The 57,136-nt window shown below is 65.4% G+C and carries 49 protein-coding genes and 1 pseudogene (1 of these 50 cut by a window edge); 21 read left to right on the forward strand and 29 right to left on the reverse strand.

Annotation, left to right across the window (positions count from 1 at the left end):
- Positions 1-134: 134 nt before the first annotated feature.
- Complete coding sequence (locus FVD38_RS08980; protein WP_147934505.1) at positions 135-1,034, reverse strand: LysR substrate-binding domain-containing protein; 900 nt, start codon at positions 1,032-1,034, stop codon at positions 135-137.
- Positions 1,035-1,139: 105 nt separating this feature from the next.
- On the opposite strand from FVD38_RS08980, the gene FVD38_RS08985 reads away from it, so the two are divergent.
- Positions 1,140-2,051: an NAD-dependent epimerase/dehydratase family protein gene (locus FVD38_RS08985; RefSeq protein ID WP_147934506.1), complete on the forward strand. Its 912-nt coding sequence runs from the start codon at positions 1,140-1,142 to the stop codon at positions 2,049-2,051.
- A 157-nt stretch (positions 2,052-2,208) separates the two neighbouring features.
- On the opposite strand, the gene FVD38_RS08990 is transcribed toward FVD38_RS08985, so the two are convergent.
- Positions 2,209-4,479 carry an OPT family oligopeptide transporter gene (locus FVD38_RS08990; protein WP_147934507.1) on the reverse strand — a complete coding sequence of 757 codons (2,271 nt, stop codon included), beginning with the start codon at positions 4,477-4,479 and terminating at the stop codon, positions 2,209-2,211.
- 197 nt (positions 4,480-4,676) lie between these two features.
- Between FVD38_RS08990 and FVD38_RS08995 the strand changes: the two genes are divergently transcribed.
- The 9 genes from FVD38_RS08995 to FVD38_RS09035 all read left to right on the forward strand — a co-directional run bounded on the left by FVD38_RS08995 (position 4,677) and on the right by FVD38_RS09035 (position 13,596).
- Entirely contained in the window at positions 4,677-7,091 is a 2,415-nt protein-coding gene (locus FVD38_RS08995; protein WP_187271529.1) for a penicillin-binding protein 1A, read from the forward strand.
- 160 nt (positions 7,092-7,251) lie between these two features.
- A complete protein-coding gene (locus tag FVD38_RS09000) occupies positions 7,252-7,611 on the forward strand; it encodes a DUF1428 domain-containing protein (RefSeq protein ID WP_147934509.1) in 360 nt (119 codons plus the stop codon).
- 133 nt (positions 7,612-7,744) lie between these two features.
- The gene (locus FVD38_RS09005; protein ID WP_147934510.1) at positions 7,745-8,137 is read left to right on the forward strand and encodes a phosphonate transporter; all 393 of its coding nucleotides are present in this window, start codon (positions 7,745-7,747) and stop codon (positions 8,135-8,137) included.
- A 7-nt stretch (positions 8,138-8,144) separates the two neighbouring features.
- The gene (locus tag FVD38_RS09010; RefSeq protein WP_147934511.1) at positions 8,145-8,963 is read left to right on the forward strand and encodes a PAS domain S-box protein; all 819 of its coding nucleotides are present in this window, start codon (positions 8,145-8,147) and stop codon (positions 8,961-8,963) included.
- Positions 8,953-10,734, forward strand: coding sequence for a putative bifunctional diguanylate cyclase/phosphodiesterase (locus FVD38_RS09015; RefSeq protein ID WP_147934512.1), 1,782 nt, complete (start codon positions 8,953-8,955; stop codon positions 10,732-10,734). The genes FVD38_RS09010 and FVD38_RS09015 overlap by 11 nt, the downstream gene beginning before the upstream one ends.
- Positions 10,735-10,851: 117 nt before the next feature.
- Positions 10,852-11,115: a hypothetical protein gene (locus tag FVD38_RS09020; RefSeq protein WP_147934513.1), complete on the forward strand. Its 264-nt coding sequence runs from the start codon at positions 10,852-10,854 to the stop codon at positions 11,113-11,115.
- A 134-nt stretch (positions 11,116-11,249) separates the two neighbouring features.
- Entirely contained in the window at positions 11,250-11,516 is a 267-nt protein-coding gene (locus FVD38_RS09025; protein ID WP_147934514.1) for a hypothetical protein, read from the forward strand.
- 103 nt (positions 11,517-11,619) lie between these two features.
- Positions 11,620-12,597 carry an HDOD domain-containing protein gene (locus FVD38_RS09030; protein ID WP_147934515.1) on the forward strand — a complete coding sequence of 326 codons (978 nt, stop codon included), beginning with the start codon at positions 11,620-11,622 and terminating at the stop codon, positions 12,595-12,597.
- Positions 12,598-13,596 (forward strand): 5'-nucleotidase, encoded by a 999-nt coding sequence (locus FVD38_RS09035; RefSeq protein WP_147934516.1) that lies wholly within the window; start codon positions 12,598-12,600, stop codon positions 13,594-13,596.
- Here FVD38_RS09035 and FVD38_RS09040 read toward each other — a convergent pair.
- Positions 13,550-14,869, reverse strand: coding sequence for a GDSL-type esterase/lipase family protein (locus FVD38_RS09040; RefSeq protein ID WP_147934517.1), 1,320 nt, complete (start codon positions 14,867-14,869; stop codon positions 13,550-13,552). The genes FVD38_RS09035 and FVD38_RS09040 overlap by 47 nt on opposite strands.
- Positions 14,870-14,944: 75 nt before the next feature.
- Positions 14,945-15,616 carry a class I SAM-dependent methyltransferase gene (locus tag FVD38_RS09045; RefSeq protein ID WP_147934518.1) on the reverse strand — a complete coding sequence of 224 codons (672 nt, stop codon included), beginning with the start codon at positions 15,614-15,616 and terminating at the stop codon, positions 14,945-14,947.
- Between the two features lie 133 nt (positions 15,617-15,749).
- Here FVD38_RS09045 and mfd point away from each other — a divergent pair, with 133 nt between their 5' ends.
- From mfd to FVD38_RS09065, 4 genes are all read left to right on the forward strand, one after another.
- Positions 15,750-19,196: a transcription-repair coupling factor gene (mfd, locus tag FVD38_RS09050; RefSeq protein ID WP_147934519.1), complete on the forward strand. Its 3,447-nt coding sequence runs from the start codon at positions 15,750-15,752 to the stop codon at positions 19,194-19,196.
- 14 nt (positions 19,197-19,210) lie between these two features.
- The gene (gene serB, locus FVD38_RS09055; RefSeq protein ID WP_147934520.1) at positions 19,211-20,059 is read left to right on the forward strand and encodes a phosphoserine phosphatase SerB; all 849 of its coding nucleotides are present in this window, start codon (positions 19,211-19,213) and stop codon (positions 20,057-20,059) included.
- Between the two features lie 184 nt (positions 20,060-20,243).
- On the forward strand, positions 20,244-21,563 hold the full coding sequence (locus tag FVD38_RS09060) for an SGNH/GDSL hydrolase family protein (protein WP_147934521.1): 1,320 nt from the start codon (positions 20,244-20,246) through the stop codon (positions 21,561-21,563).
- 88 nt (positions 21,564-21,651) lie between these two features.
- Entirely contained in the window at positions 21,652-22,128 is a 477-nt protein-coding gene (locus tag FVD38_RS09065; RefSeq protein ID WP_147934522.1) for a hypothetical protein, read from the forward strand.
- A gap of 84 nt (positions 22,129-22,212) precedes the next feature.
- Here FVD38_RS09065 and FVD38_RS09070 read toward each other — a convergent pair whose 3' ends face one another.
- Positions 22,213-23,613: an aminotransferase-like domain-containing protein gene (locus FVD38_RS09070; protein ID WP_187271525.1), complete on the reverse strand. Its 1,401-nt coding sequence runs from the start codon at positions 23,611-23,613 to the stop codon at positions 22,213-22,215.
- A 134-nt stretch (positions 23,614-23,747) separates the two neighbouring features.
- Between FVD38_RS09070 and FVD38_RS09075 the strand changes: the two genes are divergently transcribed.
- Complete coding sequence (locus tag FVD38_RS09075; protein WP_147934523.1) at positions 23,748-23,984, forward strand: hypothetical protein; 237 nt, start codon at positions 23,748-23,750, stop codon at positions 23,982-23,984.
- A 62-nt stretch (positions 23,985-24,046) separates the two neighbouring features.
- Here the strand turns inward: FVD38_RS09075 and FVD38_RS09080 are convergent, their stop codons facing one another.
- The 4 genes from FVD38_RS09080 to FVD38_RS09095 all read right to left on the reverse strand — a co-directional run bounded on the left by FVD38_RS09080 (position 24,047) and on the right by FVD38_RS09095 (position 26,612).
- Entirely contained in the window at positions 24,047-24,433 is a 387-nt protein-coding gene (locus tag FVD38_RS09080) for a cupin domain-containing protein (RefSeq protein ID WP_005670194.1), read from the reverse strand.
- A 138-nt stretch (positions 24,434-24,571) separates the two neighbouring features.
- Positions 24,572-24,961, reverse strand: a complete 390-nt coding sequence (locus FVD38_RS09085; protein ID WP_147934644.1) for a hypothetical protein — start codon at positions 24,959-24,961, stop codon at positions 24,572-24,574.
- 53 nt (positions 24,962-25,014) lie between these two features.
- Entirely contained in the window at positions 25,015-25,833 is an 819-nt protein-coding gene (locus FVD38_RS09090) for a Mut7-C RNAse domain-containing protein (RefSeq protein ID WP_147934524.1), read from the reverse strand.
- 23 nt (positions 25,834-25,856) lie between these two features.
- Positions 25,857-26,612, reverse strand: a complete 756-nt coding sequence (locus FVD38_RS09095; RefSeq protein ID WP_147934525.1) for a DUF72 domain-containing protein — start codon at positions 26,610-26,612, stop codon at positions 25,857-25,859.
- 132 nt (positions 26,613-26,744) lie between these two features.
- Here FVD38_RS09095 and trxC point away from each other — a divergent pair, with 132 nt between their 5' ends.
- Positions 26,745-27,182: a thioredoxin TrxC gene (gene trxC, locus FVD38_RS09100; protein WP_123072280.1), complete on the forward strand. Its 438-nt coding sequence runs from the start codon at positions 26,745-26,747 to the stop codon at positions 27,180-27,182.
- Between the two features lie 100 nt (positions 27,183-27,282).
- On the forward strand, positions 27,283-27,645 hold the full coding sequence (locus FVD38_RS09105) for a DUF4870 family protein (protein ID WP_123072281.1): 363 nt from the start codon (positions 27,283-27,285) through the stop codon (positions 27,643-27,645).
- Between the two features lie 33 nt (positions 27,646-27,678).
- Here the strand turns inward: FVD38_RS09105 and FVD38_RS09110 are convergent, their stop codons facing one another.
- The 7 genes and pseudogenes from FVD38_RS09110 to FVD38_RS09145 all read right to left on the reverse strand — a co-directional run bounded on the left by FVD38_RS09110 (position 27,679) and on the right by FVD38_RS09145 (position 40,451).
- Positions 27,679-28,842 (reverse strand): cystathionine beta-lyase, encoded by a 1,164-nt coding sequence (locus FVD38_RS09110; protein WP_147934526.1) that lies wholly within the window; start codon positions 28,840-28,842, stop codon positions 27,679-27,681.
- A gap of 32 nt (positions 28,843-28,874) precedes the next feature.
- Positions 28,875-30,323 carry a 30S ribosomal protein S12 methylthiotransferase RimO gene (gene rimO / locus FVD38_RS09115; protein WP_229493540.1) on the reverse strand — a complete coding sequence of 483 codons (1,449 nt, stop codon included), beginning with the start codon at positions 30,321-30,323 and terminating at the stop codon, positions 28,875-28,877.
- A gap of 7 nt (positions 30,324-30,330) precedes the next feature.
- Positions 30,331-35,592, reverse strand: coding sequence for a RecQ family ATP-dependent DNA helicase (locus FVD38_RS09120; protein ID WP_147934527.1), 5,262 nt, complete (start codon positions 35,590-35,592; stop codon positions 30,331-30,333).
- Positions 35,593-35,719: 127 nt separating this feature from the next.
- The gene (gene phaR, locus FVD38_RS09125) at positions 35,720-36,283 is read right to left on the reverse strand and encodes a polyhydroxyalkanoate synthesis repressor PhaR (protein WP_147934646.1); all 564 of its coding nucleotides are present in this window, start codon (positions 36,281-36,283) and stop codon (positions 35,720-35,722) included.
- Between the two features lie 205 nt (positions 36,284-36,488).
- Positions 36,489-38,243: a class I poly(R)-hydroxyalkanoic acid synthase gene (phaC, locus tag FVD38_RS09130; RefSeq protein WP_147934528.1), complete on the reverse strand. Its 1,755-nt coding sequence runs from the start codon at positions 38,241-38,243 to the stop codon at positions 36,489-36,491.
- Between the two features lie 331 nt (positions 38,244-38,574).
- Positions 38,575-39,360: pseudogene (gene pgeF, locus FVD38_RS09140) on the reverse strand (peptidoglycan editing factor PgeF); the annotation flags it as partial.
- Entirely contained in the window at positions 39,357-40,451 is a 1,095-nt protein-coding gene (locus FVD38_RS09145; protein WP_147934530.1) for an RluA family pseudouridine synthase, read from the reverse strand. The pseudogene pgeF and the gene FVD38_RS09145, both read right to left, overlap by 4 nt.
- Before the next feature lie 64 nt (positions 40,452-40,515).
- Here FVD38_RS09145 and FVD38_RS09150 point away from each other — a divergent pair, with 64 nt between their 5' ends.
- Complete coding sequence (locus FVD38_RS09150; RefSeq protein WP_147934531.1) at positions 40,516-41,418, forward strand: outer membrane protein assembly factor BamD; 903 nt, start codon at positions 40,516-40,518, stop codon at positions 41,416-41,418.
- 45 nt (positions 41,419-41,463) lie between these two features.
- Here the strand turns inward: FVD38_RS09150 and yaaA are convergent, their stop codons facing one another.
- The gene (gene yaaA, locus FVD38_RS09155) at positions 41,464-42,234 is read right to left on the reverse strand and encodes a peroxide stress protein YaaA (protein WP_147934532.1); all 771 of its coding nucleotides are present in this window, start codon (positions 42,232-42,234) and stop codon (positions 41,464-41,466) included.
- A 36-nt stretch (positions 42,235-42,270) separates the two neighbouring features.
- Here yaaA and FVD38_RS09160 point away from each other — a divergent pair, with 36 nt between their 5' ends.
- Both FVD38_RS09160 and FVD38_RS09165 read left to right on the forward strand, forming a co-directional pair.
- Entirely contained in the window at positions 42,271-42,726 is a 456-nt protein-coding gene (locus FVD38_RS09160) for a putative toxin-antitoxin system toxin component, PIN family (protein WP_147934533.1), read from the forward strand.
- 32 nt (positions 42,727-42,758) lie between these two features.
- Positions 42,759-43,916 carry a pyridoxal phosphate-dependent aminotransferase gene (locus tag FVD38_RS09165; RefSeq protein ID WP_147934534.1) on the forward strand — a complete coding sequence of 386 codons (1,158 nt, stop codon included), beginning with the start codon at positions 42,759-42,761 and terminating at the stop codon, positions 43,914-43,916.
- Positions 43,917-43,919: 3 nt separating this feature from the next.
- Here FVD38_RS09165 and FVD38_RS09170 read toward each other — a convergent pair whose 3' ends face one another.
- From FVD38_RS09170 to FVD38_RS09220, 11 genes are all read right to left on the reverse strand, one after another.
- Positions 43,920-44,390, reverse strand: coding sequence for a hypothetical protein (locus FVD38_RS09170; protein ID WP_147934535.1), 471 nt, complete (start codon positions 44,388-44,390; stop codon positions 43,920-43,922).
- 108 nt (positions 44,391-44,498) lie between these two features.
- On the reverse strand, positions 44,499-45,830 hold the full coding sequence (paeA, locus tag FVD38_RS09175) for a polyamine export protein PaeA (RefSeq protein ID WP_147934536.1): 1,332 nt from the start codon (positions 45,828-45,830) through the stop codon (positions 44,499-44,501).
- A gap of 99 nt (positions 45,831-45,929) precedes the next feature.
- Complete coding sequence (locus tag FVD38_RS09180) at positions 45,930-46,694, reverse strand: AAA family ATPase (RefSeq protein ID WP_147934647.1); 765 nt, start codon at positions 46,692-46,694, stop codon at positions 45,930-45,932.
- A gap of 78 nt (positions 46,695-46,772) precedes the next feature.
- Positions 46,773-47,465: an OmpA/MotB family protein gene (locus FVD38_RS09185; protein ID WP_147934537.1), complete on the reverse strand. Its 693-nt coding sequence runs from the start codon at positions 47,463-47,465 to the stop codon at positions 46,773-46,775.
- Between the two features lie 3 nt (positions 47,466-47,468).
- Positions 47,469-49,007 carry a methyl-accepting chemotaxis protein gene (locus FVD38_RS09190; RefSeq protein WP_147934538.1) on the reverse strand — a complete coding sequence of 513 codons (1,539 nt, stop codon included), beginning with the start codon at positions 49,005-49,007 and terminating at the stop codon, positions 47,469-47,471.
- A complete protein-coding gene (locus FVD38_RS09195; protein ID WP_147934539.1) occupies positions 49,004-50,311 on the reverse strand; it encodes a hypothetical protein in 1,308 nt (435 codons plus the stop codon). The genes FVD38_RS09190 and FVD38_RS09195 overlap by 4 nt, the downstream gene beginning before the upstream one ends.
- A gap of 37 nt (positions 50,312-50,348) precedes the next feature.
- Positions 50,349-51,335, reverse strand: a complete 987-nt coding sequence (locus FVD38_RS09200) for an ATP-binding protein (protein ID WP_222706908.1) — start codon at positions 51,333-51,335, stop codon at positions 50,349-50,351.
- Positions 51,336-51,650: 315 nt separating this feature from the next.
- Positions 51,651-52,007: a translation initiation factor Sui1 gene (locus tag FVD38_RS09205; RefSeq protein ID WP_147934540.1), complete on the reverse strand. Its 357-nt coding sequence runs from the start codon at positions 52,005-52,007 to the stop codon at positions 51,651-51,653.
- Positions 51,997-52,194, reverse strand: coding sequence for a type II toxin-antitoxin system antitoxin (locus tag FVD38_RS09210; protein ID WP_147934541.1), 198 nt, complete (start codon positions 52,192-52,194; stop codon positions 51,997-51,999). Before FVD38_RS09210 ends, FVD38_RS09205 begins: the two co-directional genes overlap by 11 nt.
- A 12-nt stretch (positions 52,195-52,206) precedes the next feature.
- Positions 52,207-53,103, reverse strand: a complete 897-nt coding sequence (locus tag FVD38_RS09215) for an SPFH domain-containing protein (protein WP_147934542.1) — start codon at positions 53,101-53,103, stop codon at positions 52,207-52,209.
- A gap of 85 nt (positions 53,104-53,188) precedes the next feature.
- Positions 53,189-54,451 carry a TonB C-terminal domain-containing protein gene (locus FVD38_RS09220; protein ID WP_147934543.1) on the reverse strand — a complete coding sequence of 421 codons (1,263 nt, stop codon included), beginning with the start codon at positions 54,449-54,451 and terminating at the stop codon, positions 53,189-53,191.
- Between the two features lie 659 nt (positions 54,452-55,110).
- Between FVD38_RS09220 and FVD38_RS09225 the strand changes: the two genes are divergently transcribed.
- Entirely contained in the window at positions 55,111-56,151 is a 1,041-nt protein-coding gene (locus FVD38_RS09225) for a hypothetical protein (protein ID WP_147934544.1), read from the forward strand.
- A 137-nt stretch (positions 56,152-56,288) separates the two neighbouring features.
- On the opposite strand, the gene FVD38_RS09230 is transcribed toward FVD38_RS09225, so the two are convergent.
- Positions 56,289-57,136 carry the 3' portion of a tetratricopeptide repeat protein gene (locus FVD38_RS09230; protein ID WP_147934545.1) on the reverse strand. The gene runs 175 nt beyond the window's last position, so the window shows 848 of its 1,023 coding nt (coding positions 176-1,023); its start codon lies off the right edge, out of view; it ends in the stop codon at positions 56,289-56,291.

The following is a 57,136-nucleotide window of genomic DNA, read 5'->3' on the forward strand; positions in this document are numbered from 1 at the left end:
CAAACATGGTGACGCAGGTTAACAGCCTCAGCTAGCGTTTACAACACCTGAAAAGAAAAATGCCGCTCAGTCTTAACTGAACGGCATTAGGCCCGCGGGCCGCCCTTCTCGCATTTGCGCCGCCGTCGCACCGTCTAGCGGTAATCGAGGTGCGCGCTCATGGCCGCCATCTCGGCCACCATCCATTCGCGGAAGCGCCGCACCTTGAGCATATGCTCCTTGTGCGGATTGGCGAGAAAGCGGTAGCCGTTCGCGAACGGCACGCTGCGGCAGGGGATCAGGCGCAGCGCGCCGGCGGCGATGTCCTGGAACGCGATCCCGTACGGCACCAGGGCCACGCCCTGCCCCGCCACCGCCGCCTGCACCAGCACGCCCCAATGGCTGTAGGCGCGCGAGAAATCGTAGTCGCCCTTGAGCGCGCGGTTCTCATTGAGCAGCTGCAGCCAGGCCTCGGGCGAATGCACGATCAGTAGACGGTGCTCGTCCAGGTCGGCCAGGGTCAGCGCGGCCTGGCCGGGCGCCAGCAGCTCGGGGCTATAGGCCGGCACCAGCCGCTCGCGAAACAGCACCGTCGGATCGCCGTCCGTTACCGGGCCATAGCGGATCGCGACGTCGGTGCTGTCGGCGTGAAGATCGACCGGAGCATCGTTCGAGTCGAGCCGGATGTCGAGTTCCGGATACAGCTTCGTAAAACGGTGCATGCGCGGCACCAGCCACTTGATCGCGAACGAGTGGGTGGTGGCGATGCGCAGCACCGCCTCTTCGTCGCCGCTCTGCAGCGCGGTGACCTTGGCGCGCAACTCGCCCAGCATGCGGGCGGTGGCGATCGCCAGCTCCTGCCCCTTTTCCGTCAGTGCGATGTGGCGCGGATGCCGCACAAAGAGAGGAAACCCAATGCTTTCTTCCAGCTGTTTTACCTGGAGGCTGACCGCGGCCGGGGTCTTGTGCAACTCGTGCGCGGCCAGCTTGAAACTGCCCCAGCGCGCGGCGCACTCGAAGTCGATCAGGCCCGAAAGGCTGCGCAAAGCCTTCATTTCGAGCCCATGGCTAAGTTTTTCTTATTCATTGGCATGTCTTTTTCTCGTTTGATGGATTGTACTTCCCCTAGGAAAATAGTGGTGATCACACAAGGAAGCGCCATGCCCAAGAATATTCTCGTGATCGGTGGTACCCGGTTTTTCGGCAAGCTGCTGGTGCAGCGCCTGGTCCGGGCCGGCCACCACGTCACCATCGCCACCCGCGGCTACGCACCGGATCCTTTCGGCGAGCGCATCACGCGGGTGCGCGTCGACCGCCGCAACGAGCACGCCATGCGCGCCGCCTTTGCCGGCGTCAAGTTCGACATCGTCTACGACCAGATGTGCTATTCGCCGCTGGACGCCGCCATCTCGAGCCGCGTCTTTGGCGGCAATGTCGGCCGCTACGTCATGACCTCGACCATCGACGTCTACCGCGCGCTGGAACCGCAGTCGCAAGCCTTCGACGAAGAATCGCTGCATGTCGACGCCCAGCCGATCGATACCGCCTACCCATGGCACGATCCGGCGCGCGCCATCGACAGCTATGTCGCCGGCAAGGTCCAGGCCGAGGCTTATCTGTACCGCGCCGGCAGCATGCCGGTGGTAACCGTGCGCCTGGGCCACGTGCTGGGCGGCCCGGACGATTTCACCGGCCGCCTCGCGCATTATGTGGACCTGGTGCGCCAGGGCGCCGCCCTGCAATACACCAGCGCCAAGGCGCGCACGTCCTTCCTGGAGGCGCGCGAGGCGGCCGACTTCCTGGTCTGGGCCGGCGCCCAGGCGTTTACCGGGCCGGTCAACGCCGCGGCCGATGGCGCGCTGTCGGCCTACGAGCTGCACGGCCGCGTGGGAGCGGCGCTGAATGCGCCGGCACGCATGCGCAAGCTCACCGCCGGCACGCCGTCGCCGTTCGACCTGGTGACTCCGCTGATGCTCGACACCGGACGCGCAAAAGAACTCGGCTACCGCTTCAGCGATACCGACGACTGGATCGACAGCGCCATTCGCCAGCACGACCTGGCCTACGTCTGATCCACCGCTTACTGGACGCGTGGACGGCAGAGCCGTCCACCCTACGTTCCTCCACATGTAGGGTGGACGGGTTCCCAGTCGACGCGTCCAACCGCAACACGCACCACACGCACATAAAACGACAACGCCGGCTCGAAGCCGGCGTTGTCGTTTGCGCTTAGGTCTTCCTGACCTTCTCGCGCGCCACCCACCACAGCAGCAGCACGATGGCGCCATACGGAATCATGCTGAGCCAGTTCGCGCTCGCCCCTTCGAAGAACGGATTCGACACCTTGGCCCAGGCGCCGATCGCAGCGTCGAAGTCGGTGAAGATACCGGCCGTGATGGCGATGATGATGCCCGCCAGCGCGCCGCCGGCGATATAGCCCGACGCCAGCAGCACGCCTGCGCTGCGGTCGCCCGCCGCCTGGCGCTCTTCTTCGTTCAGGTGCGCGTTCTGCGGCAGCTTGTTGTTGCGGCGATCGGCCAGCCAGCGCACGGTGCCGCCGATCGCGATCGGCAGGGTCGCCACCAGCGGCAGGTAGACGCCGACCGAGAATGCCAGCGAGGCGATGCCCGCCATCTCCAGCACGATCGCAATCATCACGCCGAACAGCACCAGGGTCCACGGCAGTTCCTGGTCCAGGATGCCCTTGATGATGTAGGACATCAGCACCGCCTTGGGCGCGTCGTACTTCTTCACCTCGGTGCCGTCCGGACGCGTGCTGTGATGGCCGTTGATGCCCGGGTCGACCAGGTACACCGCCTTGCCCGCCGCGTCGACGAAGTACTTACCGGCCGGGCCGCCCACCGTGTCCGTCTTGTGCCAGACCTTGTAGGTGTTCGGATCGTCCTTGGCCTGCGGGCCTTGCAGCTGCCCGGTGTCGCTCAGCGTCGCGGCGTCGACCGTGAGGCCGGGCGCCACCTGGGCCGCCGGCACGTAGACGGTGCCGGCTTCGTTCAGCTTGAGCAGGATCGGTCCCAGGATCAGGGCCGAGGCGAAGGCGCCGCACAGGATCGCATACTGCTGCATGCGCGGGGTGGAGCCGACCAGGTAGCCGGTCTTGAGGTCTTGCGAGGTGGTGCCGGCATTGCTGGCGGCGATGCAGACGATGGCGCCGACCGACAGCGCGGTCACGTAATATTGGCCGCCGGTCCAGCCCATCACCAGGAAGATCAGGCAGGTAAACAGCAGGGTCGCCACCGCCATGCCCGAAATCGGGTTCGACGACGAGCCGATCTCGCCGGTCAGGCGCGAGGAGACGGTAGCGAACAGGAAACCGAACACCAGGATCAGCACCGCGCCCAGCACGTTCATGTGCAGCGGCGTGGCCAGCGAGATGATGGCGATGATGGCCAGGCAGCCAATCACCACCCACTTCATCGGGATGTCGCGGTCGGTGCGCAGCGACTCGTCGCCCTTCGAGCCTTGCCGCACGCCGGCCAGGCCGCCGCGCAGGCCGTTCCAGATGGTCGGCAGCGAGCGCGCCAGCGAGATCAGGCCGCCGGCCGCCACCGCGCCGGCGCCGATGTACAGGATGTACGAGGCGCGGATGTCGTCGCCCGTCATGTCGCTGATCGGGATCGTGGCCGGCGACAGCGGCACGGTCGCCAGCTCGCCGAAGAACTTGATCATCGGGACCAGCATCAATGAGGCCAGCACGCCGCCGGCCGCCATCGTGTAGGCGATGCGCGGGCCGATGATGTAGCCGACGCCCACCAGTTCGGGCGAGATCTCGGCGCCGATGCTGCCGGTCTTGAGCGGCGCGCCGAACTCGAAGTTGATGGTGTCGCGCCAGCCCTTGAACGACACGCTCAGGGTCTTGTACAGGATGCCGATGCCGAAGCCGCCGAAGATCAGCATCGCGCGCCGTTTCGCCGTCTTCATGGCGTCGCTGCCTTCCGCGGTCGCCGGGTCGCGCACCTCGCCCGCGGCTTCACGGGAAACGTCGGTGGCGGCGGCCTTGAGCACCTCGGCGCAGGCCGTGCCTTCCGGGTATTTCAGTTCGCGGTGCTGGTCGACGATCAGCGTGCGGCGCAGCGGGATCATCATCAGGATGCCGAGCAGGCCGCCCAGCACGCCGACCAGCATCACGCGCGAAATCTCGAGGTCGAAACCGAGGATCATGATGGCCGGCATGGTCACGCCCAGGCCGAAGGCCAGCGATTCGCCGGCCGAGCCGGCCGTTTGCGCCACGCTGTTCTCGAGGATCGTCGATTCGCGCGCGCCGAGCTTCTTCGCCATGCCGAACAGGGTGATCGCGATCACCGCCACCGGGATCGAAGCGCTGACCGTCAGGCCTACCTTGAGCACCAGGTAGAGCGAGGACGCGCCGAAGATCATGCCCAGGATGACGCCCATGATCAGGGCGCGCGGGGTCATTTCAGGCAGCTGGGCGGTGGCGGGGATATACGGCTTGAAGCCGGCCGGTTTCGAATCGAATGGCATGGATTTCCTTCGTTGCTGATGCGGCCCGCCGTGCCGCCGGCGGGCCCAAAGCGAGAATATCGCACATGCACGAACGGAAAGAAAGTGCATATTGAAAGCGGATTATAATCGGCCGCTCCTGGCCCACATCAGGGCCGCACCGCGAAAGTCCAGCAGTGAGCGATACCAACAAGCAGTCCAGTAAAACCCTGTTCGGCATGAAGCGCCTGCACGCCTTCATCCTTGTCGCATTGACCGCGATCCTGCTACCAATCGCCGGCGCCGTGATCTATGTGACGACCGCGATCCTGCCCAAGGTGCCGCCGATCGATGCCGTGACCGACTACCGGCCCAAGATCCCGCTGCGGATCTACACGGCCGACAATGTGCTGATCGGCCAGTTCGGCGTCGAGCACCGCGACTTCGTGCCGATCGCGAAGATCCCGGCCATGATGAAGTCCGCCGTGCTGGCAATCGAGGACACACGCTTTTATGAACACGGCGGCATCGACTTCATCCGCGCGCTGGGCGCGGCGCGCGCCAACCTGCGCGGCGGCTTCCGGCAAGGCGCGTCGACCATCACGATGCAGGTGGCGCGCAACTTCTTCCTCACCAACGAGAAGACCCTCGCGCGCAAGTTCACCGAGATCGCGCTGGCCTACAAGATCGAGGACTCCCTCACCAAGGACCAGATCCTCGAGCTGTACATGAACCAGATCTACCTGGGCCAGCGCTCCTACGGTTTCTCGAGCGCAGCGCGCAGCTATTACGGCAAGACGCTCGACCAGCTCACGCTGGCCGAGACCGCGATGCTGGCCGGCCTGCCCCAGAACCCGGCGCGCACCAATCCGGTGTCCAACCCCAAGCGCGCGCAGGCGCGCCAGCACGCCATCCTCAAGCGCCTGCTGGAACTGGGCGAAATCGACGAGGCCCGGTACCGCCAGGCCTTGGCCGAACCGCTGCGCGTCAAGCGCGACGCCGGCCAATCGTTCGACACCCGCGCCGAGTACGTGGCCGAGCTGGCGCGTCAAACGGTCTTCCAGCAGTTCGGCGAGGAATCGTACACGCGCGGGATCACCGTCACCACTACCATCCTGGCGGCCGAGCAGAACGCCGCCTACGACTCGGTGCGGCGCAACGTGCTGGCCTATGACGGGCGCCATGGCTACCGTGGCCCGGAAGCGCGCGTCGAGCTGCCGCCCGACGCCGAAGAGCGCGAGGAAGCGATCGTCGACGCGCTGCAGAAGCGCCCGAGCAGCGACGGCCTGTTGCCGGCCGTGGTGCTCAAGGCCAGCAGCGAAGCGGTGTTGGTCGACACGCTGTCGGGCGAAGACATCACCATCCGTGGCGCCGGGCTCAAATTCGCGGCCGCCGCACTGTCGTCCAAGGCACGCGAGAGCGTGAAGATCACCCCGGGCGCCGTCATCCGCATCAGCAAGGACAAGGATGGCGACTGGGCCATCACCCAGGTGCCGCAAGTGGCCGCGGCCTTCGTCGCGATCGACGCCGACACCGGCGCCTACCACGCGCTGGTGGGCGGCTTCGACTACAACCTGCAGAAGTTCAACCATGTGACCCAGGCCTGGCGCCAGCCGGGATCGAGCATCAAGCCCTTCGTGTACTCGGCGGCGCTCGAAAAAGGCTATTCGCCGACCACCCGCATCCTGGACCAGCCGATCGAGCTGCCCGGCGCCACGCTCGAGACGCCGTGGACGCCGCAGAACGACGACGGTGTGTTCGACGGCGAGGTCACGCTGCGCCAGGCGCTGGTGAAATCGAAGAACGTGCCGACGGTGCGCGTGCTGCGCGCGGTATCGGTCGAATTCGCCCACCAGTACCTGGAGCATTTCGGCTTCGACCTGGCGCGCCATCCGAAGAACTACACAATGGCGCTCGGCACCGGCGCCGTCACGCCGCTGCAGCTGGCGGGCGGCTATGCGGTGTTTGCAAATGGCGGCTACCGGGTCAAGCCCTACCTGATCGCCAGGATCCAGGACGGCAACGGCGCCGTCATCCTCGAGGCCAGGCCGCCGCAGGCAAAGGACGAAGCCAGCCGCGCGGTCACGGCGCGCAACGCCTTCGTGGTCGACAGCATGCTGCGCGACGTGGCCCGCTTCGGTACCGCCGCCGGCGCCACCAAGCAGCTGGGACGGCAAGACCTGGCCGGCAAGACCGGCACCACCAACGACGCCGTCGACGGCTGGTTCGCCGGCTATGCGGGCAATGTGGTGGCGGTGTCGTGGATGGGCTATGACGAACCGCGTTCGCTGGGCGGGCGCGAATTCGGCTCGACGCTGGCCATGCCGATCTGGATCGACTACATGCGCGTGGCGCTGGCCAAGGTGCCACCCGTCGAGCGCACGCCCCCGGAGGACGTGGTGCACGACGGCGACGACTGGATCTACCCGGAATTCATCGATGCGGGCGAGACGCGCACGATCGACATCGAGCAGGCGCCCGTGGAACAGCCGCTGGACCTGCCGCCCGGCAGCCAGGAAGTCCCACCCGACGCCTCGCCGTTCGACGAACGGCCGGCCATCGAGGCCTTGCCGCCGATGGTGCCACCACCTGCGCCGCCACCTGCCCCTACGCCACCGCCGCCGAACCCGCCCGCGCAAAACACCTTGTGGTAATCTTCCAGGTTCCCGACATAGCGACCGGGAACCTGGCGCACCGTCGCAGGGTCAGTACAGGGGCGGCGCATCCATCGCCTCATGTATCACAGACGCAGCACCTCATGTATCACACACGCAGCATCCCAGCCACGCATCACCTTACTTAAGGAGAAGAATCATGGCGTATGTTGACGGTTTTGTCCTGCCCCTGCCCACATCGAAACTCGAAGAGTACCGCGCCCAGGCCGCCCTGGCCGGCAAGGTCTGGCGCGAGCACGGCGCGCTCGAATACCGCGAGTGGATCGCGGACGACGTCAAGCCGGGCGAGCACACCTCGTTCCCGCAAAGCGTCAAGCTCGAAGATGGCGAGACCGTCATCCTGGCCTGGGCGGTATACGAATCGCGCAGCCACCGCGACGCCGTGCTCGAGAAGGTGATGAGCGATGCGCGCCTGGAAGACATGATGAAACCGGGCGGCGTGCCCTTCGACGGCAAGCGTATGTTCTTCGGCGGATTCGAGAACCTGATCGATCTGTAGCCGCGCGGCGTCTCGGAACGGCACGGAAACCGGGAAATGTGACGTGAAATGGCGCGCACGATTGACACTGCACCTTTTCACATGCCAACATCTGTTTCTATTATTCAATAGCCGCGTCCCGGCATCCGACATCATGACCGTTACGCCCCTTGCCTTCGACGCGCCCGACCTGGCTGCGCGCCTGGACCAATGCACGCCGGAGCAGTTCGACGCGCTCGAGTTCGGCGTCATTGGCTTCGGCGCCGACACCAGCGTCACGGTCTACAACGCCTTCGAATCCCAGGCGGCCGGCCTGTCGCCGCAACGGGTGCTGGGCCAGCCCCTGTTCACCAACGTCGCGCCCTGCATGAACAATTTCATGGTGGCCCAGCGTTTCGAGGACGCCCAGGAAGACAACAGCGTGCTGGACGACACCATCGACTACGTCCTGACCTTGCGCATGCGTCCGGTCAAGGTCGCGTTGCGCCTGCTGTCGAACCCGGGCGGAAGCCACCGCTACGTGCTGGTCCAGCGCCAGCCGCGGTGAGCCCCCGATGAGCAGGGAAGCCAACGACTTCGGCGCCGAGCACGAGGCGCTGATCCAGTTCCTGTACCTGGCGCCCGTAGGCCTGGTGCAGACCAACGCCCAGGGCGACGTCACCATGATGAATCCGGTAGCGGCCCAGCTCCTGATGCCGCTGTCGCATGACGGCGGCCTGGACAACCTGTTCACGGCCCTGGAAAAGGTCGCGCCCGAGCTGCGCGCGCGCACCGCGCAGCACGGCGAGCCCTATGGCAAGATCTGCGACGGCCTGCACCTTTACCTGGAAGCCGGCGCAGGCGCCAAGCGCGCGCCGCAGGTCCTGGCGCTCACTCTGCTCAAGCTCGATCCCGAACGCATCATGGCCGTGATCGACGACATTACCGAACAAGTGCGGCGCGAGCGCCGGCTGCGCCAGAACGACGCCTGGCTCAACGCCATCCTCACCGGGGTCCAGGATTACGCCCTGGTGAGCCTCGACCTGCAGGGCCGGCTCTGCGACTGGAACGCGAGCGTCAAGCGCGTCACCGGCTTCGGCCCCGATGCGGTCGGCCGGCCATTCACGATCTTCTACCCGCCGGAGGAGGTCGCGCTCGAGTACCGCCAGGACCGGCTGCGCGAAGCCGATGCCAGCGGCTGGTCGCTCGACGAAGGCCGCCGCCAGCGCGCCGACGGCGCCGTGTTCTGGGGCAGCACGCTGGTCGCCCCGCTGCCGGAGCGCGAGGCACTGCCCGGCGACCCAGACAGCGCCGCCTACTGCCTGATCCTGCGCGATCTCGGCAAACCACAGGACACCATCGCCCGCCACCAGGAGAACGTCTATGCAGCATGAGCCGGTCGATGCCTACGAAACGCTGGTGCAGTTTTTGTACCGGGCCCCGATCGGCCTGGCCCAGACGACGCTCGACGGCACGGTCGAGATGCTCAATCCGATGGCCTCGAGCCTCCTGATGCCGCTCGCCACCGACGCCGGGTTGGACAACCTGTTCGACCTGCTGGCCCCGGTCGCGCCCCAGCTGCCGGCGATGGTCGAGGCCTTCATCGAACCTTCCGGCATGATCTGCGAAGGCCTGCGCCTGCCGGTCGGCGTGCAGCACGCCGCCAGCGGCTCGCTGCAGGTGCTGTCGCTGAACCTGACCAAGCTCGACCCCGAGCGCCTGATGGCGACCGTGGCCGACGCCACCTTCGAGGTCCAGCGCGAGCAGGAAATGCTGTCGCGGCGCCTGCGCAACGCCGCCCGCACCGACAGCCTGACCCGCATGCCCAACCGCGAGGCGGTGCGCGAAGAGCTGCAGCGCCTGCTCGCGCGGCCGCAGGACGGGCACGGCTTCGCTGTGCTCACGCTCAACTGCGACCGCTTCCGCCAACTCAACGACAGCCTGGGCCAGGCCGGCGGCGACCAGTTGCTGATGCATATGGCCGACCGACTGCGCGGCGCCCTGCGTCCGCCGGCCAGCGGATTCGAGCCCGCCGCGCGCAGCGGCCAGCTGGCGGCGCGCATCGGCGGCGACGAATTCGTGGTGGTGCTGGACGGCCTGCGCGCGCGCGCCGATGCCGAACGGGTGGCGCTGCGCCTGCTCGACGCCCTTGCCCACCCCTATGTGATCGGCGGCCACGAGATCGTGTGCAGCGCCAGCCTGGGCCTGGCCTGGGGGCCGGACGCGGCAGCGCTCGATGTGCACGATACGCACGGTGAGCACGATGCCGACAGCCTGCTGCGCGACGCCGGCATCGCCATGGTCGAGGCCAAGCGCGCCGGCGGCAATCGCCATGCGGTGTTCGAAGCCAGCATGCGCGAACGCGCCGCGCGCCGCGCCGACATCGAGGCCGACCTGCGCCAGGCGCTGGCCGAGGAACAGCTGTTCGTGGTCTACCAGCCAGTGGTGCGCCTGCTGCCGAACGGCGGCGTCGACCGCGCGGCCGGGGTCGAGGCCCTGGTGCGCTGGCGCCATCCGCAGCGCGGCGTCGTGCCGCCGATCGAGTTCATCCAGGTGGCCGAAGAGTGCGGCCTGATCGGCGCGCTGGGCGACTTCGTGCTGGCGCGCGCCTGCCGCGACTTCATGGACTGGCAGGCGCGTCTCGGCGACGCGGCGCCGCGCCTGATGGCAGTGAACCTGTCGCGCGCCCAGCTCGGCCAACCCGGCTGGATCGACAGCGTCGCCGCCGTGCTGCGCACGAGCGGCATGCCGCCGGCCAGCCTGCAGCTCGAAGTCACCGAAAGCCTCGCGGCCCAGGACCAGGACACGCAAGTGCGCCTGCACGAGCTGAAGGCGCTCGGCGTCAAGCTCGCGCTGGACGACTTTGGTACCGGCTACTCGTCGCTGTCGAGCCTGCATCTACTGCCGGTGGACACGGTCAAGATCGACCGCTCCTTCGTGTGCCAGGCCGACACCAGCTTCCACCACCGCGTGCTGATCGAGGCGACCGTGAAGGTGGCCCAGAGCCTGGGCATGACCACCGTGGCCGAAGGCATCGAGACCCGCTCGCAACTGGACGTGGTGCGCGACCAGCGCTGCGACAAGGTGCAGGGATATTATTTCAGCCGGCCCTTGCCGGCGCAGGAGCTGCTCGACTGGCTGCTACAAGAAACGGCGGCGTCCTGATGCTGTTACTGACGCCTTACCAAGGTGAAATCCTACACGGGTAACCGATGTGTTCCTATTCTCGCAAGCTCATTCCGTTGCGAAACTGAAAACACTCAAGAAACCAAGGAGAACACCATGAAACGCACCGTTCAAAGCGCAGTTCTCGCTGGCATGATGGCTTTTGGCCTGGCTGCCTGCAACACCACCGACACCACCACCGATTCGATGAGCGGCTCGAGCGCCACCGGCTCGACCATCGGCAGCGGCGTGCAAACGCCAAGCACCACCGGCGGCACCAACAGCTGGAACGCCGGCGCCAACGGCGCCAGCGGCGTGAATGCCGCATCGGGCACCACCAGCAATAACGAGCAGACCACCGACACCCCGGTCAGCCGCTGACCCGGGTTGAATACCGTTGCGGCCAGGTTCACTATAGGTGAGCCTGGTCCTACAGGTATTGACGTTCTCTTCCTATTTCATGCGTATGGCTGACCTCGCATGATGCCCTTACTTACCAATCAAGGAGAACCACGATGAAGAAGCTCCAGACTGTTCTGCTGGGCAGCATGATGGCCTTTGCCCTGGCCGCATGTAACACCACCGACACCACCGGCACCACCAGCGGCTCGTCCTCGGTTGGCGCGGCGCAAGCCGGCTCGACCGGCAACCCGACCGTCGATGCGCAAATGGGCATCAGCCCGAACGACGCGAAAAACACCGGCCCGGCCAACGCCACCGGCAGTGCCTCCACCCCGACCAATACCGGCCACACCACGACCGGCTCGAACAACGGCCAGTAAGAGGTGAAACAGCCACGGCCCGGCGCCGCGCGAGCGGCAGCCGGGCCGTTTGTCATTCACGGTAGAATGGACAAATGCCCTCGCCACTGAACTTCGCATGCCCATGAAACGCTGGCTCGCCCGCCTGTTCGGCACGCGCGAAGCGGGACGTCCCGCCGCCGCTCCATCCGGCGCCACCAGCGACCGTCCCGCCGCCGAGGATGCCTCACTGGCGGACCTCGACCTCGATCTCGCTTTTTTCCACTGGCTGGCCGGCCCGCACGTGCTAGGCAAGCCCGCCCCCGACGGTCCGGTGCTCGATGAGCTGGGGCGCCTGGCGCGCGATCCGGACGACGCGGCGGCGCTGGTGCCGCGGGTGCCTGCCGTGATTCCGCAACTGCTGCGCAGCCTGCGCGAGGACGACACCGGCGCCGGCGCGCTGGCGCGCCAGGTGGCCCAGGACCCGGTGCTGGTCGCCGAAGTGATCCGCGAGGTCAACAGCCCCTACTACCAGCCCGCGTCCCCGATCCGCAATCTCGAAGGGGCGGTGCTGCTGCTCGGGCAGAACGGCTTGCGCATGTTGCTGGCGCGGGTCGCCTTCCGTCCGATCATCAGCCAGCAGGCCGGCCCGCTGGCGCGGTTGATTGCGCCGCCGCTGTGGCGCCAGTCCGAACTGTGCGCGCAGGCGGCCAGTATGCTGGCGCCCCGAAACAAGGCCGATCCCTTCGAGGCATACCTGGCGGGCCTGCTGCACAATGTCGGGCTGGTAGTGGCCTTCCGCGTGGTCGAGCAGCTGGTGCCGCCGGGCGCCCTGCCTGACGGCGACGCCTTCGGCTCGCGCCTGGTGGCGGCGGCGCGCCTGATCTCGGCCCGTATCGCCGACGCGTGGGAACTGCCGCCGCCGATCGGCCACGCGATCGCGCACCTGGGCGATGCCGGCGCCCTGCCGACCCTGCTGCAGGACGCCGACCGGCTGGCCAAGCTGCAGATGCTGGCCACGGGCGGCCAGCCCCTGTTCGTGCGCGCCGTGCTGGCGCTGCCGCCCGAGGCGCGGCAAGTCTACGACAGCCTGCTTGAACAATCCGACCGACAGGACGCCTGAATGCCGTTTCCCATCGAAGAAAAACTCGTGATCGGCGTCGCCTCCAGCGCGCTGTTCGACCTGTCCGAATCGCACCAGGTCTACCTCGAGCATGGCCCCGACGAGTACCGCGCCTACCAGGAACGCCAGCGCGACGTCGTGCTCGCCCGCGGCGTGGCCTTTCCCTTCATCCGGCGCTTCCTCAGCATCAACAAGTGCTTTGCGCAGCAGGCGCCGGTCGAAGTCGTCCTGTTCTCGCGCAACTCGCCCGAAACGGGGTTGCGCGTAATGCGCTCGATCGCCCACTACGGCCTCGATATCTCGCGCGCGGTGTTCATGACCGGAAAATCGCCCTATCCCTACCTGCCGGCCTTCAACGCCGCGCTGTTCCTGAGCGCGAACGAGGAAGACGTCAAGAGCGCGATCGACGTCGACTATCCGGCCGGCCTCGTGCTGCCTTCGCGCATCGCCGACGAGGAAGACGATATCGAGCTGCGGGTGGCCTTCGACTTCGACGGCGTGCTGGCCGACGACGAATCCGAGACGGTCTTCAAGCGCGACGGCCTGGGAGAATTCCACGCCCACGAGACGCTGCACATGGCGCGTCCTCACCAGCCCGGCCCACTGGCCGGGATGTTCCGCAAGCTGGCCATGCTGCAGCAACTCGAAAACCAGGCCGAGCGCGACGACCCTGGCTACCGCCGCATCGTGCGCATCGCCATCATCACGGCGCGCAGCGCGCCCGCGCACGAGCGCGTCGTCACCACGCTGGGCAGCTGGGGCGTCTCGGCCGACGAGACCTTCTTTTTGGGCGGAATGGACAAGAGCCGCGTGCTGTCGGTGTTCAAGCCGCACATCTTCTTCGACGACCAGCTCACCCACCTCACCTCCGGCCCGGGCGGCACGATCCCGATGGTGCACGTGCCCTTCGGGGTCGCCAACCGGCGCGCGGCCGATGCAGGGCCAGGCGTGACTACAGGCGCGGCAACGCCATCAAACGATCCAGCTCCGGCTGCATAGCTTTGGCCCAGATGGCGTAGCCGGCTTCGTTCGGGTGCAGCCAGTCCGGCATCAGGTTCGCCGGCAGGCTGCCGTCAGTCCTCAGGAAAGCCTTGTTCACATCCAGGAAGAACACGCGACGCCCGTCGGCCAGCGCCGGCAGGCGCGCGTTGACCTGCTCATTCAGGCGGCGCAGCGGACCGTCGGCCGCCGCATCGCGCGGGAAGATCGCCAGCAGCAGGATGCGGGTGCGTGGCAGGCGCGCCTTGAGTTCGTCGAGATTGCGTTCGATGCCGGCCGCCGTGATGGCGGGGAAGTCGCGCCGATGCCCGGTATTGTTGGTGCCGATCAGCAGCACCGCCACCTTCGGGTCGATGCCGTCCACCTCGCCGTGCCGCAGGCGCCACAGCACGTTCTCGGTGCGGTCGCCGCCGAAACCCAGCGCCAGCGCATGATGGCGCGCGTAATGCTGCTGCCACACCTGCGCGCCCTCCTTTTCCCAGCCCTGGGTGATCGAATCGCCGATGAAGACCAGTTGCGGGCTGCGGCCTTCGGCGACCATTTGCCTGGCCTCTTCCAGTTTCTGCCGGTGGCGCGGCAGCCACCAGGAAGTCGACCACGATTCGTTGAGCGTGCCGGGCGTGACGGCCACCGTGCGCCAGTCGGGGCAAGGCGTATTGGGCGCGCCGCCCTGCGAGAACGCCACGTTGGCGATGGCGACCTGGCCGCTGCCCGTGCCTTCGAGCGTGAAGGGCCGCGTCACGGCGCCAAAATCGTCGCCATCGCGTGCGAAGCACGACATCGACAGCACGATGCGCTGCCAGCCCTTGCCCTCGGCGGCGCGTCCCGGCAATACGTAGGAGACGTGGCGCTCGCAATCGTCGCCGCAGCCGACCCGGAACAGGATTCCGCCCTTGTCCAGCGCATCGACCTTGAGATCGAAGGCCAGCGTGCCGGCCGCCAGGTAGGGGCGCAGGTCGAACGACGGACCGGACAAACGCACGCCGCTCTTCCAGATCCTATCCCAGCGCAGGGTCAAGGCTTCGCGACCGTCCTGCCCTGCGCTGCGCGCCAGCTCGATCGCGCTGCCGGGGAATTTGGCGCGGATGCCGGCATCGGCGTCGACGCGCTCGCCGATGAGAACGTGCTCGGTATCGGGAGCGATCGCCGCTACGGTCACACCCTGGCGCGGCGCGCCGTCGAACAGGACCAGGTCGACGGGTGGCGCAGCATGCACCAGGGCGGGCAGCATGGATGCGATCGATAGGGATAAGGCGGCCAGGCCTGCGCGCATGGGTGTCTCCTGTCTTTATCATGTGGAAACAGGATCATGCGCGAGTTTCAGCCCGACCACAACCATTCGACTTCTTCAGGCACGGCAGACCCAGCCCCGGAACACCCCGCCCACATAAAACAGCTCGATATCGTCAAAACCGGCCTCGCGCAGCAGGGCTTCGTCGTCCTGCGGCGCCAGCACCGACAGGCTGGCCTCGATACCTTCGCGCCGCTGGCGCGCCATCTCCGGCGCCACCCCGCCGGCCACCGCGAAGGCTTCGTCGCGCGCCATCCAGCGTGCGCGTTCTTCGGCCCCACCGGTGACGCTCATGTGCATGACAACGAAGGGGCTGCCGGGCTTCAGGCGCGCATGCATCGCACCCAGCGCATGACGGCGCTCGTCCGGCGGCATGAAGTGCATGGTCAGCAGGCAGGCCGCCGCGTCGAACGGGCCTGGCGGCGCGGCGTCGACATAGCCCTGGTGCAGCCGCACCCGGTCGCCGTGCGCCGCGACCAGTTGCCGCGCCAGGTCGAGCATCGCGGCCGATGGGTCGACGCCATCGAAGGTCCACCGCGGCTGGCCGTCCGCGAAGGCCTTCAGTTCCAGGCCGCCGCCGGCGCCCAGCACCAGCACCCGCGCGTCAAACGGCGCGCGCTCGGCCAGCAATACCCGCGCCATGCGCTGCATGTCGGCGAAGCCGGGGACGAATTTCGGCGGGCCCTCGTGGTAGCGCGCCACCATGGCCGGATCGTGAAAATGGGACATCGGATTCCTCGTCGGAGTTTATTCGTAACTTAGAATATTACGTATACGGATGCGATGCAAGCGTCAGGGCGGCCTGGTGCGCCTTCGTCTATAATTAACGCCTACTTTTGACGCGAACGTAACAGCACGCTGCATGCCTTTCGATCTCAAGAAACACCTCCCCAAACCAGGCCAGCGTTTCGTGCTGCCGCTGGCGCATGGCTCGTCCGATGCGTATGCCCTCGCCACCGCCGCGCTGGCCCTGAAGGCCAACGGCCAGATGCTCACCGTCGTCGTCGCCAATGCGAGCGACGGCCAGCGCCTGCTCGACGAAATCCCCTGGTTTGCGGACGGCAAGCTGTCCTGCCACCTGCTGCCCGACTGGGAAACGCTGCCCTACGACGCGTTCTCGCCGCACCAGGACCTGGTGTCGGAACGACTGGCCACCCTGCATGAGATCCGCAACGGCCAGTGCGACGTGCTGGTGGTGCCGGCCACCACGGCGCTGGTGCGCCTGGCGCCGCCGTCCTTCCTGGCCGCCTACACCTTCTTCTTCCGCCAGGGCGAACGGCTGGACGAAGCCAGGCTGAAGGCCCAGCTGACGCTGGCCGGCTATACGCACGTCTCGCAGGTGATGTCGCCCGGAGAATATTCGGTGCGCGGCGGCCTGATCGACCTGTTCCCGATGGGTTCCGTACTGCCCTACCGTCTCGACCTGTTCGGCGACGACATCGAATCGATCCGGACGTTTGACGCCGATACCCAGCGCTCGCTCTACCCGGTCAAGGAGGTGCGCCTGCTCCCGGGACGCGAATTCCCGATGGACGACGCGGCCCGCACCGCCTTCCGCGGCCGCTGGCGCGAGCGTTTCGAGGGCGATCCCACCCGCTCGCCGATCTACCGCGACATCGGCAACGGCATCGCCTCGGCCGGCATCGAATACTACCTGCCGCTGTTCTTCGAAGAGACGGCCAACCTGTTCAACTACCTGCCCGACGAATCGCCGGTGGCCCTGGTGGGCGATATCGACGGGGCGATCCAGCGCTTCTGGCTCGACACCGAGTCGCGCTACCGCTTCCTGAAGAGCGACCGCGAACGGCCGATCCTGGAACCGCAGGAGCTGTTCCTCGGCGCCGAGCAGTTCTTCACCTGCATCAAGCCGCACGGCCGCTGGAATATCGCGCGCGACCCTGCTGCGCCGGCATCGGAACTGTCGGCGCCGATCCCCGACATCGCCGTCAACCGCCGCCTGGACGACCCGCTGACCAATCTGCGCGCCTACCTGCAGCGCAGCGACACGCGCGTGATGATCTGCGCCGATTCGGCCGGCCGCCGCGAGACCTTGCAGCAGTACTTCGGCGAATACAAGCTCGATCTGACTCCGGTGGAGGGCTTCGAGGGCTTCCGCCAGAGCGACGCCAGGCTGGCGCTGGGCGTGGCGCCGCTGCAGGCGGGCTTCGAACTGCTCGACACCGAATCGGGCCATCTGGTCTTCATTACCGAGACCGAGCTGTATGCGGGTTCGGGCCGGCGCGCCGGCAAGAAGAAGCAGGAAGCGACCAGCCAGGTCGAGTCGATGGTGCGCGACCTGTCGGAGCTCAAGATCGGCGATCCGGTGGTCCACATCAACCATGGCATCGGCCGCTACATGGGCCTGACGAGCATGGACTTGGGCGAAGGCGAGACCGAGTTCCTGCACCTGGAATATGCCAAGGACACCAAGCTCTACGTGCCGGTCTCGCAGCTGCACGTGATCTCGCGTTATTCCGGCACTTCGCCCGAGGACGCGCCGCTCCACTCGCTCGGCTCGGGCCAGTGGGAAAAGGCCAAGCGCAAGGCCGCCGAGCAGGTGCGCGACACCGCCGCCGAGCTGCTGAACCTGTACGCGCGGCGCGCGGCGCGCCAGGGCCACGCCTTCGAATACTCGAACATCGACTACGAGAACTTCGCCCAGAGCTTCGGCTTCGACGAGACGCCGGACCAGGCCGAAGCCATCCATAACGTGATCAAGGACATGACCTCGGGCCGGCCGATGGACCGCCTGGTGTGCGGCGACGTCGGCTTCGGCAAGACCGAAGTCGCGCTGCGCGCCGCCTTCATCGCCGTCATGGGCGGCAAGCAGGTCGCGATCCTGGCCCCGACCACCCTGCTGGCCGAGCAGCACGCCCAGACCTTCGCCGACCGCTTCGCCGACTGGCCGGTCAAGATCGCCGAGCTGTCGCGCTTTCGCACCGGCAAGGAGATCAATAACGCGATCAAGGGCATGGCCGACGGCACGCTCGATATCGTGATCGGCACCCATAAACTGCTGTCGCCGGACGTGAAATTCACGCGCCTGGGGCTGGTGATCATCGACGAGGAACACCGCTTCGGCGTGCGCCAGAAAGAAGCGTTGAAAGCCCTGCGCGCCGAGGTCGACGTGCTGACCCTGACCGCGACGCCAATCCCGCGTACGCTGGGCATGGCGCTGGAAGGCCTGCGCGATTTTTCGATCATCGCCACCGCGCCGCAAAAGCGCCTGGCGATCAAGACGTTCGTGCGCAGCGAAGACGGTTCGATCATCCGCGAAGCCTGCCTGCGCGAACTGAAACGCGGCGGCCAGATCTACTTCCTGCACAACGAAGTCGACACGATCGAGAACCGCCGCGCCATGCTGCAGGAACTGCTGCCCGAGGCGCGCATCGGCGTGGCCCACGGCCAGATGCACGAGCGCGACCTCGAGAAGGTGATGCGCGACTTCGTGGCCCAGCGCTTCAACATCCTGCTGTGCACGACCATCATCGAGACCGGCATCGACGTGCCGACCGCGAACACGATCATCATGCACCGCGCCGACAAGTTCGGCCTGGCCCAGCTGCACCAGTTGCGCGGCCGCGTTGGCCGTTCGCACCACCAGGCCTATGCCTACCTGATGGTGAACGACGTGTCGAACCTGACCAAGCAGTCGCAGCGCCGCCTGGACGCGATCCAGCAGATGGAGGAACTGGGCAGCGGCTTCTATCTGGCCATGCACGACCTGGAAATCCGCGGCGCCGGCGAGGTGCTGGGCGATAACCAGTCGGGCGAGATGCTCGAGATCGGCTTCCAGCTGTATTCCGACATGCTCAACGAAGCGGTGCGCGCGCTCAAGGCCGGCAAGGAGCCGGATCTGGCGGCGCCGCTGTCGTCCACCACCGAGATCAACCTGCACGTGCCGGCCCTGCTCCCGGCCGACTACTGCGGCGACGTGCACGAGCGCCTGTCGATCTACAAGCGCCTGGCCAACTGCGAAAGCCAGGACCGCATCGATTCGATGCAAGAAGAGCTGATCGACCGTTTCGGCAAGATGCCGGACGCCGTAAAAGCGCTGGTGGAAACGCACCGCCTGCGCATCGCGGCCAAGAGCGTGGGCATCGTCAAGATCGACGCCCATGGCGAAGCGGCCAGCCTGCAGTTCATGGAAAAGCCGCCGATCGACCCGATCAAGATCATCACGCTGATCCAGAAGAACCGCCAGGTCAAGCTGGCCGGCCAGGACAAGCTGCGCATCACGGCCAGCATGCCCGACCTGGCGGCGCGCGTGAACCAGATCAAACAGACCATCAAACAACTGCTCGCCTGACGAGAACGATATTCATGACCACGAACCTGGTGCTGCAAGGACCGCAGGCTGATCAAGCAACCCTCGAACGCCTGGCGCAGCTGGCCAAGCCGCAACGACTGACTGCGCTCGGCGCCCGCTGCTTGCGCGCCGAAGGCGTCGACTATAGCGCCACGCTCAAGCAGGAGATCGACGCCGCCGCCTTCAAGGCCGGCGTCGACGTCACCTTCATCGCGGCCGGCCGCACGCTTGCCGACTTCAGGCTGGTGGCGATGGACATGGATTCGACCCTGATCACCATCGAGTGCATCGACGAGATCGCCGACATGCAGGGCCTCAAGCCGCAGGTGGCCGCGATCACCGAAGCCGCGATGCGCGGCGAGCTCGATTTTTCCGAGAGCCTGATGCGGCGCGTGGCGCTGCTCGAAGGCCTGGATGCGTCCGCCCTGCAGCGCGTGTATGACGAACGCCTGCGCATCTCGATGGGCGGCGAAGCGATGCTGCAGGCGGTGCAGGCGGCCGGCCTCAAGACCGTGCTGGTGTCGGGCGGCTTCACCTTCTTCACCGACCGCCTCAAGCCGCGCCTGGGCCTGGACCACACCCACGCCAACGTGCTGGAAGTCATCGACGGCAAGCTGAGCGGCCGCGTGCTGGGCGGCATCGTCGACGCCGAGGAAAAGAGGCGCACCGTGCAACGCGTGTGCGCGGAACTGGGCATCGATCCATCGCAGGCCATCGTCATGGGCGACGGCGCCAACGACCTCAAGATGATGGGTATTGCCGGCCTGTCGGTGGCCTTCCGCGCCAAGCCGGTGGTACGCGAGCAGGCCAATGTCGCCCTCAATTTCTCGGGCCTGGACGGCTTGCTGAACATCCTCGCCTGAGCTTTCCGCATTGCTGTTCCTGGGCATCTGCTGATTTTTAGCTGGCAACCCTTCCCATCAGAAATCCGCACGACGCAGCGCAAACAATGTAAGCGACCGTACCCGCGTCACATGCGCTCTGCGCTATCGTGGACTGGCGCTCGTACCGCGACCGCCAGTCCTCGACCTTTCTCAGGAGCCCGCCATGTCCCTTCCGGATTCCAGTGCCTCCGACTCGCCTGTCACTCCTTCCACGTCGCCCCTCCCGGCCGATCATGGCGTCGACCAGGGCCGACGACGCATCCTGCTCGGCGCACCGGTCCTGGCGGGCGCGCTGGCCGCACCGGCGGCCGACGCAGTGGCCCAGGCGGGCCTGCCCGAGCGCTGGAGCGCGGGCTGGGGCTGCGCGCCGGCCGGCCCGCCGCCAGCCGCCTCGCTGCAGACCTTCATCAATCAGACCTTGCGCCTGATCGTGCGCACCAGCCTCGGCGGCAACCGCATTCGCATTCGCGTGTCGAACGAGATGGGCGATACCGAATTGCGGCTGACGAGCGCCCACGTCGGCCTGCGCGCTGGCGGCGCCGTCGTCACGGCCGGCAGCAGCCGCCAGCTCACCTTCGGCGGGCGTACCAATGTGACGATTCCGGCCGGTGCGCCGGTGGTGTCCGATCCGGTCTCGCTGCCGGTGGCGCCGCTCACCGACCTCGCCATCAGCCTGTATTTCCCCGGCACGGTCCAGGCAAGCACGATCCATAACGCCGCCTACCAGGCCAGCTATGCGTCGACCACGGGCGACTTCGGCGCCCAGGCCTCGCTCCCGGTCCAGCGCGCCTTCGCCTTCTGGCCCTTTCTCACCGAGGTCGACGTCGACCGCGCGGCGCCGGTGCTGGTGGCGGTGGGCGATTCCGTCACCGATGGCGTGGGCAGCACCTCCAACGGCAACCGGCGCTGGCCCGACTTCCTTGCGCGCCGCATCCAGTCCGAGCTCGGCAGCAATCGCATCGGCGTCGTCAACCGCGGCATCTCGGCCAACCGCATGCTGGCCGACACACCCACCGCCCTGCTGGCCGGCAAGGACTTGCTGGAGCGTTTCGACCGCGACGTGCTGTCCACCGCGGGCGTACGCGGGCTGGCTGTGCTGATCGGCATCAACGACATCGTCTATAGCCCGTCGTCGGCGCCGATCCCGGCCAACGACCTGATCGCCGGCTACCTGCAGTTGCTGACGCGCGCCCACCTGCACGGCATCCCGGTGCTCGGCGCGACCCTGCCGCCCTTCCTCGGCTTCGTCTACTACACACCGGCACGCGAGGCGGTGCGGCAAGCGGTCAATGCGTGGATGCGTAGCGCGCTGCCGTTCGACCTGCTGGCCGACGTCGACCTGGCGCTGCGTGATCCGAACTCGCCGCAACGGCTGCGTCCGGCCTACGACAGCGGCGACCGTCTGCATCCGAACGACGCCGGTTACGAGGCGTTGGCGGCGGCGGTGCCGTTGACGGCGCTGTCCTCGCTGATGGGCGCCTAGCGCCTGTCGAGCGCGTGTAACAGGGTGTAATTCCTTCAGCACACTGTCTCTGCTGGCCGTATGATGGCAATATCAGGAGGACACCGTCATGAAAAATATTGCCATCGTTCTCGGGTCGCTCGGTCTGCTGGCCGGCTGCGCCGCGCCCGGCCCGACTTATACCTACGCGCAACCATCCGACCCCAGCCAATGGCGGGTCGTGTCGGTCACGCCGGTGCCGGTTGGCACTGGCGCCCAGGTCGCGGCATCCGGCCAGGGCGGGGTCGTGACCTCGACCCCGATCGCGACTGCGGCGCCGAGTTCGGGCTGGACGACGACGTCGGTGACGCCGGTCTATCGTACCCAGCAGCCGGCGCAGCAACAAGTGTTTGTGCAGCAGCAACCGGTATGGGTGCAGCAACAGCCAGTCTACGTGCCGCAGCCGGTGGTCGTCCAACAGCCGCGCTACTGGTATCCGCCAATTTCCATCGGCCTGGGCTTCGACTTCGGCCGCAGCAGCTGGCATGGTCACCGCCATCGTGGCTGGGGTGGCAGTATCGGGACGCGCTGGCCTTACGGCTGGTAAGAAGCGAAGTATCAGGCAAAGCCGGCCGATGCCGGCTTTGTCTTTTGTTGACTACGCCTGATGAGCCTCGGTGTTTCCTGACCGTTAAACCACCGCGGCGCTGAACGACTCTGGCCGCCGCGCGAGCAGATGCGACAGCCGTTGAAGACCTGCCTGCAAACGTCCACGGTCCTTGATGCTGCCCAGCGAGATACGGATGGCATTCGCGGCGTCGCTGCCGGTCGCAAATGCCTCTACGGGCGTGACAGCGATGCCCTCGCTGTCGGCCACACGCGCAAGCTGCGATGAGTTCCAGTACGCCGGCAACTCGAGCCACACATGCAGGCCATCTCCGGCGCCGCCATAGCGCCCCGCCAGGATATCCCGCGCCATCTGATGGCGCAGGCGCGCCTCCTTGCGGACGCCTTCCATCAATCCGCCAGCCGAACCGTCGAGGATCCACTGCGTGGCCAGCGCGGCGCCCAAGGGAGCGACCATCAGCGCGAACGACCTCAGCGCGGCCAGGAAACGCTCGCGTTCCTGCGGGTCGCGCACGAGCACGAAGGCGACGCGCAAGCCGGGCGTCAGGCATTTCGATAGCGTCGAGATATAGACCACTTGCTCCGGGGCGAACGCCGCGATAGGTGGTGGCGGAGCATCGGCAAGAAGCCAGTAGGGATCGTCCTCGACGATGCGTACATTGCAGCGCAGCGCGATGCTGGCGAGTTCCTTGCGCCGGCTTTCCGGCATGGTGATGGCGGTCGGGTTCTGTAGCGTGGGATTGAGATAGACCAGCCTGGGCTTGTGTCGATGGCACGCTTCTTCGAAGATCCCGGGCATCATCCCGTGCTGGTCCGCGTCGACTGCCACGATGTGCCGGCCGAACTGGGTCGCTGCCGTGCGCAAACCTGGATACGTCATTGGCTCGGCCAGAATAACATCGCCAGGCTCGGTCAGCGCGAGGATCGATGCGGCGATCGCCGCCTGCGCACCCGGACAGACAAGCAGCTGCCCCGGATCCAGGTGTCCAAACATCGGTTCGAGCCATGCGGCGCCGGCCTTGCGGTCGGCGTCGCTTCCTCCGCCCAGGTGGTAAGTCATCAGCAATTCACTGTCCGCCCGCATCAGGACTTGAGACACACCCTGCTTCATCATGTCGTCGAAGTCCACGCCAGCCGGCGGCGGTGGCGTGTTCATGCTCAGGTCGAGGATCGGGTTCAGTTCGACTTTCGGCGCCGCGACGTAGGTGCCCCGGGCGCCACGGCCCTCCAGCAGGTTGCGGCGCCTGGCCTCGTCGTAGGCGCGCGTGATCGTCGTCAGGTCGACGTCCAGCTGCGCCGCCAGCTGGCGCTGCGGCGGCAGACGGTCGCCGGGCTTGAGCGATCCATCCACCAGCGCCGCCTGCAAGGCATCGGCAATCTGCAAAAACCGGGGGCCGCGGTGCACGGCCAGGCGCGGCAACCAGATTGGCACAGATTCATCTTGTATGGATTTCAACTGGGACATTTTGTCTCGATGTATGGAGATTGCTTTCAAGTAGTATGCCTCAACGCGTCGGCACCTACGCCATACATCTACAACGACCCGAGGCAGCGTTCCTCGAGATAGTCTTAAGTCATAGCCGGGAAATACTCAAAATCATGGAATGGATCCCTATCGTCTTCGTCATATTCAAGGCACTCGTGCTTGGCACGGGCATGTTCTACGCCATCAAGTGGCATTACGACCAGGGGAAGAAAGGGAAGATCCAGGAAAGGCGCGCGGTGCTGCGCGCGGCCGGCAAGGTGGCCGCCATCTTCGTGCTGGCGCTGCTGGCCCTGGGCCTGCTCACCTACGTCATTGTCACCAGGCTCAGCCTGGACCTGGGATTGACGTAACAACGCCGGCGAACGCCGGGAGCGACGCACTGCCGTCCCGGTTGGCCGCCATACGCTGAAAATCAGTGCCCGTGCTGGCGCTCGTACTCGTCCGCTTCGGCCTTGGTGGCATGGATGATGCCATCCGGATGTTCCGGCGGGGTGTACAGGGTGTATAGGCGCATTGGCTCGGTCTTCGAGGTATTGATGACATTGTGCTCGGTGCCGGCCGGGATCACCACGGCAACGCCGTCTTCCAGCTTGTGTTCTTCGCCGTCCAGCAGCGCCACGCCCTCGCCCGCTTCGACGCGGATGAACTGGTCGTGGCCATCGTGGTGCTCGAGGCCGATCTCTTCACCCGGCTGTAGCGTCATGATGACCAGCTGGCTGCGCTTGGTGGTGTAGAGCACTTCACGGAAGTTGTTTCCTGCAAGCGTTTTTTCTTCGATATTGATGCTATAGCCCGACATGGGATTCTCCAGGATGCTGCGCGCGGGAACGAGGCCGCGCGCGGTGGTTCACGGGCGGCCGATGCCGCTCTGACATCGATTGTATAAGAGCCGGACGATTCGCGTACAGGGTGCTCCCGGCACGGCACCAGCGCCGCGTCAGCCCGCGCCGAACAGGTCGTGCGCATCGAGGATCGCCCACGCGATCTCGGGCCGCTCGGCCAGGCGCCGCCGCACCGCCGCCGGCACCGACTGGCGCAGCTTCTTGCACAGACCAGGACGCTCCTCGAGCACGATCACGATGCCGCGCACCGTGCGCACCTCGTTGGGCCCGGGCGCGATGCGCAGCTCGCTGCCGACGTTCTTGCGGATCAGGTCCTGCACGTGCCGCAGGTCGGCATAGCTGTCGACGCGACCGATGCGCTCGATCAGCTTCAGCTCCTGCTGGCGCGTGATCAGGAGGGGACGCTGGTCGGCCGCCGGGTCGACCAGCAGCTGTTCGCGCGAGCACACGCAGGCGCCCGGCGGGCACTCGACCCGCAGGGGCATGCCGGCAACAGGCGCCGGAGAATGGGATGGTGTTGCGGTAGAGGTAGTCACGCTCACGGGTGGAAGTCGGGATCCTCGGGCGATTCTACATCGGCAAAGTCGTCCAGGGAGCCTTTCTCGCGCTGGCCCACCGCCGCCAGCAGCGCCGCCATGCGCTTGTAGTGCGAACCCTTCCAGTAGACCCGCAGGCAGTTGTCGCAGGCGGTAAAGCTGTCGTGCAGCGCGCGCACCGACTCCGGCAAGCGATCGAGCACATCGGCCTTCTCCACCGCGCGCAGCGGCACATTGCAGTGCAGGCACAGCGAAAACGGACGTGCGCCGCCGGCCAGGTCGAGCCGCTCGAACAGCTCGCGCAGCTGCTGCGGCGGATCGAGGGCGTGGATGTAGCAGCCATGCACGATCGAGCGCCGCTTGAGCAGCTCGCGATCGCGCGTCAGGACGATGCGGTCGTCGTTTTCGGCCAGGTCCCCGACCTCGTCATCATGGTAATGGTTGTCGTACAGCGTATCGTAGCCGGCAATGCGCAGCAGGCGCGCCAGGCCGCCCAGGTGCGAGTCGGCGACGAAGCGCATGCGCTCGCGCGGACGCTCACGCAGCCTCTCCGGCCCGGGGCCGCCATGCGGGCCGACTTCGAGCAGTTCGAAGCGCGCATACACGGCGACGTGGTCGCCTTCTTGCAGCACCCGCTCGAAACCGCTTTCGTCCCCATTGACCAGCACCATCTCGACCTCGGTATGCGGCACGCCGAGCGCCTCGATCATGTGCTTGGCGGTCGACCGGTGCGCGCAGTCGGCGGCGAAGGTACGGCCGCGCCGCTCGCGCGGCAGGAAGTCGCCGAGTTCCTGATAAAAACGAAATGTCGCGGTCACCATGATGCCAGCAGTATCGCAAAATCCTAGATTGCCTGCATGACCTGTCCGTGCATCAATTCCAACGCATTCGGAACGGATGCCCCTTCCGCCGTGTTATCGAAGATACACCAGACCTTGCGCCCCTGCGCGACCTGCGCATCGAATTCGGCGCGCCAGCGCGCGAGTTCTTCTTGCGAGTAACGCGAGTAATAGATGCGCGGCGCACCGTGCAGGCGCACATAGGCCTCGCTGTCGCTGGTCGGCTCGTGCGGTCCCGGCTGGCCGGCAGCCGGATCGGCGATCACGCGGATCACGCCGCATTCGCGCAGCAAGGCCGTGGCCGGCTCGGAAAACCAGCTGGCATGGCGCGCCTCGAAGGCGATGCTGCAGCAGAAGCGGGCGCGCAAGCCGTCGAAAAAGGCGTGCGCCGGCGCGTCGGTGAAGCCGAAGCGCGGCGGCAGCTGCACCAGCAGGCAGCCCAGCTTATGGCCCAGCATGCCGGCCTCGCGCTGGAAGCGGTCGAGCTGCTCGTCGACCTCGATCAGGCGTGCCTCGTGCGTGATGGCGCGTGGCACCTTGACGGTGAAGCGAAAGTCATCCGGCACGCTGGCGGCCCAGCGCGCGTAGGTTTCCGGCTTGTGCGGCTTATAGAACGAGGAATTGATTTCCACCGTGGGAAAGACGGCGGCATAGCGTTCCAGGTGGCTACCCTCAGACGGGAAGGCGTCGGCGCAAGTTGTGGGCAGGCTCCAGCCGGCGCAGCCGACGAGCAGGCGCCCGGTAGATTCGGATTGAGGCATCGGACTATCGTGGTCGTGTCGTTTCCATCATTCTATGCACCTCAGGCCAGGCGCGGCGCATGGCTGGGCCGGCGACGGGATTGCACGGCGCCGCTTACAATACCGTCATCGTTTTACATGAAGGAGAACACCATGAGCGACCCGCTCCACGTCGTCTGCCCGCATTGCGATGCGGTCAACCGCATGCCGCAGGCGCGCCTGCAGGACGCCCCTACCTGCGGCAAATGCTCGCAAGCCATCTTCACCGGACATCCGCTGGACGTCGACAGCGCCCGCTTCGAGCGCCACGTGGGCCGCAACGATATCCCGGTGCTGGTCGACTTCTGGGCCGAATGGTGCGGCCCGTGCAAGATGATGGCGCCGGCGTATGCTCAGGCCGCCCAGCGCCTGGAGCCGAAGGTGCGCCTGCTGAAGGTCGATACCGAGCGTTCGCAGGATTTGTCCGGACGCTTCGCGATCCGCAGCATCCCAACGCTCGCGCTGTTCAAGGGCGGACGCGAGATCGCGCGCCAGTCGGGCGCCATGGATGCGGGGCGGCTGATGGCGTGGGTTCAGCAACATGTAGGTTGAATCCTTCATCATTCCGGCTGGCATCACTCGATACAAGCACGACCGACGCTGCTACAATGACAACAAACGGGGGCTATCCCGTTCTTCATGAGGAGCCACTATGTCGCAAGAACTGGTTTTGGAACGCGGTGTCGAGGACAACAAGCACTGGGCGCGCATCCTGTACGTCATCCACGCGCTGACCTTCTTCTTTTCGCTCGGGATGCTGTCGATCGTCCCGGTGATCGTCAATTACGTCAAACGCCCGGAAACCGTGGGCACGATGGTCCACAGCCATCACACCTGGATGATCCGTTCGTTCTGGTGGTATGTAGCCTGGATGGCTGTCGGCGGCGTGCTGTTCATCACCGTCATCGGCATTCCGGTCGCCTACCTGCTGTGGTTCGTGGTCTGGGTCTGGAAAGCCTACCGCCTGGTGCGCGGCTTCCTTGACCTGAACAATAACCGGGCGATGCCGGTATAAAAACGAATGGGGCCGACAAGGCCCCATTTTCATTTACAGCTGGCCGAAGGCCTGTTCCAGGTCGGCAATCAGGTCGGATGGATCTTCCAGGCCGACATTGAAACGCACCAGCACGCCGGGCTCGACCCACTTGTCGCGCAGGCTCTTGATCCGATACGGCATCACCAAGCTGTTCGGTCCGCCCCAGCTGTAGCCGATGCCGAACAGGGTCAAGGCATCGACCATGCGGTCGACCTGGGCCTCGTCGTAGCGCGGATCGAACACCACCGAGAACAGGCCACCGGCACCGGTAAAATCGCGCTTCCAGAAGCCGTGGCCGGGACAATCCTCGAACGCCGGATGCAGCACCTTGCCGACTTCGGGCCGCGCCTTGAACCAGGCGGCCAGCGTCCGCGCGCTCGCATCGTGGCGCTCGAAGCGCAGCTTCATCGTCGGCAGGCCGCGCTGCACCAGGTAGGCATCGTCCGGGCTGACGCCCATGCCCAGCCGCATATGGGCCTGGGCGATGCGGTCGTTCAGCGCCTTGTCGCGCGTGATCACGGCGCCCATCAACAGGTCCGCCCCGCCCGACTGGTACTTGGTCAGCGCATGCATGACGATGTCGACGCCGTGATCGAAGCCGCGCAGCGCCAGCCCGGCCGCCCAGGTGTTATCCAGCGCGACGATCACGCCGCGCGCATGGGCCGCCTGGCACAGGGCCGGCAGGTCCGGCACTTCCATCGACACCGATCCCGGCGCCTCGGTCCACAGCAGCCTGGTGTTCGGCTGGATCAGCTCCGCGATGCCGGCGCCGATCATCGGATCGTAGTAGCGCGCCGACACACCGAAGTCCTGGGTCAGCCAGCGTCCCAGTTCGCGGTTCGGGTTGTAGACGTTATCCGGCAGCAGGACGTCGTCGCCGCTCTTGAGCAAGGCGAAATCGACCATCGCGATCGCCGCCAGGCCGGAAGGGGTCAGCAGGCAATGCTTGCCCCCTTCGATCTCGGCCAGCTTGCCTTCGAGAGTAAAGGTGGTCGGCGTGCCGTGCAGGCCATAGGTATAGGCCTGCTTGTCGCGCCACTCGGTCGAGCGCATCGCGGCGGTGTTCGGGAATAGCACCGTCGACGCGCGGTGGATCCCGGGCGGGAAGGCATCGAAACCGCTCGGCGCGACGTAGTCGCTATGGATCAGGGTGGTCTGGATCGATTTCTCGTTCATGGGACTCGCGCGCCGGGGTGGGGGTCAGTGCTTCAGATCGGGTTGGCCCACAGGTCGTGGGCGTCGGCGCGGGTAACAACCACGTCGGCGAACTGGCCGACCGCCAGCTTCTGCTTGCCCGGCACCAGCGGACGCTTGATGTGGACCACGCCGTCGATTTCCGGCGCGTCCGCGGCCGAGCGGCCGATGGCTTCGCGCGGGCCGACTTCGTCGATCAGCACGCGCACGGTCTTGCCGACCTTGGCCTGCAGGCGCTTGGCCGAGATTTCCTCTTGCAGCAGCATCACGCGCGCGCGGCGTTCTTCGCGCACTTCTTCCGGCACCGGATTGGCCAACTCGTTGGCGGTCGCGCCTTCGACCGGCGAATAGGCGAAGCAGCCCAGGCGGTCGATCTGCGCTTCCTTCAGGAAGTCCAGCAGGTATTCGAACTCGGCCTCGGTCTCGCCCGGGAAGCCGGCAATGAAAGTCGAGCGGATCGTCAGGTCCGGGTTCATCTTGCGCCAGTTGAGGATGCGCTCGAGATTCTTCTCGCCGCTGGCCGGACGCTTCATGCGCTTCAACACATCCGGGTGCGCGTGCTGCATCGGGATGTCGAGGTAAGGCAGCACGTGTCCGTCGCCCATGAACGGGATCGCGTGGTCGACGTGCGGGTAAGGATAGACGTAGTGCAGGCGCACCCACGCATCGTACTGGCGCGCCAGCTGGCCCAGCGCTTCGACCAATTGCGTCATGTGGGTCTTGATCGGACGGCCGTTCCAGAAGCCGGTGCGGAACTTGACGTCGACGCCGTAGGCGGACGTGTCCTGCGAAATCACCAGCAGTTCCTTGACGCCGGCCTTGAACAGGTTCTCGGCCTCGATCAGCACTTCGTCGATGCGGCGCGACACCAGGTCGCCGCGCATCGACGGGATGATGCAGAAGCTGCAGCGGTGGTTGCAGCCTTCGGAAATCTTCAGGTAGGCGTAGTGCTTGGGCGTGAGCTTGACGCCGTGGTCCGGCACCAGGTCGATGAACGGGTCGTGCGGCTTCGGCAGGTGCAGGTGCACCGATTCCATCACCTCGGTCACGGCGTGTGGGCCGGTCACGGCCAGCACCTTCGGGTGCACCTTGGTGATGATGTCGTCGCCCGCGGCATCCTTCTTGGCGCCCAGGCAGCCGGTGACGATCACCTTGCCGTTCTCGGCCAGCGCCTCGCCGATCGCGTCGAGCGACTCCTGCACCGCGGCGTCGATGAAGCCGCAGGTGTTGACGATCACCAGGTCGGCGCCGTCATAGGACGAGGCGGTCTGATAGCCTTCGGCGCGCAGCTGGGTCAGGATCTGCTCCGAATCGACCAGCGCCTTCGGGCAGCCGAGCGAGACGAAGCCGACCTTCGGCGCAGTCAGGCCCGCGGCCGGCGTCGGAATGACGATGGCTGGGGCCTTGGCGGCGGCGGCGATGCTGCCGGAGTTGGCGGAAGGATTACGACGAAGTTCAGGCATGGGCGGACTACGAATGATTTGGGCAATCCGCGATTGTACCTGAAGCAGCCTTGCGTGGCATCCCTGTCGCACCAGTGTTGCCGGCGCGCGATACGTCGGCCAGGGCCGCGAATACCAGTTCCGGCAGGATTACTTCCCATTCGTCGCAGCGCAACGCCGCCTCGAAGGCCGGATCGACATCCTTGCGCCGCCGCTGGATCACGGCGTGCACTCCAGCCGCCACGCAATGCATCCCGTATGGCGGCGAGAAGGACTGGGCCAGCCGGCCTACGCTGCGGCCTTGCATATCGCACAACTCCCAGCGGTCGCCTGCTTGCTTCAGCCGCAGCTGCGCGCCCGCCGACAGCGCCGCGATATGCGTGTGGACGGGATCGCCCGTGCGGCAGCGGCCGGCGAAATCGAGGAACACGTCGCGCGGCGTCAGGCGCAGGTATCGCCGGCCGAGCTCGGGCGACATCACCGGCGCCGGCAGCGTACGGCGCACCATGCCGTCCGCGCCGCCCAGCTGCGCGAGACAGGAATTGCCGACTTCCATATCCGCCAGCATCAGGGTCTGGCGTGCGCGGGTCATGGCCACGTAGAACAGCCGGCGCACCGCATCGGCGTCCTCAGTGGCGCCGCTACGCTGCCAGCCGCCATCGAGCACCGCCACATGATCGAACTCCAGCCCCTTGGCCCGGTGCGCGGTCAGCAGCAGCAGGCCGGCCTGGCGGCGGCGGAGCTCGCGGCCCCAGTCGGCCAGCCATTCGATGAAGTGATCGCGCGGCAGTTCCGCCCCGGCGGTCTCGAGTCGGTACTGCTCGACCGCCTCGCCCAGCACGTCCCACCAGGCGCCCGCGCCCTGCGCCCTGGCCAGTGCGCCGATGGCCGCCGCCGTGGTCAGCTCGCCCTCCTGCGCGCGCAGCACGGCCAGCAATTGCCGCGTCTCGCGCAGCTGCCAGCAATAGGCGCCCTCCTCGTCCGCCATCTGTACAGGGATGCCGTGCAGTTCGCACCAGGCGCGCACCGGCTCGAGCGATTTCCAGTCGCGTCCGATCACCGCGGCCCTGGCCCAGTTCCATCCCGGCGCCAGTGCAGCCAGGCGTCGCAGCTCTTCCATGATGGCGGCGGCCTGCACGATGTGCCCCTCACCGGTGCGCAACACCTGCACCCGTCCCTGGCCGACCGGATCGATGTCCTGCCAGGCGCCGCCCGCCGGCGCGCGCAGCCGCGCCTTGTCGACCCGGATCGGATGCTCGGCCTTCATGCGCGCGCCGGCCGGCGCGATGACCAGGTTGGCGGCATCGACGATGTGGCGGCTCGAGCGGTAGTTCTCGACCAGATAGCTGGCGCGGGCCAGGTAGTCGGTCTCGAAGGCACGGATGAATTCGACGCTGGCGCCGTCGAAGGCATAGATGTTCTGGTCGTCGTCGCCGACGGCGAACAGGGTCGGACGGCCGTCGTCCTCCGGGCGCCCGCGCCCGGCGATGGCCGAGATCAGCGCGTACTGGTCGGGGCCGATGTCCTGGTATTCGTCGACCAGCACCCAACGGAAACCACCCAGCAAGCGGTCGCGCTGCTCGTCCGCTTCTTCCGGCGCGCTGCCGTCGCCCTGCAACAGCCCCACCGCGTCGCGCATGACCTCCTTGAACACGATGTCGTCTTTCACTGCCTGCTTGCGGAAACTGGTGCCGGTCAGGCGCATTGCGAAGGCATGACAGGTCATCACCATCACGCCGCGCGCGTCGTTCCCGATCAGCTCCTCCAGGCGGCGCCGGATCTCGACCGCGGCGTGGCGGTTGTAGGCCAGCGCCAGGATGCCGTGCGGGTTCTCGCGCCGCACTCGCACCAGATAGGCAATACGGTGCACCAGCACCCGGGTCTTGCCAGAACCGGGGCCGGCCAGCACCAGCACATTGGTCTGCTCGCGGTCATCCGCCACGATCTTCTGCTGGACCGGATTGTTCAGGCTTTCGACGATGGCGTTCCACGAGGCCGGTGTGGTCTGGCGCTCCAGCTCCTTCTGGGTCACTGGCAGCCAGATGCGCAGGAACTCGTCGCGCTCCAGCCTGAAGTAATCGAACACCAGGCGCAGCGCGTCGGCCACCGCCTCCAGGCCGCGCCGCACGTACTCGGCCATCACGTGGATCTGCACCACCTGCTCGTCGTAGTGCAGCTTGAGCGGCATGAAGTCGGCCTTCACGAAACCGCGCCGCTCGCTCGACAGCCGGATCGTCATCGCCGGCCGGAACACCGCCAGACCCTTGTTCAGGCGGATCGCTTCCTGCTCGTGCAGCCACAACAGGGCGCGATCGAGCAGCTTGCCGGAGTCGCGCGTCTGCGACATCAGCACCACGTCTTCCTTCAGGGCCGCGTGCAGCTTGCCCAGGCTGGTCTCGGCCAGCAGGTCGGTGCCGCGCACGCCCGCCGGCAGCGCCGCCAGCAGGTGGCGCAGCGCCAGCACCGCGGCCTGGCGCCGGCGTCCCGCCAGTTCTTCCAGCCCGTTCCAGTCACGCTGGAGCGTCACCTGGATCGTCTCGGCGTCGAGCCGGCGCAGCCGGATGCTGCCGGTGCCGCCATCCTCGCTGCGCCCGTCGCCGGCCAGGCTCCCCAGCAGGCGCACGATCTTCTCGGGCAAGGCGCCTGGATGGCCGGCGTCCTTGAGCGCCTGGGTCGCCTGGCGCAGGTGCAGCACCGACGAATCGTCGCGCCCCATATCGGGCGCCGCCTCGCGCAAGGCCTTGACCAACGCCACTTCGAGCGCGATGGCGTCATCCAGCCGCTTCTGCGAGCTGTTGACGACGGCGGCGTGGACGAAGGCGGTCAGCAGGGTGTCGTTGCTGGCGATCCCCAGGCGCTCGAGGTCATACAACGCCGCGCGCAGCTTGTCCGAACTCAGGCCCGAGATGCCCATCAGCTCATCGGTGGAGATCCCTTGGTCGGCGTCCGCCCCGAGCATCGCCTGCACCAGCGCCAGCAGCTGCTTGCGATACTGGTCGAACAGATCCAGGCCGGCGAGCCTGGCGCGCGCGGCCTCGATCGAACCGACCATCAGCGAGGACGGGAACACCTGCACATGGTTTTCCTCGCGCGTGAGCAGGCCGGCCTCTTCCAGCCACGACACCGCGGTGCGCACCCGGGTGTCGTCGGTGGCCGAGTCGCGCTCGAACGCACCGTCGCTGTCCTCGGCCAAAATCTCGGCCGAGGTGGCAATCACTTCGCCGTCGTCCCCACTTTTCCCTTTCTTCTTGCGCTCGAGCGTGCGCAATGCGCGCAGCACCGACTGGATTTCCCGCTGGGTCAGGCGCGAGCGCGCCGACATGCCGAACTGGCGCTCGACGTCTGGCGGGCAGTACAGCAGCACGCAGCGCGCCTGGAGCCGGTCGCGGCCGGCCCGCCCGGCCTCCTGCAGGTAGTTCTCGAGCGAGCCGGGCATGTCGGCATGGATCACCAGCCGCACGTCGGGCTTGTCGATGCCCATCCCGAACGCATTGGTTGCGGCGATCACCTGCAGCTGGCCGGCGATGAAGCGCTGCTGGGTTGCCTTCTTGGTCTCGGACGGCAGCCCGGCGTGGAAGAAACCGGCCTTCACGCCCTTCTGTTCCAGGTACTCGGCGACCTGCTCGGTCTGTTTTCGGGAGGCGCAATAGACGATGGCGCCTCCCGGCGCGCCATCCGGCAACTCCTGGCGCAGCACCTGGTGGACACGCGCGAACTTCTCGGCCGGCGTGATGGGCAAGAAGTCGAATGCGAGATTGTCGCGCTTGGCGCCGCCGTTGAGCACCAGGAGCTCCACGCCGACCCGGTCGCGGAAATAACCGACCATGTCCTGCACCACCTCCGGCTTGGCGGTCGCGGTCAGGCAGAGGATAGGCGGCACTTCACCGTCCTGCGCCGATTCACGGATGAAGCGCCCGACATAGCGGTAGTCAGGCCGGAAATCCTGGCCCCACTTGGAGATGCAGTGGGCCTCGTCGAGCACCCACATGCCGATCTCGCGCTGGGCCAGCACCGAACGCACCGCCTTGCTGCGCAGCTGCTCGGGCGCGATGATCAGGATGCCAACGTCGCCAAGGCGTACACGATCGAGGATCTCGGCGCGTTCCGGCAGCGACAGCAGGTCGTTGATTGCGGCGCTGGTCCCGATGCCGCGCGCTTCCAGCCCCGCGACCTGGTCGGCCATCAAGGCCACCAGTGGCGAGATGACGACTGTCAGGGCGCCGGTCTTGTCGTAGCGAGACAGCGCCGGGATCTGGTAGCACAGCGACTTGCCGGTGCCAGTCGGCAGGATGCCCAGCACGTGGCGGCCCGCCATCGCGCTCTCGACGATGGTCTGCTGCAGCGGGCGGCCATGCTCGTCCTCCGGCTGCGGGCGGAAGGCGTCAAAGCCGAACCAGCGCTTGAGCTCCTTGCAGGCGTCGTGGCGCTCGTCGCACCAGGCGCAGGCCGGATCGCCGCAACGGGTGTCGCGCAACCGGCGCACGATCCGGCCGGCCTGCGGATACTGGCGCCGGACCCACGGCGGCATCACCGAATTGCTGCCCGAGACCGACAGCCAGGCCAGCGCATACGCCAGCGGCCAGCCCAGCGCGCGTGCGTCCCTGATGCAGGCCCGGGCCTCGGTCGCGCAACCCTGTCCCTGCAGGTAGCGCGCGATCGCCGCCGCAGCCCCCTCGTCGCCCGGGCGCGGCTGGCGCCGGATGGTCGTGAAGAAGGCGTTCAGGCCAGACACCGTCGTGTCGAGCGTGGTCAGCCAGTGCCAGGCGGCCAGCAGGTCGGGCGCGCTGCGCGCCATGTCTTGCAGCGCCAGCAACTGGTCGCGGAAGACGTCCAGCGTCAGGCGCGCATCGAGTTCCGGGTCGTTCAGCTGTCCGCGCTGCAGCTTGCCGTCCTGGTAGTGTTTGACCAGGTGGTGATAAGGATTGCGCGGGAAGGCCAGCGGGTTCAGGCACAGCGTATCGACCACCGGCAGTTGTAGCAGCTGCAGGCCGGGACTGACGGCGCGCAGGTGGGCGCGGTCGAAACCGATGAAATTGTGGCCCAGCACGAAGGCCGCTTCACGCGCGAATTGGTCGAGCTCGCCAAGGGCGGGCAGCAGCTCGCCGCGCTGGAACACATAGGCGGCATCGGTATCGCCGCGCACGCCGGCAAAGGCGTGGATTTTCTGGTCCCTGATGCCGACTTCGAGGTCGATCGAGACGCAGCGCGGCGCGACAGCATGGGGAACAACGGCCCGTGCCGCACCGCCGCTGCCGGCCGCATGGAGGGTGTCGATATCGTGAGAAGGCATGGGTCATCCCGAGACGGCCCGGCATGGGCCTGCCATCGAAGAGTTCGTGTGCCCCTATTCTACTTATTGTCGCTCAGAAATAGTATCGATTTTGCCGTTGCAGCAACGGCAAGGACAGCAAATCTGCTTATTTTTTGTCCGTGGGCGGGGTCATGCCCGGGAAGGGAAACGCCCCGAACATCGCCTTGCTCTGGTTCTGCATCTGCTCCTGCATCTGCATGAACAGGTTCTTGCTCTGGTCGATGTAGTTGTTCATCATGCCCTGCATCATCGGGCCCTGGACGTTCATGAACTGGGTCCACATTTCGGGGCTGAACGGCTTGCCTTCGATGGCTCCGGCAGCGTTGCTGGTGAATTTATTCTGGATGTCGGTGAAAGCCTGGACGTTCTTTTCCAGATAGGATCCCATCATGCCCTGCATCGCGTGGCCGTAATAACGGATGATCTGGGCCAGGACGACGCTCGAGAACATCGGCGCGCCGTTCGCTTCTTCCTCGAGGATGATTTGCAACAGAATGCTGCGGGTCAGGTCCTCGTTGCTTTTGGCATCGACCACGGTAAACTCATCGGCGTCGAGCACGAGCTGTTTGACGTCGGAAAGAGTGATGTAAGAACTGGTCTGCGTGTCGTACAGGCGACGGTTCGGGTATTTCTTGATCAGGCGTTCCGTACTTTTCTTCACACTGCTCATCTCTCGTTCCATAGGTTGCGCCGCGGCTTCGTAAGCCTCGTACTTAGAATTGTGTGCGCCGGCATGGCCGGTTCGTCTCCTGCCCATCCGCTGCCAGGGCGGCAGTAGATGGACAGCAGACACCATACCATGCAATTGACGCAGGTGCAGCAATTACCAGTTTGCCTACTACCCTAGCTTTTCTGTCAATTAAACGCACTGCCGTTCAGTCGCCCCGCGCCTTGACGTAGCGTCCAGGCGCCGGCTCGATCGCCACGTACTGCGCATTACCGGGCACCTCTGGCGCCGGCACGTCGGCGCCGCCGTGTTGTGCCAGGAACCTTGCCCATTCAGGCCACCAGCTCCCCTTGTGCTCAACCGCGCCATCGAACCAGGCGCCATCGTCCTTCGGGCGCGACTTGCCGCCCGCTTTGCCACCCTTGTCATTGACCCAATAGCTGCGCTTGTTCTTCGCCGCCGGATTGATGACGCCGGCGATGTGGCCCGACGCGCCCAGCACGAACCGGTTCGCCTTCGCGTTCTTGGGGTTAAGCAGGCTCATCGAGGCATAGGCCGCCTGCCATGGCACGATATGGTCTTCCTTCGAGCCGTACATGAACACCGGCGCCTCGATCTTGCCGAGGTCGACCGGCACGCCGCACACCGTCAGCGCGCCCGGGTTCTTCAGCTTGTTTTCCAAATAGGTATTGCGCAGATACCAGCAGAACATCGGCCCCGGCAAATTGGTGCTGTCGGCATTCCAGTACAGCAGGTCGAATGCCGGCGGCTCCTTGCCCTTCAAATAGTTTTGTTGGACATAGTTCCATACCAAATCGTTTGGACGCAGGGCCGAGAACGTCGTCGCCAGGTCGCGCCCCGCCATCAGGCCGCCGCCGCCCAGGGTCTGCTCGCGCAGCGCCACCTGGGCCTCGTCGACGAACACTTCGAGCACGCCGGCATCGGAAAAGTCGAGCAAGGTGGTCAGCAGCGTCAGGCTGGCCGCCGGCTGACGGCCACGCACGGCCAGTACCGCCAGCGCAGTGGCGGCGATCGTGCCGCCGACGCAGAAGCCGAACACGTGAGCTTTCTCTTGCCCGGTGATTTCGCCCACCACCTCCAGCGCGCGGATCGCGCCAGTTTCGACGTAGTCGTCCCAGCGCAGGTTGGCCTGGCTGCGGTCAGGATTACGCCAGGACACCATGAACACGGTATTGCCCTGCTCCACCGCGTAGCGCACCAGCGAATTCTCGGGCTGCAGGTCGAGGATGTAGAACTTGTTGATGCAGGGTGGGATCATCAGCAGCGGCACGCTGTGCACGGTCGGCGTGGTCGGCGTGTACTGGATCAGCTGGAACAGCTCGTTCTCGAACACCACCTGGCCTGGCGTATTGCCGACGTTGCGGCCGACCTCGAAGGCGGATTCGTCCGATTGCGAGATGCGGCCCTTCTGCAGGTCGGCCAGCATGTTTGCCATGCCCTTGGTGAGACTCTCGCCCTTGGTGTCGATCATCTTCTTCTGCGCTTCCGGATTCGTCGCGAAGAAATTGGCGGGCGACATGGCGTCGACCATTTGCTGCACCGCGAAGCGGATCTTCTGGCGCTCGCGTGGACCGGCCTCGACCGCATCGGCCATGGCCAGCAGGAATTCGGAATTCAACAGGTAAGAGGCGGCCGAGAAGGCCGACAGCGGGTGCGCCGTCCATTCCGTGGCCGAGAAGCGCCTGTCATGCAACACGGGCGTCTTGCCCGATACGAAATCTTGCCAGAGCTGGGCGCCCTTCTTGAGGTAGTCGTCGCGGATCGACTCCAGCTTGCCCGGGTCGATACCGGCGCCGATATCTTTCAGGAAGCCGGCCAGCGGGTTGGCGGATGCGGGCGGCGGGGTCATTGGCGCCATCTTCATCCAGCCATCCCAGGCCTTGGGATCGGTAAACTGGGACAACCAGGTTGCGGCAAAAGCTTGCGGGTCAGGCATGTTCATGTAGGCATCCGTTGTTAGAATCTCGTCTCTTCAACCAGAAAACAAACATCATGTGGATCGTCGCCATTGCTTGGATATACGTTGTCGTGCTCATGGCGGCGACCGAACCGACCGTGGTCGGCGGGATCATGACCTTCGTTTTTTACTGCGCAGTGCCATTATCCATTCTTTTCTATCTCACTGGCGCAAAGCGGCGTCGGCAGCGCCGCCAGATGGCAACGCAGCACCGAGACCAACCCGGAAACAAGGATGCGGCTGGGGACGCCGCCGAAGCGTCCCATGGGGACGGCGACGGCGACTGAGCAGTATCGGCCAGGATGCCGATTTGGTACTTGATCCAGATCAAGCTGGCCTGACGGCCGGTGACGCCATCGCGGCGGTAGGAATAGAAGCGCTCGGGTGCGCTGGCGGTGCACAGGCCGCCGCCATGGACGCGTTCGACGCCGTCGCGCGCCAGCATCAGGCGCGCCAGGGTGAACATATCGGCCAGGTATTTGCCCGGACGGCCAGGATAATCACGGAAGCAGGTACGCGTCGCCTCCCCCGGGATAGCGGCCACGAAGGCATCCACCACATCCGGCCCCACCTCGAAGGCATCGGGACCGATGGCCGGCCCCATCCAGGCGGTGATCTCGCCGGAGCCGGCCGCGCGCATCGCCTTCACGGTTGTGCCCAGAACGCCGCCGGCCAGGCCGCGCCAGCCGGCGTGGGCCGCGCCCACCACCTTACCATCGAGATCGGCGAACAGCACCGGCAGGCAATCGGCGGTAAGAATCGCGCACACGACGCCCGGCGCCGTCGCCATGCTGGCGTCGCCGGTACACACCGGCCGATCCGGCCCCACCTGCACGGCATCGACCACGTCGGCGCCATGCACCTGGGCGATCCAGGCCGGGCGGCCCGGCAGCCAGGCTTGCAGGCGCTCGCGGTTGCGGCGCACGGCTTCCGGGTCATCGTTGACGTGCAGGCCGAGGTTCAGCCCACCGCCACCCTTGCCGTTGTCATACGGCGCGGCGCTGACGCCGCCATCGCGGCTGGTGGCCAGCGCGCCGATCGAGGCCGGCAAGTCGGGCCAGTCCGGCCAGACCAGGTCGGCGGCGGTCAGGCCTTGCGTCATACGCGGTAGGTGACGACGCCGTCGTCGTCATCCTCGTCGTCGATTTCGCTGCCGAAATTACCATCCTGCGGCTCCTCGATACCCGCCTGGGCGATCAGCGCGGCGAAATCGTCGGCCAGCGGCACCGTCCATTCGCATTGCTCTCCCGAGCCCGGGTGCACCAGGCCGAGGCGGCGCGCCTGCAGCGCCTGGCGGTGGAAGACCGGCGTCAGATGGCGCTTGCCATAGACGGCGTCACCCACCAGGGCGAAGCCCAGCGATTGCATGTGGACACGGATCTGGTGGGTGCGGCCGGTTTCCAGGCGGCAGCGCACCAGCGACACCGGACGGCGATCGAGCTCGCCGCTGACGACGCGCTCGTAATGGGTGATCGCCGGCTTGGCGAACGGGCTGTTCGAGACTGCCATCTTGACGCGGTCCTTGGCATCGCGGCCCATCGGGCTGTCGATGGTGCCCGAGGCGCGCGGCGTGCCCCACACCAGCGCGAAATACTCGCGCTTGACGGTGCGCGCCTGCAGTTGGCGCACCAGGTCGGTCTGGGCGGCCAGGGTCTTGCCGACCACCATCAGGCCGCTGGTATCCTTGTCCAGGCGGTGCACGATGCCGGCGCGCGGCACGCCCACCAGTTGCGGGCAGTGGTGCAGCAGGCCGTTGAGCAGCGTGCCGCTCCAGTTGCCCGAGCCGGGATGCACGACCAGGCCGGCCGGCTTGTTGACGACGATGATGTCGTCGTCCTCGTGGACGATGTTCAGGTCCATCGACTCCGGCGTGAACGCCGTGTCTTCAGGCGCGGCCTGCGGTTCGACGACGATCGTCTCGTCGCCATAGGCCGTGTCCTTGCCGCGCGCCGGTTTGCCGTCAACCGTGATGTGGCCGCTTTCGAACCATTGCTGCAGGCGGCTGCGCGAGAACTGGGGCACGAGGCCGGCCACCACCTTGTCGAGGCGCTGGCCGCAGTGTTCCTCTTGCAGCGCGAGCGTCATCGGCGACAGGTCGATGCCGGGCGCGGGGGCGAACCCGGCCTCCAGTTCATCGTCAAAGTCAGGGTCAATAGGTAAATCCGCCGAATCCGGCGCAGGAGTTAATATCACGTCAGTCCCATCGGCTATAATCAGCCGTTCGTTGAATCTAGGTAAAACTTCTCTGCAAAAAGCTATGCAAAAAAAATTGTCTGTGTTGGTCGCAACTTGCGCCCTCGTCGGCCTCTCGGCATGCAGTGTTCTGCCGAAGCCTGCCGACGAATCCAAAAACTGGTCGGCGGAGAAATTATACGCTGAGGCGCGCGAGGAGATGGCCGGCGGGCACTACGAAGCCGCAATTCCCCTGTTCCAGCGACTCGAAACCAACTTCCCGTTTGGCGTCTATGCAACGCAGGCGCAGATGGAGATCGCCTACGCCCACTACAAGGCCCAGGATCAGGCCGAGGCCCTGGCCGCCGTCGAGCGCTTCATCAAGCTGCACCCGAACCACGCCCAGGTCGACTATATGTACTACCTGCGCGGCCTGATCAACTTCAATGACCAGCTGGGCTTCTTCAGCTTCGTCTACGAACAAGACCCGACCGAGCGCGATCCGCGCGCGACGCGCGAAGCGTTCGCCGCCTTCAAGGCCCTGGTCGACAAGTTCCCGAACAGCAAATATGCGCAAGACTCGATCGAGCGCATGAGCTACCTGATCAACGCGATGGCGCAGTACGAAGTGCACGTGGCAAATTACTACTATCGCCGCGGCGCCTATCTGGCGGCGCTTAATCGCGCCCAGGACGCGGTCGCCAACTACAGCGACGCACCGGCGCGCGAAGAAGCGCTGTTCATCATGATCCGCAGCTACGACAAGCTCGGCATGCCGCTGCTGCGCGACGATACCCAGCGCGTGTTCCTGCTCAACTATCCGGACAGCTACTTCCTCAACCCGAATGCGCGCGTCAATGCCCCCTGGTGGAAGTTCTGGGCCAAGAATGACGTGCGTCCGAGCCCGAACCTGAGCGCCGATGCGCCTTGGTGGAAATTCTGGGCCAAGAGTGGGCCACGTCCTTCGCCCAAGGACGCGGTCGAGTAAGACCTCTGCAAGCCGGCGCCCTCGGGCGCCGCTTGTTCATCCGGCTCAGGCTTCCACGCGACGGCGAAATACCCAGCTGTGTTCGCCGGAGGCGTTCGCATCGTGGGCATAACCTGCGACATCGAACTCCTTGAGCTGTTCAGGGTCGGTGATGCCCTTGTCGGTCGCATAACGCGCCATCATGCCGCGGGCGCGCTTGGCGAAGAACGAGATGATCTTGTACTGGCCGTTCTTCCAGTCCTGGAACACCGGCTCGATCACCGGCGCATCGAGCAGCTTCGGCTTGACCGACCTGAAGTATTCGGTCGAGGCCAGGTTGACCAGCGCCGTGGACTTGCTCTCGGCCAGCTGGCGGTTCAGCGCCTGGGTGATGGTCTCGCCCCAGAACGCATACAAATCCTTGCCGCGCGGGTTCGCCAGCCTGGTGCCCATCTCGAGGCGGTAGGGATGCATCCGGTCCAGCGGGCGCAGCAGGCCATACAGGCCCGACAAGATGCGCACGTGGCGTTGGGCGTATTTGAGCCCTTTCGTATCCAGGCTCGGGGCATCGAAGCCGGTGTACACGTCGCCGTTGAAGGACATGATGGCCGGACGCGCCTCGGCGTGATCCGGCTGCCAGTGGGCGTAGCGGCCGACGTTCAGCACCGACAGTGCATCCGACAGGTCCATCAGCTCGCTGATCCGGGCTGGCGAGTAATCGCGCAGCACCTCGATCAGTTCCGCAGCCTGCGGGATGAAGTCGGGAGTGGTATGTTGCTTAGTGGTCAGGGGCGATTCGAGATCGAGCGACTTGGCGGGGGACAGGACAATCAGCATGAACGAACAAAAATTTTCCGCAAATAAACAAGCTACATGATAACCGTTCCAGCCAAACCTATCGTCATCGACACCAATGTCTTGCTCGACCTGTTCGTGTTCCACGACCCGCGCTGGACCGAGCTGCTGGCCGCCATCGAGGCGAAACAGGTCGATGCGATCACTCGCGCCGAATGCCGCGACGAATACCTCGCGGTGCTGCGCTACCCGCACCTGCCGCTGGACGAAGCCGGCCGCGAGCAGGCCGCGGCCCGCTTCGACGCCCTGCTGCGCCTGGTCGCGCCGGAGTCGAAAGCGATCCGCCTGCCGGTCTGCACCGACCGCGACGACCAGAAATTCATGGAACTGGCGCGCGACGCCGGCGCCTCGGTCCTGATCAGCAAGGACAAGGCCCTGCTCAAGCTGGGCCGCAAGACGGCGCAGGCCGGCCTGTTCCGCATCATGCTGCCCGAGGCATGGCTCGAGGCCAGGGCCGAAGGCACGCTAGAATAAGCCCAACATCATCTTCACGATCCGCCTACGCCATGAGCCTTCCTTCGCTGGTCTCCCGTCTGCCCCAAGTGGGCACCACCGTGTTCACCCAGATGTCGCAGCTGGCGCTCGAGCATGACGCCGTCAACCTCGGCCAGGGCTTCCCCGATTTCGCCTGCGACCCGAAGCTGGTCGACCTGGTGGCCGAGGCGATGCGCGCCGGCCATAACCAGTACGCGCCCATGACCGGCATGCCGGTGCTGCGCCAGGCGATCGCCGCCAAGATCGAGGCCACCTATGGCCACCGCTATGACGCCAATACCGAGATCACCGTCACGGTCGGCGCCAGCCAGGCGATCCACACGGCGATCCTCGCCGTCGTGCATCCGGGCGACGAAGTGATCGTCATCGAACCGGCCTACGACTGCTATGCGCCGGCGATCGCGCTGGCCGGCGGCGTGGTGGTGCCGGTGGCGATGCGCTTCGACGAGGCCGGGTTCAGCGTGCCATGGGACGCGGTAGGCGCCGCGGTCACGCCGCGCACGCGCATGATTGTGGTGAACACGCCGCACAACCCGACCGGGACCATCCTGCGCCAGGCCGACCTCGATGCGCTGGCGGCGATCGTCGACGGCACGCCGATCCTGGTGCTGTCCGACGAAGTCTACGAGCACATGGTGTACGACGGCGAGCCGCATGCGTCGGTATCCCGTCATCCGGTGCTGGCCGAACGCGCCTTCGTGGTGTCGAGCTTCGGCAAGGCCTTCCACGTCACCGGCTGGAAGATCGGCCATGTGGCGGCGCCAGCGGCCCTGATGACCGAGTTCCGCAAGGTCCACCAATACAATGTGTTCTGCGTGACGGCGCCGATGCAGCACGCGATCGCGGCCTATCTGGAAGACCCGGCGCCGTGGCGCGACCTGCCCGCCTTCTACCAGGCCAAGCGCGACCTGTTCCGCGCCGGCCTGGCCGGGTCGCGCTTCACCCTGCTGCCGTCGGATGGGACGTATTTCCAGTGCGTGCGCTATGACGCCGTTTCGGACCAATCGGAGGCGGATTTTGCGCGCTGGCTGACCACCGAGATCAAGGTGGCGGCGATTCCGGTATCGGCCTTCTACGGCCAGCCGAAACAATTGCGGGTGGTGCGTTTCTGCTTCGCGAAAAAGGACGAGACGCTGCAACTGGCCTTGTCGCGCCTCGGCCGTCTCTAAAACTCAGTAGCTGTGCTGCCGCTTGGTCGCCAGCGCCACGATCGCGGCGCCGGCGGCCACGATCAGCGCATCTTCGATCAAGCCGCTCTTGGTCTGGCCGATGCGCGCCATCGCCTGCTTGCGGCCGGCCAGGGTCAGGTAGGCCAGCGGGACGGCGGTGGCCACCGCGGCCGCGGCGCCCGCCTTTTCCCTGCCCTTCGGCGCCAGCGCCGCGCCGGCGATGCCCGCGCTCATCACGCGCGCCAGCAGGCCCAGAAAGACGGTGCGATCGGGCGCGCTCTTCATCTTGTCGCCGAACAGCTCACCAACGCCCATCGCCAGCGCGCCATATTTAAAGGTCGGTCGGTCCAGCAGGAATAGTTCGCCCGAGGTGCCGCGGCCGGCCAGGCGCGCGGTGGCGATGGTGGCCATGGGTGTCATCGAGCGCGCGCTGGCGACGGCGCCGATCAGGATCGAAGAAAGCAGGTTAGACATATAGCGGGCTCCTGTAAGTTGGAAGCGGCTCGCTTCAAGGAGCGAGCCGGATCACCACAGGCTACCAAAGCGCCCGATATATTGACGCACGGCTCAGCCGCCAGTCCGCTAGTCCGTCAGCGAACTCACCGACAGCGGCGAGGTATCGGCGCGTTCCAGGCGCTTGACCAGCAACTGGTCGATCCGGTAGTGGTCGACGTCGACCACCTCGAAACGCATGCCCTCATGCTCTACGCTGTCGGTCGGCTTGGGCACCTTGCGCAGCATATACATCATGAAGCCCGCCGCCGTTTCGTAGCGATCCTCCTCGGGCAGAGACTGCAGGTCGAGCACCCGCTTCATGTCGGCCACCGGCGTGCTGCCGTCGATCAGCCACGAGCCATCGTCGCGCTGCAAGGTCTGCTGGTCGGCTTCGAGCGGGCTGCCCCAGCGGCCCATGACCGTGACCATGATGTCGCTCAGCGTGATCACACCGACCACGAAGGCGTATTCGTTGATCACGATCGCGAAGGTTTCCTTGCTCGATCGGAAGCGGTCGAGCATCTCGGACAAGGTCAGGCTGTCCGGGATCATCAGCACCGTGCGGATGGTCAGTTCGCTCAGCTGGAACTTGGTCTGCTTGCTCAGCAGGCGCACCAGGATGTCGCGCGTATCGACATAGCCGACCACGCGGTCGATCACGCCGTCGCACACCGGGAACTTCGACAGCGAATGATTGGCGATCTTCTGGCGGATGCTTTCCTCGGGCTCGGTCAGGTCGAAGAACACCACGTTCTCGCGGGTGGTCATGGTCGACGTCACCGTGCGCGACTCGAGCTCGAACACGTTCTCGATGAAGTGCTGCTCCTGCTTCTGCAAGACGCCGGCCTGCGCGCCAGCCTCGACGACGGCCGAGATCTCGTCGAAGGTGATGCGGTCTTCGCGCGTCATGTCCACCCCGAACAGGCGGAACAGCATATTGGCGATCTTGTTCAGCACCCAGGAAAATGGACTGAACAGGCGGATCACGAACAGCACCGGGCGGATCACCGCCATCGCCGTGGTCTCGGGCGCGATCATCGCCAGGCGCTTGGGCATCAGGTCCGAGAACAGCACGAACAGGGTCGTGACGAAAACGAAAGAAAGCGCGAAGGCCACGTTGTCGCGGCCCGGACCGCTGTAGAACAGCGACAGCCAGTCCAGGAAGAACGGCCGCAAGGCGCCCTCGCCCAGGATGCCGCCGAGGATGGCGATGGCGTTCAGGCCCAGTTGCGAGACGGCGAAGAAGTCGGCAGACTGGGCCTGCAGCGCCATGACCTTCTGGGCGCGCTCGTCGCCCGCCTGGGCCAGCAGTTTCAGCTTGATCTTGCGTGCGCCTGCCAGCGCAATCTCGGTCAGCGACAGGAAGCCGGCCGCCAGCACCAGCAGCGCCAGGACAGCCAAATGTTCAAACAGATTCATGGGACACCCGGGGTTTATTATTTGGGTCGCTTAGACCGGGGGAATACGCGCTGGCTGCGTTCTGCACCAGCAATCATGTCACTTTAGCACATGGCTGCCCTAGCGCCCGTCGCGCGTCCGGTCCAGCAGGATGTCGAGCATGCGCTCGGGGTTCACGACGAAGTCGTGCATGACCTGGAAGTGCTCGGTATCCTGGTAGTGCACGCGCTGTATGCCTGCCGCCGAACATTCATACACCCAGGCATCCGGATAGGCCATCAGGATCGGCGAGTGGGTGGTGATGATGAACTGGGAATCGTCGTTGGCCAGCTCGTGGATGCGGCTGAGCAGCGCCAGCTGGCGCTGCGGCGACAGCGCGGCTTCCGGCTCGTCGAGCACGTAGAAGCCACGGCCCCCGAAGCGATTCATCACCAGGGCCCAGAACGATTCGCCGTGCGATTGTTCGTGCAGCGATTTGCCGCCGTAGGAATCGACGATGCGCGGCGCGCCGGAGGGTTCGCGATCGAGGTGCTCGATCTCGGTGGCCAGGTTGAAGAAGCTCTCGGCGCGGAAGAAAAAACCATCCCGCGGGCTTCTCACGCCCTTCGACAAGCGGATGTATTCGTACAGGGGCGAGTGCGACTGGCGCGTGCTGAAGCCGAAATTCCTGGTGCCGCCCTCGGGATTGAAGCCGTAGGCGACGGCGATGGCTTCGAGCAGCGTCGACTTGCCCGAGCCGTTCTCTCCCACCACGAAGGTGACCTTTGGGTGTAGTTCAAGCGCGTCGAGGTGGCGCACCGCGGGCAAGGAGAATGGATAGCGGTCGAAGCCCGGAATGGCGTCCCGCTTCAGGCGTACCTGCGACACATACTGCTGGGAGATCAGGGGTCTGGCCATCGGCTCGCCTTGAGTTTTTCAGATTGGCAAACAGGACGACCGGCGCGCGGGCCGGCCCTTCCGCCATCAACCCCGCTGCGCCCTGCTCGCGACCGTGACCGGTGCGGTATCGCTCGGCTCTTCCACGTCGACCACGAATTGTACCTCTACCCGGCGATTCTTCGAGTCCGACGGATTGATTCCCGGCAGCGGACGCGAATCGCCATAGCCCGCCACGACCACCCGGCGCGCCACCTGCTGGTCAAGATTGCCGACCAGGGCCTTGCGCGCTTCACGCGCCCGGGCGGCGGACAGCGTGAAGTTGTCGTCGTATACCGTGCAGAAGCGCTGTTGGTCGGTAACCGCGTGGCCCACCGGGATATTGTCGGTATGCCCTTCCACCAGGATGCGGGCGGTCGGATTATTGGTCAGGAACTGTCCGATCTGGTTTCGCACAGCCGCCACCTCGGCGATGACATCGGACTTCAGGCATGCGCTGCCACGCTCGAACACACCGTCATTGAGCAACCACCGGTTGGTGCGCGCGTCGAACGTCATCAACCCGGCTGCGCCTCGCTTGCCGATCATCTCGCTCACGGCTTCGGCGACCCGGGCCACCGCTTCACCGCGGGTACCCTTCGCCGCCGCCAGTTCGGCCTGGTGCTGCATGGCGCTGGCGCTTTTCTGCAGCACCGACACCACCAGCAACAGCATCACGACCGCGAGCACCCCCGCCATCAGGTCGGAGATGGCGACCCATTCACTCGGCTTGTCTTTCATGGCTTATCCGATTGGCGTAGGTTCTGGCTGCGTCGGCGCCGCCGCGGCGGCGGCCGCCGTTCTTTCAGCCTGCATCGCCTGCAGCAGGTCGAGCATGCGGCGCTGGACCTCGGCGATGCCGGATACCGGCGCCAGCGCGGCCACCAGCGACTTCTGCTCGTCCGCCAGCGACGTCAGCGGTTTCAGCGACTCTGGCAGCGATTGCAGCTGAGCGACGAGGCGCTCGGTCGATTCGGACGATTTCGTCGCCGCTGTCGCAACATTCTTCGTCCTGAGGGTGGCACTGGCGACCGAATCAAGGCCTTCCTTGATCGAGTCGGCCATGTTGTTGACGATGCTGGTGGTCGCTTGGATGTTCTCCGTCAGGGCGTCACTCGTCACAATGAATTTGCGGGATGTGGTGTTCTGGATGTCGAGCGACTGACCGATCGAGTTCCTCACCTCGCCCATCGTCTCTTTGGTATCCTTCGACAGTTCGCCCAGCGCGGTCGAGATCTCGCGCGTGGCGTCGCCCAGCTGCGCGCTGCCGCGCTCCAGGGTATCCCTGGCCTGGGCGCTCATGTCCTGGATTGCCTTGCCCAAATCCAGGCGCACATTATCGAGCACGTCTTTGAACTGGCGCTCGAAGGTCCGGATCGCATCCAGCAACTGCTCGGCGCCGGCGCCGACCTTGTCGGCGCCATCGGCCATGCGCTGCGCGGCCTGGCCCATGCTCTCGACCACGTGCTGCGTGCCCTGGGTGAAGTCGCTCATGGCGACACGCGTGGCCTGGCTCTCGGCACGCACCTGCTCGAGTTCAGCGCGCACGCCCTGGCTGACCTGCTCCAGGCTGTTCAGTTGCTGCAAGGTTTGCAGGTGCAGTTGCTGGTCACTCTTGATCAGCGTGGCGAACTGGGTCGACATGCCATCGACGATCTTGGTTGCGACGCGGCCGATATTGGAGAACAGGACGTCCTGTTTGGCCTGGTCGGCTGCGGCCTTGGCGTGCTTGCGGTGTTCCAGCTCCGCCTTGACCTTGCCGATCACCCAGGTCAGCCGCTTTTCCTCGAAGCGCGTCACTTCGCTCCAGATCTTGAGCAGCACGAAGCCGAGAATGCCCCAGGTCGAGGTCTTGAATTTCGTGCCCAGCCCCTGCAGCATGCCAAGCAGATTCTGCATGCTGCTGGCGGCGGCGCCGGCGTCGGCCAGGTCGGCCTGGCCGAGGATGCTCGACGCATGATTGAGCGCCATTCCCAGCCCGAGGAAGGTGCCAAGCAGGCCGACCACCAGCAGCAACCCCGGCATGATCTCGGCCAGTTTCTCCGGGCTGGTGGCAACGGCATGCCACAGATCGGTCACGCTGCCATGCTCGATGTCCAGGTCGTCCTTCGTGTCGTCGGGCGTGCCGCGGTTCCATTTGCGTTCCCAGGCCGCCGGCTGCGCGTGACGGTGTGTGCTGACGATGGTCAGGCCCATCATGAACACGATGATGCTGAAGAAAACGAGCTGCAGCGGATCGTCCAACTGCGGCATCAGGAAGCTGACGATATCGCCCGGGCTCATGCTGCCACCTCCAGGATTTCCTTCATGCGCTGCTGGGAATCCTTGCGGAAGGCGTTGGCGAAGTCGTTGATCAGGGCCTTTTCCTCATCACTCAACTGGTTGAAGGCGATCTCCTTGTCGGCGCATTCGATCAGGAGCTTGCCCACCGCCGGGCCGTCTTCCTGCAGGAAGTCACGGTCTTCGGCCTCCAGTTGCTCAGGTGTCTTTTCCAGTAACTGCAGGAAGCCTTCCGCAGCGCCGACATAGCGCTGGATGTCACGCTGGTTCTGCGCCAGCGCATCGAGCTTGCCCTTCTCCTGCGGCACGCGCTGCTCGAGCTCGGCCAGCATCGCTGCTTCTTCCGGCGATAACTCGCCCTGGATATCGCGTGCGATGGTCAGGTTCTTGAGCAGCATGGTGTCTTTGGCATGGACAAGGTTGTCCAGGCTCCACTGGTTCCCGAGCGCCTCAGCGCGCTTGGCCCAGGACGCCACAAGTTCTTCGAACACGAACGGCTGCAGCTTTTTGTTGTAGCGCTCGGTCAAGAGCCGGTCGAGACGTGCAGCCGCCTCCCTGCTCAATTCGGGCTTGTCCTTGATCAGGTCGGAGGCGATGCGCACCAGGAACAGGTCGTCGGCGCTCAGGTCGTCCACCGACTGCGCCGCGCGGAAAGCCTTGTCAGCCATCTTCATCAGCTTCTGCGTGGCGCGCAGGCGCAGGTAGTGCTCGAAATCGGCGGGCCCGGCCGCGATCGCCTTGGCCATATCGGCCTTGGCGACTTCGAAATCGTTGATCGCCGCCGCCAGCTCCATCTGGTGGCGCTGTTCCTCAGGCACCACCTCGCGCTCGGCGAAGCGGAAGGTCTCCTGGTGCCGCTTGGCTTGCGCCAGTTCGGTCTCGTCGAGCAGGTCGTCGATCTCCTGTGCCTCGGCCTGCGCCTCCGTTTGCTTGCGGCCCGCCTGCCAGCGCTTGGCCATTTCGATCGACCATTTGATGGCCGCGTCGACTTTCTTGGCGATGGGCGAATTCTCGAAGGCGGTCAAGGCGCCGATCCCCTTGTCGAGCATGGAAAGTGCCGTTTTCAGCCACGGGATGGGGACAGCCTCCGCTGCCGCCCGCAGTCCCATGCGGATTTTGTCGATATGCGGCTTGACCACCTGCCACGCCTTCTTGACGCCATCGACGAAGCCCTCGGCCTTCTCGGCCATCCAGCCCATCGCGGCGCCGGCCCATTCCTTGGCCGCACTCCAGGCCGAACTGGCGGCGCTGGCGACCGAACTGACTGCCGAACTGACGAAGCTACCCAAGCTGCTGAAGAAACCCATTCCGTGTCCCTGTTAATTGGTGTGTAATACAATGAAATTAGTCTGAAAAACCCATCACCTGCCGCGTCGCATCGATGCCAGCGCTGGCGCTGGCACTACTTGCGGGGCGTCGCGACTTGCCGACATTGGCGTTGGCCGCCCGGATGTCGCCGATAGCAGTGTCGAGATGGCTCCAGCGGACCACGGGCTCGAGTGGCGACTCGACGATCGCGCGGGGGAACGCGGTGCGCAAGACCGTGCGGATCTCGCGCCCCGACAGCCCCTCGGACGCTTCCGCGCAGCGCGCTATCAGCCCATCGCGGTCTTCAGCCAACGGTACCCCGGGCACCAGCATGCGTTGCCAGAGCCGCTCGCGGCAGCCGAGATCGGGAAGCTTGAATTCGATGTGATAGCGAATCCGGCTGACGAATGCGCTGTCGTAGTTCTTGGCAAAATTGGTGGCGAACACCACTACGCCTTCGAATCGCTCGAGTTCGATCAGCAAAGTGGAGCGCATCGCATTGATTTCGTTATCGATGCCCTGGGTTACCGAGGAAAGACGCGCGCCGAGCAAGGTATCGGCCTCGTCGAAAAACAGGATGGCGCCCTCGCGGGCCGCCAACGTAAAAGCAGCAGAAATATTCTTCGCAGTATCTCCGACATATTTGCTTTCGATTTCCGAAATACCGATATGTAAATATGGACGCTTCAGGGTACCGGCCAGCGCTTCCGCCGCCAGGGTTTTCCCGGTGCCCGGCGGACCATATAAATTGAGGATCATATTGCGGCCGGTCGGATCGACCGCGCCGAAACCCCAATCGGTGTAAACCGTCTTGTGATGGCGCATGGCCCCAATCGCTTCCTCGAACATGCGGTAGGTCTCCGCTGCCAGGATCAGGTCATCCGCCAGGGTAATGCGTGGCGTACGCAACTCGTACGGAGGTGGGGGCGCCGTGCTACCCGGCTCTGAAATGGCTGTGCTCACGATGACGTCGGTAATTGGTAATGACGAGTTACCGGTGCCGGCAAGGAATGCGTTGCGCATTCCGCCATTTCATCCGTGTATTTCGCGGAGGAAATTTTAATACATATGGCGAAAGATATTGAACAAAAAATCGAACGCGCAATTATCGTTGGGTGGAAGCAACAGGACTACGTTTTTTCGATAATGCGACGCCTTTTGTCGCTTCAGCTCGTATCAATTCAATTCGGGTAATTCAGGGATAATCTGCGAGGTTGGAATGACGCGTAATGCTTCAATTTGCACGCCTGCGGATGTTCAATTGAAGCGTTTGTGCGTCAACGACAGCTTGTGCCAAAGACGCCGGAAGATCTGAATGAAGGAAAGCCCGGACTGGACTCAGTCGCCGCTGCGCCTGGGATGGTGACCAAACCGTTCGAGCGCCGCGATCACCACATCGCAGTGATCGCCCTGCACTTCGATCACGGCATCCTTGACGGTGCCGCCGGTGCCGCAGGCCGTGCGCAACTGCTTGCCCAGCAGCGCCAGCGCGAGCGGATCGAGCGCCACACCCTTGACCAAGGTGACCGTCTTGCCGCCCCGCCCCTTCGACTGGCGCGACACCCGCACCACGCCGTCGCCGATGACAGGCGTCCTGGCCAAACAAGCGCAGGCGGCGACCGGCTGCCGGCATTCGGGGCACATGCGCCCGCTCTCGGTGGAATACACCAGGCCACCGTTCGAATTATGTTTCATCTTGCGCTCCATCGTTTCCGCTGTTCGCTTCCCTGAGTTTCACGCCGCGGCGCGACAGGCTCTCGCGCAGCAGGAACTCGATCTGTGCGTTCACGCTGCGCAGGTCGCGCGCAGCGAGACGCTGCAATTCCTCCCACAGGGCTGGATCGATCCGCAGGGGGAACGCTTTTTTGCCGGGACTTGCCATGCCGTTTCGCTGCTAGTTGTACAGGGTGCCGGTGTTCACGATCGGCTGGGTTTCCTTGTCCGAGCACAGCACGACCAGCAGATTGCTGACCATCGCCGCCTTGCGCTCGTCGTCGAGTTCGACGATGCCGCGCTCGGACAAGCCCTTCAGCGCCGTCTCCACCATGCTCACGGCGCCATGCACGATTTTAGCGCGGGCGCTGATGATCGCCTCGGCCTGCTGGCGGCGCAGCATGACCTGGGCGATCTCTGCGGCATAGGCCAGGTGGGTCAGCTTGGCGTCGAGCACCTCGACGCCGGCCGCCTCGAAGCGCGCCTGCAGCTCGCCCTTGAGCGTATCGGCCACCACGTCCATGCCGGCGCGCAGCGTGGTCTCGCCCGGGGCCAGGTCTTCGCCTTCGTCGTAGGCATATTGCGATGCCAGGTGACGCAGCGCGGCCTCGGCCTGGATCGAGACATAGCGCTCGAAGTCGTCCACCTCGAACACGGCTTGCGCGGTGTCGCGCACGCGCCAGACCACCGCCGCGCTGATCTCCACCGGGTTGCCGCGCTTGTCGTTGACCTTGAGCGTCGGCGCATTGAAGTTACGGGCGCGCAGCGACAGGCGGCGCTTGACGTAGAACGGGAAAGCCCAGCGCAGGCCCTCGCTGCGGTCGGTGCCGATGTACTTGCCGAACAGGGTCAGGATCGCGCTCTCGTTCGGCTGCAGCATGTACAGGCCGCCCAGGCACAGCAGGCCGGCCAATCCCACCACCACGGCGCCGAGCAGGAAGACCAGGCCGTCGGAGGACTCGGCCATTCTCTTGAGCAGATAGAAGGACGTCAGCAGCAAGACGATCCCGGCGCCGGCCGCCAGGTAGCCATTCGCCGAAGAAAACGCCGATTCGCGGCGCGTGTGTGCTGCATTCATCGTGGACACCCCTCAGGTAAGTAGCATCAAAGTGATATCACTTTAGGATCACTCCGGGGTTCTTGTCAAGCAACTTGAGAAGTAATTATTGCAAGCGCACGGCGACGTCGAACAGCCAGGTACGGCGGATCTCGACCACGTCGTACTGCCGCGCCAGCGCCGGCGGGAATGGGCCGTAAGGCGCCTGGCTCGCGATGATCTTGCGGATGCCGTCATCGATCGCCGCCACCCCGCTCGAGGTCTCGAAGGTGATCTTTTCCACGGAGCCGTCGGCGCGCACCGCCACCGTCACGACCGGCTGCGTATGCGGCTGCTTCACCGCTTCGCGCACCATGTCCAGCGTCCGGTTCAACTCGATCTTGCGGCCCATGGCTTGCGCATACTGGACCATGTCCTGGTTGGGGTCGGAGCGTCCGAACAGCCAGCCGCGGCGCAGGCCGCTGACCGTGGGCGGTGGCACACCCGGCGCGGTGCCTGCGCGGTCGCGTCCGGCGGACTCGCGGGCCAGCTGCTCGGCGATCGCGCGCAGCTGTTCGGCGCGCGGCGCCAGCTGCGCGGCCTGGCCCCGGTCGACAGGTCCCTGCTGCACCGGTGCCTGGCTGGCCTGGGCCTGGACCTGTGCCTGCCTTGCCCGCTCCTGCTCGCGCTGGGCTTCCTCCAGCCTGGCCTGCTCCTGGCGCGCCTGTTCTTGCTGGATGGCTTCCTGGCGCGCAGCCTCGAGACGCGCAGCCTCGAGACGCGCAGTCTCCTGCTCGCGCCGCACGGCGTCAAGACGCTCAAGTTCAAGACGCTCGGCCTCGAGACGCGCCGCAGCGGCGTGTTCTTCCTCCAGGCGGGCCAGCGCGTCGCGCCTATCCTGTTCCTGCCGCGCCGCTTCCCGCCGCTCGGCCGCGATCCGGTCGAGCTCCACGCGCGCGCTTGCCTCTCGGTCGGCCCGCTCGCGCGCGAGCGCGATCAGTTCCACCTGGCGCGACTGCTCGGCGGCTTGCCGGTCCGGTTCAGGTTTGAGGTCGGGTTTGGGGTTGGGCTTGGGTTCGGCCCTGCCTGGCGGCGCTGCGGCCGGCCGCTCGCGCGGGGCGGGTGCAGGTTCGGTTGCTGGAAGCGGGAGCGGCCGTGGCGCCACAGCGGGTGCAGGAGGGGCGGCGGTTGGTGCGGGCGTCAGCACGATCTGCAGGTCACTGGCGGCAAGACGCCGCTCTTGCCAGGGAAGGCGCAGGCCGGAGAGCCCGAAGACATCCCCCTGGATGGGAATGCTCAACAGCAGCACGTGAAGCAGCACGGACAGCGATAACGCCATGCGCATGCGCCATGGCGCCGCTGGAGGGACGAACTGCATCGATGTGACCACGTGAGTTTGCAAATAAATGCCAGGGATGAAGCGAACCCGGCGATGCTATCACAACAACATGAATGGCCGGCCGCGCTAGCCAGGGGGCGGCCGACGCGAATGGGCATGCCACACAGCGGACGAGTCGACCTGGTCACAATATGGCTAGGGTGGATCGACGATGATACCAATATGGCGCCATCCCTTTAGATCGGTGTCATGCGGGCCAGCATAAGACCAATGACCTATCTCGACGCCGCTACTTCTGATTCCTCTAATGTCCAACGACCGCCTTTCGAGCTGAGCCCTCAGGCTATCGAACTCGTCTGCAAATTAGACGGGGTTTTCGGGGCTTGGCAACGGGTAGGTGAGACGGGCAATTGATATCACTGTGAGAGGATGATAATGAATTACCTTGGCACATTAGCGAAACTCCACCGATTTCCCCGGGCGGTACTGTTGGCGTCCGCCTGCCTGGTTGGTACACCATTATTCGCACAGAGTATCCTGATGCCTGACGGCCGTCTGCATCATGGCCAGAGCATCGTCCCTACGCATCGGTCAGCCCAGCCGTGAACAGATGGAGAACATTCATCACACGTTTTGCGTATGTCGAGGACAAGAATCCAAAGCTGGTCTTCGACCGCTTGAAAGCATATCGCTAACCAAGGGAGCGCACCATGAATAATTCGATGAGAGCTTTGCGAAAAGTGGCAATTCTTTGCTCTGTCTTTGGCATGTGCACGAGTGTTACGGGCATGGCTGTTGCACAGTCGATGGAAGAGCTTGCGAGAAAGTCGGTCCCGGAGCTACTGCAGCTCTACCAAAAATCTCCTCCTGGCGCAATGCACAATCAGGATATTCTGATCACCGTTTTGAATAAGAGACTCCCCGTGAACGAGTCAAGTTTCAATATAATCAGACAGAGTCTGGCAAAAAGCCGGATTGGAGAAGAAAAGTCCACACTTATCAGCCTACTTGCCACTATGCACGTCCCTGGAGCGCGCAGTGCGAATAACCTGTTAATTGAACGAGACATCAAAGCACTGATCGATTCGCCGAATCCGCGTGTTGCCACAACGGCGCTGTTCGCATATTCCCGGCTAGTTTATGCTGCGGACCGGTATCAGGTGCTCCAGCGTGCTCGCAGCGAAAAGTTGATCAGTGACGACAGCTATTTCGCCGAGCTCGCCCATGGCCTGCGATTTGCTCCGGCTGATGAACAGGCGCGTATGCTGGCAGAGATGGAAGGTCAGAACAACGCGCTCGGAGAAGAGATTCTTGCTTCAACCTTCGATAGCCCGTCCACTGTCGGCCAGCTCAATTCCGGCACCCAGAAACGCTTGCTGGCGCTGCTCGCCGCGCGCGAACCCAGCTTCCCCATGGCGCTGGACAACTTCGGCCTCGGCGATTCCATCCGCTACAGCTACTGGATCAATGCAGTCGCCAGCATCGAATCCGGCTTGACAGGCCGTGACTACGGCGAGATCGTCCTGAACCGACTAGCAGCCCCCGCGACCGATCCGCGCAAGATTCTGGCGGTGTTCACCAGTCCCGAAGGTAAGCAGCTGATGCAAGACACACACGAGCACGAGCCGTTAGAGCAGTTGCTGGTGCGCGCGAAAGCGTACACCGATTCGCTACCGCAAAACGGCATGCTGCAGGATGCGGTTGGAGTTTTCGCGAGGGACCTTCAAAACCGTGCGGCTGAAACCCGATAGTCGCACAAGGCGCAGCGATCCGCCGTAAGCAGGCGGGACTTCTTGATGTCAACGCCGGGTGGGAAATCTAGGCACGGTGAGGAGGAGTAGGCCACCACAATTATTCTGCGGCTCCTCTCAACCCAGTCAGACACTCGCTAGCGCTCGAGCTGCCCCAAACGGCGCTCGACGAAGGCCGCCAACTCGGGCGACAGCGTTCCGCTGCCAAGCGCCTGCCAGAACGCCGCCACCGCATCGGGATCGCGCTTCTCGGCCTGCAGCGAAATGCCCAGGCCCATCCACCACACGCCATTGCCCGGCGCCGTGCGCAGCGCGGCCTGGTAGTGCTCGGCCGCTTCGCGATGACGACCTTCGCGCTGCAGCACGCCGGCCAGGAAGGCGTGGTATTCGCCATTGCCGGCCGCATGCGGCAGGGTGCGCATCAGGGTGTCGAGCGCGGGACCGCCCCGCTCCAGCTGCAGGCGCGCCAGCAGCATCGCCATCGACGGTTGACGGGCATCGAGCGCCAGCGCCGCCTGCAACTGGCGCATCGCCTCGTCGGTCCGTCCCGCTTCGATCAGCAGTCCCACCAGCGTCTGCCGCGACGGTTCATGCTTCGGATCGATCCGCAATCCGGCCTGCAGGGTCGCGATGGCCTCCGTCACGCGTCCGTCTTCCAGCACCAGCAGCGCGCGGCGATAGGCATTCTCTGCACGCTGCGGCGACGTCTCGACCCGGCCTTGCGCTGCCGGCGCCGGCTTGGATGGGGCCGGCTTGCGCAGCGCAGGCGCTGGCTTCGACGGTGGCGGCGCCGGCTCGGGTTCCGGTTCCGGTTCCGGTTCCGGCGCCGGCACGATCGGCGCCGGTGGAGCGACATCGGCCACCTGCACCGGCGCGGCCGCCGGCATCTCGACCAGCACCGCCTTCGGCGCGGGAGCGGCAGGCGCAACGGGAGCCGCCGGGGCCACCGCCACTGGCGGCGGCTGTTCGCCCGCCATCCGCCAGC

Source organism: Massilia arenae, from assembly GCF_008014745.1.
GTDB classification, from domain to species: domain Bacteria; phylum Pseudomonadota; class Gammaproteobacteria; order Burkholderiales; family Burkholderiaceae_D; genus Telluria; species Telluria arenae.

What these genes read in the sequence shown, in the direction of transcription:
- FVD38_RS09045 (WP_147934518.1), bottom strand. Translation starts at nt 15,616, where the DNA reads ATGTCCCATTTTCACGATCCGGCCATGGTGGCGCGCTACCACGAGGGC.
- FVD38_RS09160 (WP_147934533.1), top strand. Translation starts at nt 42,271, where the DNA reads ATGATAACCGTTCCAGCCAAACCTATCGTCATCGACACCAATGTCTTG.
- yaaA (WP_147934532.1), bottom strand. Translation starts at nt 42,234, where the DNA reads ATGCTGATTGTCCTGTCCCCCGCCAAGTCGCTCGATCTCGAATCGCCC.
- FVD38_RS09030 (WP_147934515.1), top strand. Translation starts at nt 11,620, where the DNA reads ATGAAACGCTGGCTCGCCCGCCTGTTCGGCACGCGCGAAGCGGGACGT.
- FVD38_RS09095 (WP_147934525.1), bottom strand. Translation starts at nt 26,612, where the DNA reads ATGCCTCAATCCGAATCTACCGGGCGCCTGCTCGTCGGCTGCGCCGGC.
- FVD38_RS09035 (WP_147934516.1), top strand. Translation starts at nt 12,598, where the DNA reads ATGCCGTTTCCCATCGAAGAAAAACTCGTGATCGGCGTCGCCTCCAGC.
- FVD38_RS09005 (WP_147934510.1), top strand. Translation starts at nt 7,745, where the DNA reads ATGACCGTTACGCCCCTTGCCTTCGACGCGCCCGACCTGGCTGCGCGC.
- FVD38_RS09065 (WP_147934522.1), top strand. Translation starts at nt 21,652, where the DNA reads ATGAAAAATATTGCCATCGTTCTCGGGTCGCTCGGTCTGCTGGCCGGC.
- FVD38_RS09165 (WP_147934534.1), top strand. Translation starts at nt 42,759, where the DNA reads ATGAGCCTTCCTTCGCTGGTCTCCCGTCTGCCCCAAGTGGGCACCACC.
- FVD38_RS09075 (WP_147934523.1), top strand. Translation starts at nt 23,748, where the DNA reads ATGGAATGGATCCCTATCGTCTTCGTCATATTCAAGGCACTCGTGCTT.
- serB (WP_147934520.1), top strand. Translation starts at nt 19,211, where the DNA reads ATGACCACGAACCTGGTGCTGCAAGGACCGCAGGCTGATCAAGCAACC.
- phaC (WP_147934528.1), bottom strand. Translation starts at nt 38,243, where the DNA reads ATGAACATGCCTGACCCGCAAGCTTTTGCCGCAACCTGGTTGTCCCAG.
- FVD38_RS09200 (WP_222706908.1), bottom strand. Translation starts at nt 51,335, where the DNA reads ATGCGCAACGCATTCCTTGCCGGCACCGGTAACTCGTCATTACCAATT.
- FVD38_RS09195 (WP_147934539.1), bottom strand. Translation starts at nt 50,311, where the DNA reads ATGGGTTTCTTCAGCAGCTTGGGTAGCTTCGTCAGTTCGGCAGTCAGT.
- FVD38_RS09010 (WP_147934511.1), top strand. Translation starts at nt 8,145, where the DNA reads ATGAGCAGGGAAGCCAACGACTTCGGCGCCGAGCACGAGGCGCTGATC.
- FVD38_RS09210 (WP_147934541.1), bottom strand. Translation starts at nt 52,194, where the DNA reads ATGGCAAGTCCCGGCAAAAAAGCGTTCCCCCTGCGGATCGATCCAGCC.
- FVD38_RS09090 (WP_147934524.1), bottom strand. Translation starts at nt 25,833, where the DNA reads ATGGTGACCGCGACATTTCGTTTTTATCAGGAACTCGGCGACTTCCTG.
- phaR (WP_147934646.1), bottom strand. Translation starts at nt 36,283, where the DNA reads ATGAGCAGTGTGAAGAAAAGTACGGAACGCCTGATCAAGAAATACCCG.
- FVD38_RS09205 (WP_147934540.1), bottom strand. Translation starts at nt 52,007, where the DNA reads ATGAAACATAATTCGAACGGTGGCCTGGTGTATTCCACCGAGAGCGGG.
- FVD38_RS08990 (WP_147934507.1), bottom strand. Translation starts at nt 4,479, where the DNA reads ATGCCATTCGATTCGAAACCGGCCGGCTTCAAGCCGTATATCCCCGCC.
- FVD38_RS09190 (WP_147934538.1), bottom strand. Translation starts at nt 49,007, where the DNA reads ATGAGCCCGGGCGATATCGTCAGCTTCCTGATGCCGCAGTTGGACGAT.
- FVD38_RS09120 (WP_147934527.1), bottom strand. Translation starts at nt 35,592, where the DNA reads ATGCCTTCTCACGATATCGACACCCTCCATGCGGCCGGCAGCGGCGGT.
- FVD38_RS09105 (WP_123072281.1), top strand. Translation starts at nt 27,283, where the DNA reads ATGTCGCAAGAACTGGTTTTGGAACGCGGTGTCGAGGACAACAAGCAC.
- FVD38_RS09215 (WP_147934542.1), bottom strand. Translation starts at nt 53,103, where the DNA reads ATGAATGCAGCACACACGCGCCGCGAATCGGCGTTTTCTTCGGCGAAT.
- paeA (WP_147934536.1), bottom strand. Translation starts at nt 45,830, where the DNA reads ATGAATCTGTTTGAACATTTGGCTGTCCTGGCGCTGCTGGTGCTGGCG.
- FVD38_RS09070 (WP_187271525.1), bottom strand. Translation starts at nt 23,613, where the DNA reads ATGTCCCAGTTGAAATCCATACAAGATGAATCTGTGCCAATCTGGTTG.
- FVD38_RS09085 (WP_147934644.1), bottom strand. Translation starts at nt 24,961, where the DNA reads ATGCCCCTGCGGGTCGAGTGCCCGCCGGGCGCCTGCGTGTGCTCGCGC.
- rimO (WP_229493540.1), bottom strand. Translation starts at nt 30,323, where the DNA reads ATGCCTGAACTTCGTCGTAATCCTTCCGCCAACTCCGGCAGCATCGCC.
- FVD38_RS09080 (WP_005670194.1), bottom strand. Translation starts at nt 24,433, where the DNA reads ATGTCGGGCTATAGCATCAATATCGAAGAAAAAACGCTTGCAGGAAAC.
- FVD38_RS08985 (WP_147934506.1), top strand. Translation starts at nt 1,140, where the DNA reads ATGCCCAAGAATATTCTCGTGATCGGTGGTACCCGGTTTTTCGGCAAG.
- FVD38_RS09150 (WP_147934531.1), top strand. Translation starts at nt 40,516, where the DNA reads ATGCAAAAAAAATTGTCTGTGTTGGTCGCAACTTGCGCCCTCGTCGGC.
- FVD38_RS09025 (WP_147934514.1), top strand. Translation starts at nt 11,250, where the DNA reads ATGAAGAAGCTCCAGACTGTTCTGCTGGGCAGCATGATGGCCTTTGCC.
- FVD38_RS09020 (WP_147934513.1), top strand. Translation starts at nt 10,852, where the DNA reads ATGAAACGCACCGTTCAAAGCGCAGTTCTCGCTGGCATGATGGCTTTT.
- FVD38_RS09225 (WP_147934544.1), top strand. Translation starts at nt 55,111, where the DNA reads ATGAATAATTCGATGAGAGCTTTGCGAAAAGTGGCAATTCTTTGCTCT.
- FVD38_RS09060 (WP_147934521.1), top strand. Translation starts at nt 20,244, where the DNA reads ATGTCCCTTCCGGATTCCAGTGCCTCCGACTCGCCTGTCACTCCTTCC.
- mfd (WP_147934519.1), top strand. Translation starts at nt 15,750, where the DNA reads ATGCCTTTCGATCTCAAGAAACACCTCCCCAAACCAGGCCAGCGTTTC.
- FVD38_RS09040 (WP_147934517.1), bottom strand. Translation starts at nt 14,869, where the DNA reads ATGCGCGCAGGCCTGGCCGCCTTATCCCTATCGATCGCATCCATGCTG.
- FVD38_RS08995 (WP_187271529.1), top strand. Translation starts at nt 4,677, where the DNA reads ATGAAGCGCCTGCACGCCTTCATCCTTGTCGCATTGACCGCGATCCTG.
- FVD38_RS09000 (WP_147934509.1), top strand. Translation starts at nt 7,252, where the DNA reads ATGGCGTATGTTGACGGTTTTGTCCTGCCCCTGCCCACATCGAAACTC.
- FVD38_RS09185 (WP_147934537.1), bottom strand. Translation starts at nt 47,465, where the DNA reads ATGAAAGACAAGCCGAGTGAATGGGTCGCCATCTCCGACCTGATGGCG.
- FVD38_RS09170 (WP_147934535.1), bottom strand. Translation starts at nt 44,390, where the DNA reads ATGTCTAACCTGCTTTCTTCGATCCTGATCGGCGCCGTCGCCAGCGCG.
- FVD38_RS09110 (WP_147934526.1), bottom strand. Translation starts at nt 28,842, where the DNA reads ATGAACGAGAAATCGATCCAGACCACCCTGATCCATAGCGACTACGTC.
- FVD38_RS09015 (WP_147934512.1), top strand. Translation starts at nt 8,953, where the DNA reads ATGCAGCATGAGCCGGTCGATGCCTACGAAACGCTGGTGCAGTTTTTG.
- FVD38_RS08980 (WP_147934505.1), bottom strand. Translation starts at nt 1,034, where the DNA reads ATGAAGGCTTTGCGCAGCCTTTCGGGCCTGATCGACTTCGAGTGCGCC.
- trxC (WP_123072280.1), top strand. Translation starts at nt 26,745, where the DNA reads ATGAGCGACCCGCTCCACGTCGTCTGCCCGCATTGCGATGCGGTCAAC.